Source organism: Nocardiopsis sp. NPDC101807 (assembly GCF_044766605.1).
In the GTDB taxonomy this organism is placed as follows: Bacteria; Actinomycetota; Actinomycetes; order Streptosporangiales; family Streptosporangiaceae; genus Nocardiopsis; species Nocardiopsis tropica.
The window spans coordinates 214,913-272,583 of the sequence record NZ_JBIWMK010000008.1 but is presented as its reverse complement, the minus strand read 5'-3'; the positions used below and the strand labels follow the sequence as shown (position 1 = coordinate 272,583).

The following is a 57,671-nucleotide window of genomic DNA, read 5'->3' as shown; positions in this document are numbered from 1 at the left end:
ACGCTGGGGCTCGGGGCCGGGGACTCCGGCGGGGTGGGCTCCCCGGACGGCTGCTCGGTGGGCCCCTCCGACGGCTCCTCGGTGGGGGGCGCGGTCTCGCCGCCGCCCTCCCAGCTGGCGGAGGCGGAGGCGGACACGGTCACGTCGCGGTCCCCGGCGGTGATCAGGGTCTGGGTGGGCTCGTCCGACTCGCCCTTGAACAGGCGGCCGGTCGCGACGGTCGCGGTGGCCTCCAGGGAGAAGGAGGCCTCGCCGGCGTCGGCGCCGGCGGGGACGGAGAAGCCGACCGTGTCGCCGTCGTCGACCGTCTCGACGGCCTCGCCGGTCGCCAGGTCGACCAGCTCGACGCCGTCCGGCGCGGCCAGGGTCACGGGGACGCCGGTCGCGTTGGTGGCGATGGTGAACTCGCCGACGGTCCCGCCCGCCGTGCCGGAGGCGGTCTCGGGGGTGACGCTCAGGGCGGGGCCCGGCTCCTGGGGGAGGTCCTCGGCGTTCTCGACCAGGTAGGTGTACACCTTCTCGATGCCGCCCGGGTCCCGCGCGGTGAGCTCGGCGCCGTTGCTGAAGTGCCAGATCGCGGCCTGGGTGGCGGCGAGCGCCTCCGGGGCGCCGAAACGGGAGGCGCTCCCTCCGGTCAGCCCGGCGGCCTCCGCCAGGGCGGCGGCGCCCACGGACGGGTACGAGTTCTGGAGGATCCAGCGCACCTTGCCGGGCTCGGCGAAGTCGCCCTGGCCCGGGTAGTTCGCCCAGGCGTCCTCCTGGTACCAGGCGTCGCCGCGGATGCCCGTCTCGAGGTCGATGCAGTAGGCGTCGAGGACGGTGCCGTCCTCGAGCTCGAGCTCGAAGAGGTTCGTCCCGGCGTTGGCACCGTTCATACGGACGGTCGTGCCGGTCTCGGCGTTGCCGAGGTACTGGGCGCGGACGGAGCCCTCGTAGGTCTCGGCGGGGTCCGCGGCGGCCGGGGCGGCCAGGCCGAGGGCGAGGAACGCGGCGGCGGAGGCGGCGAGGGCCGTGCGGCCGGCGGCGCGGGGGAAGTGCGTCACATCATGTCCTGTCGTGGTTCTGCCGGGCGGTCCGGGGAAGCGGCGGGGCCCGCGGCGGTGCTGTCGGCCGGAAGGTCCGGGTCCGTGGGAGCGGAGGGAGGATCCCGACCCGGGACGGAGGGTCGGCAGGTCCGGGGGCCGTGGGGTGCCCGGAGTCCCCGGGGCCCGGCAGAAGAGGCGGGTGTCAGACCGGTGTTCGTGGTGCGGCCCCGGCGGCGACGGCCTGGCGCGACGCATCCGCACGCCGGGACGGGTGTGGCCGCAGGGGTCCGACTGTGAGACGTCGGAGGGCCCTCTCCGGTTGTCCACAGCGGGGAAACAGATCTGGTGGGGGCGTGAGCTCGGCCATAGCGTGGAAACAGGGGGGTCCCCGGGGCCCGTCCGCTTCGCGCTGCCCGCCCGCGTCCGACCTCGCCCCGCGTCCGACCCGTCCCCACGCCCCGCCCCGGCCGCGCGGCGCCGACCCGCCCGCCGGCCCCCGCCTGCCCCCGCGCCCCGGGCCGCCCTCCCGCCCCGCGCACGCGAAGGGCCCGCCCTCGTGGTCTCCCACGGGGACGGGCCCTCGGACGCGACCGCCCGGAAGCGGCCGGAGGGGACTAGCCCTCCAGGTCCGCGGCGTTGGCGGCCTTGCGCTTGCGGCTCAGGTAGATCGCTCCACCGCCGGCGCCGAGCGCGGCGATGCCCGCGGCGACCAGGCCGGCGAGCGCGCCACCGGTGACCGGGAGGGTCGGCTCGTTGCTGTCGTCAGCGGGACGCGAGGGCGTGTCGCTGGGCTCGACGCTCGGGCCCGGCGTCGGGGCCGGGGACTCCGGCTCGCTGGGCTCCTCGGTCGGCTCGCTGGGCTCGTCGGTGGGGGGCGTGGTCTCGCCGCCCTCCTCCCAGGTGGCCGACGCGGAGGCGGTGACCGTGGTCTCGCCGCCCTGGGCGGTGATCAGGGTCTGGGTGGGCTCCTCCGACTCGCCCTTGAACAGGCGGCCGGTCTCGACGCGCGCGGTGGCCTCCAGGGAGAAGGAGGCCTCGCCCGGGGCGGCGCCGGCGGGGACGGAGAAGCCGACCGTGTCGCCGTTGTCGACCGTCTCGACGGCCTCGCCGGTCTCGATGTCGACCAGGGTCACGCCCTCGGGCGCCTGCAGGTCGACCGGGATGGCGGTGGCGTTCGTCTCGATGGTGAACTCGCCGACGGTCCCGCCCGCGGTGCCGGAGGCGGTGCCCGGGGTGATGCTCAGGGCGGCGTCGGGCTCGACGGTCTGCGGCAGGTCCTGGGCCGCGCCGACCAGGTACTCGTAGACGGCGGTGACGCCGTCGCTGTTGTCGCCGTCGAGGGCCATGCCGTTGCTGAAGTGCCAGATGGCGGCCTGGGTGCCGCCCAGGGCGTCGGCGTCGCTGAGGCCCTCGGCCCCGGCGGCGGCGCCCAGCTCCGCCGCGCTCAGCGCGGGGTAGGCGTTCTGGAGGATCCAGTGGACCTTGCCGGGCTCGGCGAAGTCACCCTGGCCGGGGTAGTTCTCCCACTTGTCCTCGCGGTACCAGGCGTTCCTGACGATGTTGGTGTGGTAGTCGATGCAGTACGTGGTGAGGGTGGTGCCGTCCTCCAGCACCAGGTTGAACAGGCTGGTGCGCGCACTGCCACCGTCCATGTTGACCCGGGTGCCGTTCTCGGCGTTGTCGATGTACTGGCCGCGGACGGAACCTTCGTAGGTCTCCACGGGCTCGGCGGAGGCGGGGGCCGCGAGGCCGAGGGCCAGGAACGCCGCGGCGGTGGCCGCCAGGCCCGCGCGCCCGACGGTGCGGGGGAATGAGGAGTTAGTCAAGTTGTGTCCCGGTGTCTTCTAGGGGTAACCGGATGGAGTGCCCGTCCAAGAGGCCGAACGGGCCGGTGGGACGGTTGCGGTGGACAACGACGCACGGCGTGTTCAGGGGAGGTTCTGGATTCGCCGTGTTCGCTCGCCCGTTTCCGGGGTCACCACGTCGGGGTCGGGGACGCGGCGCCGTGTGGGGTGGGCGCGATCGTCCGGTGGGGCTCGCTGTGACGCGGGAGCGGGCCGCGCTCGCCGTGGAATGCCAACCGCCCGGCCGATACTAGCGACCCGCTTGGCCACTTCCAACCCGGTTCACCGAAAATGTGACGTGATACGGGCAGGAAAAAAACCGACCCGGACAAATCCGCATTATGACCCGAAGTTATGGATCGGGGACTGTGAGGCAGGCGTGAGTTGTGGGGTCACCCGCGACGTTTGCGGCCCAGAACCAGGATGAGCAGGCCGGATACCACCAGGGCGCCCGCGATGATGAGCAGTCCGGACAGCCAGGTGCCGGTGCGCGCCAGACCCTCCCCGGGGATTCGGTCGTCCGCTCCCGCGGGGGTCTCGACCTCGGTGGGGGCCTCGTCGGCTGCCCCGCCGAGGGCCGGGGGCTCCTCCGGCGGCGCGGGCTCCGGGGCCTCCTCGGGGCTCGGCTCCGCCGTCTGCTCGGGGTGCCAGGTGAACGTCGCGGAGGCCGAGCTGGTCGCCGAGACCTCCTCGGCGGTGATCAGCGGCTGCGTGCGCACGCCGTCTCGGCCGGTGAACAGCCGCCCCTCCGGCAGGGGCACGTCCTGGCCGAGCAGGTGCAGGGTCACCACCCCGGCCGGGACCGACGGGTCCACGTCGAGGAAGAGCTCGGCGCCGTCCTCCGCCTGGGTCACCTGGTCGCCGGCGCCGTCCACCAGCCACGCGGCCGGAGCGCCGCGGACCGAGACCTGCACGGGGTCCCCCGCGGAGCTGTGCACCGTGATCGGGCCGAGGGGGCCCTCGGGCGCGACCTCCTCCACGTGGGAGGGCGAGAGCTCCAGCGAGCGCGCGGTCGTGTGGTCGGCCGCCGTCCCACTGCCCGCCACCAGGAACTCGTAGAGGGCGACGACCGCGAGGTCGTTCGCGGAGCGGTCCGGCTCCGCCCCCTCCAGCACGTGCCACAGGGCGGCCTGGGTGGCCGCGATGGCCCCGGCCTCGTCCAGCTGGACCAGTCCGGTCACCTGCGCCAGGAGGCCGAGGTCGACCGCCGGGTAGGAGTGGGAGACGATCCAGTTCGCGCGGTCGGCCGGTGCGGGGGACGGGTCGCTCCCCGTCCACCCGGGGGTGTCCGACCAGGCCGACTCGACGTAGGCGGTGCGCGGCCGGACCTCCTCCTCCACCCGGGCCGCGTAGGCGGGGACCGACGCCTCGTCGGCCACGCGCAGGCTGAAGAGCGCCGTGTCGACCTCCCGGCCGTCGGCGAGGACGAGTGCCGCCCCCTCGACGGGGTCGCGGTCCACACGCGAGAAGTCGTCGGCGTCGGCGGCGGGTGCGCTGACCAGAGCGCCCGTCAGGGCGGCCGAGGCCAGCAGCGCGGCGCACCGACGCAGGATGCCGGACATGCTCTTGCGCTCCCGTGCGAAGGGCGGAGGGCCGTCGGGGCCGACCGGCGAAATCATCTTCCTGGGGAACACAGACTAGTCGGTCAGGCACCCTGGGTGACCGGTCGACGCCTGGACAGCGGCCCAATCGTGTACTCGCCGTGACATCCGCGGGAGCGGACGGGGCCCGGGACACGCCCCGGGGGCGCCCCCGGGGCGGGGCCGGGCACTCCACCCCCGGGCGCTCGGTAGGCTGACCTGGAAGGTATGTCCTCTACGGAAACGGGTTTGCGGCGATGGCCCACGCGGTAACTCCTAGCCCTGCCAAGAGCGGTGGCGAACCCACCCCGGTGGCCTACGAGCAGGCGCTGACCAGGTACGAGCCCGTCCTCGGTCTGGAGACCCACATCGAGTTGGGCACCGCCTCCAAGATGTTCTGCTCCTGCCCCACCGGTTTCGGCGCCGAGCCGAACACCCAGGTCTGCCCCGTCTGCCTCGCGTTCCCGGGTTCCCTCCCGGTGGTCAACGAGAAGGCCGTCGAGGGCGCGATCCGCCTGGGTCTGGCGCTGAACTGCTCCATCGCGCCCTGGGGCCGGTTCGCCCGGAAGAACTACTTCTATCCGGACATGCCGAAGAACTACCAGATCTCGCAGTACGACGAGCCGATCTGCGTGGACGGCCACCTCGACGTCACCGTCGACACCCCCGACGGCCCGCGCGAGTTCCGCGTGGAGATCGAGCGCGTCCACATGGAGGAGGACACCGGCAAGACCTCCCACGTGGGCGGGGCGACCGGCCGCATCCACGGCGCCACCTACTCGATCGTCGACTACAACCGCGCGGGCATCCCGCTGCTGGAGATCGTCACCCGGCCCATCACCGGGACCGGCGAGCTGGCCCCCCTGGTGGCGCGTGCCTACGCCGCCGAGCTGCGCGACCTGGTCCGCTCCCTGGGCATCTCCGACGTGCGCATGGAGGAGGGCTCCATGCGCTGCGACGTCAACGTGTCCATCCAGCCGGTCGGCACCGCCGAGTGGGGCACCCGGAGCGAGACCAAGAACGTCAACTCGCTGCGCTCCGTCGAGCGCGCCGTGCGCTCCGAGATCGAGCGCCAGGCGGGCGTCCTCGACGCCGGCCACAGGGTCGTGCAGGAGACCCGCCACTTCCAGGAGAACACCGGCCGCAGCATCTCCGGCCGCTCCAAGGAGGAGGCGCAGGACTACCGGTACTTCCCGGACCCCGACCTCGTCCCGGTGGCCCCGACCGAGGAGTGGATCGAGGAGCTCCGCGCCACTCTGCCGGAGCTGCCCGCCGCCCAGCGCGCCCGGGTCAAGGCCGAGTGGGACCTCGGCGACACCGAGCTGCGGGACCTGGTCAACGCCGGTGCGATCGAGCTGGTCGAGGCGACCGTGGTCGCCGGGGCCCCGTCCGCGGAGGCGCGCAAGCTGTGGCTCAACGAGCTGTCCCGCCGCGCCACCGAGCAGGAGGTCGAGCTGGGCGCCCTGCCCATCACGCCGGCCCAGGTCGCGCGGATCATCTCCCTGGTCTCCGAGGGCACGCTGACCAACAAGCTCGCCCGCCAGGTCGTGGAGGGCGTGCTGGCCGGTGAGGGCGGTCCCGACGAGGTCGTCGAGGCGCGCGGCCTCCAGGTCGTCAGCGACGACGGCGCGCTGGGCGCCGCCGTGGACGAGGCCATCGCCGCGAACCCGGACGCCGCCGACAAGGTGCGCGGCGGCAAGCTCGCCGCGGCCGGCGCCCTGGTGGGCGCCGTCATGAAGGCGACCCGGGGCCAGGCCGACGCCGGACGCGCCCGGGAGCTCATCCTGGAGAGGCTCGCCGGGGCATGACCGCCTTCCGGGCCGGTCGGGCGACGACCGGCCCGGTTCCCCCCGGAGCCGGCCCGCCCCTCGTGCGCCGGGTCCCGGCACGGCCGGGACCCGGCGGCCCGGGAGGAGGGTTCGCGGCGCGTCGCGCGCGCGGAGCGAGGCCCGCGCGCCATGGTGACTCTGGGTCACCATTCTGTCGTCATCTCTCATCCGGTCCTCAATCGCTGTGTGACCTTGGTTGCGTAGGGTTGCGACGCACGGGGGTGTGCGCGGTCGCTCCGGCCGTCCCGCCACCGGGCTCGTCCCGGTCCCGCGAGAACCCGGGCGGCAGACCGCGGTGCCTGGCGCTGTGCCGCGCCGGTACTCGAACGACGCGAGGTGGGTGCTCCATGTACGAGGAGAGAGCGCGACGGCGGCTGCGTGCCGCGACGGTCGCGACACGCCCGCGGGGAGGTCGGTGATGGGAACCCGGGCACGCCGCCTGTGGACCTTCGGCCTGGGCGTGCTGTTCCTGGTCTACGTGGCGGCGGCGTTCGTCCCGCTGGGGTCGACCACCGTCACCGCGGCGTTCGCCGAGTGGCCGACGGCTCTGGCCGCGGGCGTCGCCGGCCTCTCCCTGCTCCTGGCCTCGCGGCGCTGGGCGGCGACCGGGGCCGACCGCGACGCGCACGTCGACGGGGCCGACGGCCCCGCCGCTCTGAGGCACCTGGGGTTCGCCGCGCTCGCCTGGTGCGCGGGTGGCGTCACTCACGGTCTGACCCGGCTCTTCAGTTCCAGTTCGGTACTCTCGCTCACGCTGGGTGATCTTTTCGCGCTCGCCGCGCTGCCACTCTTCGTGGTGGGGTTCACCCGGTTCGCCCCCTGGCCGGGCGGGCTGCGCACCGCGATGCGCCACATCACCGACAGCTACGTGTGCGCCGCCGCGGTGTTCTCCGTGGTGTGGCTCCTGCTGTTCTCCCCCCTCTACGAGGAGCTCGGGGAGGGGGCCGGGTTCCTGGGGTTCGCCCTGGTCTACCCGGTGGCCGACATCGTCGTCCTGTGCCTGCTCGTGCCGCTGGTGTTCATGTCGCCGCACAGCACGCGGCGCGCGGTGCTGCTGGCCATCGGCGCGCTCATCGTCATCGCCGGTTCGGACATGATCGGCGCGCTCACCCGCCTGACCGGGGTCCCCATCGCCGGGGGCGTCGAGCACCCCATCAAGTTCCTCGGCTTCGCCCTCCTGGGCGCCCTGCCGTGGCTGATCGAGCACCGGCCGGGCGCCGATCCCCGCCGGATCACGGGGAGGGGCCTGTACCGGTTCGCGCCCGAGCTGGCGGCGGTGGGGGCGGTGGCCGTCGCCGCCGTGGTGCTCACGGCGGCCGGGGTGCGGCTGTCCGGGGTGGCGCCGGTGCTCCCGCTGGCGGCGGGGACCGCCGTGATCGTGCTCCTGGTGCGGGTCCTGGGCATGCTGGAGGAGAACGCGACCCTCGCCCGCATGGTCCGCAACCGCGAGGGCCACTTCCACGAGCTGGCGCGCAACAGCGGGGACGTCATCCTCATCCTCGACCGGGACGGGGGGGTGTTCTACGTCAGCCCGGGGACGGCCGAGGCGTTCGGCTACCGACTGGACGACGTGCTCGCCGCGCCCGTCACCGCACTGATCCACCCCGAGGACCTGGCGCGCACGAAGGCCGTCACGGACCTGTTCACCGAGCGCGGCTCGCAGGGCGTGCACCTGCGGCTGCGGGTGCGGGCCGCCGACGGGACCTGGCGGCACACCGAGTCGACCGCCTCCCTGTACGAGCAGCCGGGGGAGCCCGACCGCCTGCTGGTGACCACCCGCGACATCAGCGCGCAGGTGGCCCTCCAGGACGAGGTGGAGCACCTGACGTTCCACGACGGGGTGACCGGGCTGCCCAACCGGGCGTACCTGGAGGAGCGGGCCAGCGACGTGCTGGCGCACAGGGCGATCAGCGACGAGCCCGCCGAGGACATCGCGGTGATCTTCCTGGACCTGGACGGGTTCACGTCCGTCAACGACTCGGCTGGCCACGTACGCGGTGACCACCTGCTGGGCCAGGCGGCCCGCAGGCTGCGCGCCGAGGTGGACTCCAACGCCACCCTGGCCCGGTGGGGCGGCGACGAGTTCGCGGTCCTGGTGGAGGGGGTGCCCCGGGCGCAGCGGGTGGTCGACCTGGCCGAGCGCCTGGGCCGCGTGATCGCCTCCGAGCCCTTCCAGGTGGCCGACCGGGACATCATGCTGACCGCCAGCACGGGGGTGGCCTTCGCGGAGCCCACCACCGACAGCGGGGAGCTGCTGCGCAACGCCGACGTGGCCATGACCAGGGCCAAGGAGCGCGGCGCGGGGCACGTGGAGGTCTACGCCGCCCACATGCACGACATGGTGGTCTCCCGGCTGGAGCTGCAGATACGCCTGCGCGAGGCGCTGGCCAACGGCGACTTCTTCCTGGAGTACCAGCCGGTCGTGGACCTGGGCACCTCCCAGGTGACCTCGGTGGAGGCGCTGGTGCGCTGGGACCGGGACGGGGAGGCGGTCGGTCCGGACGCGTTCCTCGGCGCCGCCGAGGAGTCGGGGCTGATCGTGCCGCTGGGGGAGTGGATCCTCCGTGAGGCGTGCGAGAAGGTCGCGGTGTGGCGGCTCTCGGACTGGGACATCGGCCTGTCGGTCAACCTGTCCGTCAAGCAGGTCCTGTCGCCCCGCTTCATGGAGACGGTGGCCGGCGTCCTCGCCGAGACGGGGCTGTCCTCCGACGTGCTCACCCTGGAGGTGGACGAGGAGGTCCTGCTGGACGACGGCGGCGAGGCGGTGCAGCGCCTGGCGGAGCTCCGCGAGCTGGGCGTGCGGCTGGCCATCGACGACTACGGCATGGGCTACGCGTCGCTGGCGCACCTGCGGCGGCTCAGCGTGGACGCGATCAAGATCGACCCGTCCTTCATCGCCGACCTCGGGCGCGACGACACGGTCACCCTGCTCACCCACACGATCATCCAGCTGGGCCGCGACCTGGGCGTGCAGGTGGTGGCGGAGGGCATCGAGCGCCCCGAGCAGCTGGAGCAGCTGAGGGCCATGGGGTGCGACCACGGCCAGGGCTTCCTGGTGGCCCGCCCGATGCCGGCGAGCGGCGTCGAGTCGCTCGTCGGGGGGGAGGCCGGGGTCAACCTCTGACCCTGGGTCCCACCCTCGGCCCCCCGGTCCCGCACGGCCCCCGCCACGTGTTCTGTGTTACACGCGGTGGGGGTCTTGTGGTGATCCGTCCTGTTCAGAAGGGTTTCCCGACGCGGGGGGCGGTCGCATGCTGACATATGAGTCTCACATAATGAGACATTATGTCGTTCTTGTTGACGGGCGGCCCCTCCGTCGGCCAATGTGGTCAACGTGCAGAACACCTCCCTGATCCTCGTACTTGGTCGGCGCGCAGCCCACTGAGTTCCTTCTGCTGCGCGCCACCCCTCGACCGCCACAGGGCGGTGGGGGTTTTTTTATTGCCAGGCAGGGATCAGACCCACCAAGCCAGAGCCCCAGCACCGCTCTGGAACCTCGCTGAAGGATCTTGAGATGACCGAGCAGATGACCGGCGCCCAATCGCTGATCAGGTCGCTGGAGCAGGTCGGCGTTGACACTGTCTTCGGGATTCCCGGCGGCGCCATCCTTCCGGCCTACGACCCGCTCTACGACTCGGCCGAGGTGCGCCACATCCTCATGCGCCACGAGCAGGGGGCCGGACACGCCGCCGAGGGCTACGCCTACGCGACCGGCCGGCCCGGGGTGTGCATGGCCACCAGCGGGCCCGGCGCCACCAACCTGGTGACCCCCCTCGCCGACGCCCACATGGACTCGGTCCCGATGGTCGCCATCACCGGGCAGGTCGCGGCCCCCATGATCGGCACGGACGCGTTCCAGGAAGCCGACATCTGCGGCATCACGATGCCGATCACCAAGCACAACTTCCTGGTCAAGAACGTGCGGGACATCCCCCGGACCATCGCCGAGGCCTTCCACATCGCCTCCAGCGGACGCCCCGGGCCGGTCCTGGTCGACATCTCCAAGGACGCCCTCCAGGCCTCCGCCGACTTCGTCTGGCCCGAACGCCTCGAACTCCCCGGCTACCGGCCGGTCACCAAGCCCCACGGCAAGCAGGTCCGCGAGGCGGCCCGCATGATCGCCGAGGCCCGCCGCCCCGTCCTGTACGTCGGCGGCGGCGTCCTGCGCGCCGGCGCCGCGGCCGAGCTGCGCGTCCTCGCCGAGATCACCGGCGCGCCCGTCGTCACCACGCTGATGGCCCGGGGCGTCTTCCCCGACAGCCACCCGCAGTTCGTGGGCATGCCCGGGATGCACGGCGACGTCAGCGCCGTCGGGGCCCTCCAGAAGGCCGACCTCATCGTCGCCCTGGGCGCGCGCTTCGACGACCGCGTCACCGGCAGGCTCGACAGCTTCGCCCCCGACGCCAAGATCGTCCACGCCGACATCGACCCGGCCGAGATCTCCAAGAACCGCCACGCGGACGTGCCCATCGTCGGCGACTGCCGCGAGGTCCTCGCGGACATGGTCGTGGCCGTCCGGGCCGACCAGGAGAAGGGCCGGCAGGGCGACTACGAGGCCTGGTGGCAGCAGCTCAACCGCATGCGCACCACCTACCCCAAGGGTTTCGAGGTCTCCGACGACGGCAGCCTCTCCCCGCAGGCCGTCATCCAGCGCCTGGGCCAGATCGCCGGCCCGGAGGCCACCTACGTCGCGGGCGTCGGCCAGCACCAGATGTGGGCCGCCCAGTTCATCGACTACGAGCGCCCCGGGTCCTTCGTCAACTCCGGCGGGCTCGGCACCATGGGCTTCTCCGTCCCCGCCGCCCTGGGCGCCAAGGTCGGCGACCCCGACCGGGTCGTCTGGTCCGTGGACGGCGACGGCTGCTTCCAGATGACCAACCAGGAACTCGCCACCTGCGCCATCGAGGGGATCCCCGTCAAGGTCGCGGTGGTCAACAACGGCAACCTGGGCATGGTCCGCCAGTGGCAGACCCTCTACTACGAGGGCCGCTACTCCAACACCGACCTCCAGACCTCGCCCCGGGACGAGAAGGTCCGGATCCCCGACTTCGTCCGCCTCGCGGAGGCGTACGGTTGTGTCGGCCTGCGCTGCGAGCGCGCCGAGGACATCGACGCCACCATCGAGAAGGCCATGGCGATCGACGACGCACCCGTCGTCGTGGACTTCACGGTCAACCACGACGCCATGGTCTGGCCGATGGTCGGTCCCGGCGTCAGCAACGACAACATCCAGTACGCGCGCGACATGGCGCCGAACTGGGAACACGAGGACTAAGAGGAGAAGGCCGAACCACCATGAGCAGTCACACGCTTTCCGTTCTGGTGGAGGACACCCCGGGTATCCTCGCCCGCGCCTCCTCCCTCTTCTCCCGCCGCGGCTTCAACATCGACTCACTCAGTGTCAGCACCACCGAGTACCCAGGACTGTCCCGGATGACAATCGTGGTCAACTGCGACCTCCACCCCTTGGAGCAGGTGACCAAACAGCTCAACAAGCTGGTCAACGTCGTCAAGATCGTGGAGATGGACACCACCGCGTCGGTCCGGCGCGAGCTCCTGCTCGTCAAGGTCAAGGCCGACGCGTCGAGCCGCACCCATGTGCTTCAGACGGCCGAGCTGTTCCGCGCGCACGTCGTGGACGTCAGCCCGGACGTCGTCGTCATCGAGGCCGTCGGCGACCCCGAGAAACTCGATGCCCTGGTGAGGAACCTGGAGCCGTTCGGCATCCGGGAGCTCGTCAAATCAGGGCTGGTCGCCCTGGGCCGCGGTCCGCGGTCGATCACCGACCGTTCCCTCCGCACCGTCGACCGCAGCGCCTGAGACCTCCGGCGCCCGGGAGGGCGCCGGAGCCGCGGGCCCTCCCGGTCGGCGGGCGTGAACGACCGTCCGCCGCGACCCCACACGTACGCAAGAACAAGGAGCATTCCCAAGTGGCAGCACAGATGTACTACGACGACGCCGCGGACCTCGCGCTCATCCAGGGCAAGAAGGTCGCCGTGATCGGCTACGGCAGCCAGGGGCACGCGCACGCGCTGTCGCTGCGCGACTCGGGCGTGGACGTGCGGGTCGGCCTCGCCGAGGGCTCCAAGAGCCGCGCCAAGGCCGAGGAGGAGGGCCTGCGCGTCGTCACCCCCGCGGAGGCCACCCGCGAGGCCGACGTCATCATGATCCTGGTCCCCGACCACATCCACCGGGACCTGTACGCCGAGGAGATCGCGCCGAACCTGGAGGAGGGCAACGCCCTGTTCTTCGGCCACGGCTTCAGCATCCGCTACGGCCTCATCAAGCCGCCCGCGGGCGTGGACGTGGCCATGGTCGCCCCCAAGGGCCCGGGCCACCTGGTCCGCCGCCAGTTCGAGGCCGGGCGCGGCGTGCCCTGCCTGGTCGCGGTCGAGAAGGACGCCAGCGGACAGGCCTGGGACCTGGCCCTGTCGTGGGCCAAGGGCATCGGCGGCACCAAGGCCGGCGTGATCCGGACGACGTTCACCGAGGAGACCGAGACCGACCTGTTCGGTGAGCAGGCCGTGCTGTGCGGCGGTACCGAGGAGCTGGTCAAGGCCGGTTTCGCCACCCTGGTCGAGGCGGGCTACCAGCCGGAGATCGCCTACTTCGAGTGCCTGCACGAGCTCAAGCTGATCGTCGACCTCATGTACGAGGGCGGCATCTCCAAGATGAACTGGTCGGTGTCCGACAACGCGGAGTACGGCGGCTACACCCGCGGCCCGCGCGTCATCACCGAGCAGACCCGCGAGGAGATGCGCAAGATCCTCGGCGAGATCCAGGACGGCTCCTACGCCAAGGAGCTCATGGACGAGTTCGACGCCGGCCAGCCGACCTTCAAGAAGCGCCGCGAGGCCGAGCAGAACGAGAAGATCGAGAAGGTGGGCGCCGAACTGCGTCCGCTGATGAGCTGGCTCAAGGCCTAGGGGACCGGGCGAGGACCCGTGAACCGGGGGCAGGTGGACTACACCACCTGCCCCCGTCGGGCTTCCCTACCCGGGCAGTAGACTTTTGATCGGCCGTCCCACCCGATCCGGGCAGTGCCAACCACCTGCGCGATCGGGTCGCACCACCCGAAAAGGAACCGTTGTGCCCAAACCCGCCGTACTCGTAGCGGAAGAACTCTCGCCCGCCGGAATCGCGCTGCTCGAAGAGGACTTCGAGGTGCGCCACGTCAACGGCGCAGACCGGTCCGAGCTCCTGCCCGCCCTCGCCGACGTCGACGCCCTGATCGTGCGCAGCGCGACCAAGGTGGACGCCGAGGCCCTGGCCGCGGCCTCCCGGCTCCAGGTGGTCGCCCGCGCGGGCGTCGGCCTGGACAACGTGGACGTGGACGCCGCCACCAAGGCGGGCGTCCTGGTGGTCAACGCCCCGACCTCCAACATCATCAGCGCCGCGGAGCAGGCCATCAACCTGCTGCTGGCCAGCGCACGCAACACCGCCCCGGCCCACAACGCCCTCATCAACGGCGAGTGGAAGCGGTCCAAGTACACCGGTGTCGAGCTGTACGAGAAGACCGTCGGCGTCGTCGGCCTCGGCCGGATCGGCGCCCTCGTGGCGCAGCGCCTGTCGGCCTTCGGGACCAAGGTCATCGCGTACGACCCGTTCGTGCAGCCCGCCCGCGCGGCGCAGATCGGTGTGGAGATGACCACGCTGGACGAGCTGCTGGAGCGCTCCGACTTCATCACCATCCACCTGCCCAAGAACAAGGACACCCTGGGCCTCATCGGTGACGAGGCGCTGAGCAAGGTCAAGCCGACCGTGCGCGTCATCAACGCCGCGCGCGGCGGCATCCTGGACGAGGACGCGCTGTACCGGGCCCTGAAGGACGGCCGTGTCGCCGGCGCGGGCATCGACGTGTTCGCCAAGGAGCCCTGCACGGACAGCCCGCTCTTCGAGTTCGAGAACGTCGTGGTCGCCCCCCACCTGGGCGCGAGCACCGAGGAGGCGCAGGAGAAGGCCGGAACGCAGGTCGCGCGCTCCGTCAAGCTGGCGCTGTCGGGCGAGTTCGTGCCGGACGCGGTGAACGTGCAGGGCACCGGCGTGGCGGAGGAGATCAAGCCGGGCCTGCCCCTCACCGAGAAGCTCGGCCGGGTCTTCACCTCCCTCGCGGGCACCATCGCCAGCCGCATCGACGTCGAGGTGCGCGGGGAGATCGCCGCCCACGACGTGAAGGTCCTGGAGCTGGCCGCCCTCAAGGGCGTGTTCGCCGACGTGGTCGAGGACACGGTGACGTTCGTCAACGCCCCCCTCCTCGCGAAGGAGCGCGGTGTCGAGGTCAACCTCGTCACCAGCGACGACAGCAGCGACTGGCGCAACCTGATCTCGGTGCGCGGCGTCCTCGCCGACGGCACCCGGGTGTCGGTGTCCGGGACCCTGACCGGCCCGCGCCAGATCGAGAAGCTGGTCGAGATCAACAACTACACCATGGAGATCGGCCTGGCCGAGCACATGGTGTTCCTGGCCTACGAGGACCGTCCCGGCGTCGTCGGCAAGGTCGGCGCCCTGCTGGGCGACGCGGACGTCAACATCGCGGGGATGCAGGTCATCCGGGACCAGGAGGGCGGCAAGGCGCTGATCGCGCTCACCGTCGACTCCGCCGTGCCCGAGGAGATCCTGTCGTCGATCTCGGGTGAGATCGACGCGGACATCAGCCGCCAGATCGACCTGGAGGACTAGGGGCCGGGCGAGCCCCGGAGTCCCGGCGGGGCCGCGCCGCGACCACGGCACGGCCCGGAGGGCCGCTCCCACCGACCGGTGGGGGCGGCCCTCTTCCGTGCGCGGGGCCCGGCGTGCGGTGGCCGGCGCGGGGCCCCGCGAGGAGGGGGAGAAAATCCGTTCCTGTCCACGGATGACGCCTTTTCTGCTTTTCCTCGGGAAATGTCCCGGGTGTGCGCAATGGGTGTGCGGAGAAGGGTCGAAGGGGGATCCGGTCTCGTGTTATGTGAAGGTTATTTCTTTTCCTGTGCAAGGATATCGCTGGTCATGGTGCTCGTGTCCGTCCGGATCCGCGCTTGTGGAGTCCTTCTCGAACGGGTTCGGGTGTCGGCGGGGTCGCTGTCCCGGATTCCGCCTCCATAGTTCGACTCGATGCCGGGGGGATTGAATTGCATTTTCCACGTCGACGGTTCGCGGTGGCGCTGGGGGCGGCCGCGGCGGCCTGGGCGGGAACGCTCCTGGTGCTGCTCGCGTACGGGGTGGTCGACCTCCGGTCCGCGCTCCACCTCACCGCCCTGTCCGGGGCCTTCGGCGCGGTCGCGCTCCTCGCGCTCCTCGTGCGGCGCAACACCGCGCAGCTGCGGTCGCTCCGGCTCAGGTTCGACCGGCACGCGCGCGAGATCGCCGAGATCGCGGGGGAGAACCGGGCCGAGCTCTTCGCCCGGGCCGACGACCTGACCGGCCGCCTCGCACGGATGGAGGAATCGGTGCACGCGCTGTGCGACGCGTCCGCGGGAGGAGGCGGGGGAAGCGCGGTTCCCGCCGCACGGGAGCCGGGGACCCCTGCCGAGGGGAGGGCCCTGCGCGCACTGGAGGAGCTCCTGGGACCCGACGCGCCCATGCCGGCGCCGGGGGAGGACGGGGTCTGCCCCGAGACCGTGGAGCGGGTCGTCAGGGCTGTGCGGGACCGGCGCCCGCACCTGGTGGTGGAGGTCGGCAGCGGAGCGTCCACGCTCTGGCTGGGCCTGGCGCTCCGCCGGTTCCGGACAGGCAGGCTGGTGGCGCTGGAGAGCGACCCCCGGTGCGCGGGCCTGGTCCGGGCCATGGTCGCGGCACACGGGCTCTCCGGGGTCGTCGAGGTGCGCGGCGCCTCGGACCTCGACGGGCTGCACGGCATCGACCTCCTGCACCTCACCCGCGTGACGGGGGAGACGGGGGCCGGCGCGGTCCCGGACCTCTTCGACCGCTGCGCCCCGGGCGCGCTGGTCATCCCCGGAGAGGACCACGGGGCCCGCGGCCCGGGACACGGGAGGGCGGGCGCCGAGCGGTCCGACGCCGTCCTGGGGGCGGCGGCCTCCGCGGACGCGGTGCGGGCCCGGGCCGCCTCGTGACGGGGGGAGAGCTCGCGGACGCCCTGCGCCTGCGGGGCTCCCTCCCCACCCTGGTCTGCCACACCGGCGCCGCGGCCGCGGAAGCGGTCGGGGAGCTCGCCCTCGGCGCCGGGGACAGGGCGGTCGACCTGGACCGGGTCGTCGTCGGTGAGGCCGGGGCGGGGGGCGGGCCGGCGGATCCGCACGCGGGCGTGGTCGCCGTCGTCGCCGGGACGGCGACCGACCTGAGGAGGGCGCTGGTCCCCCTCGGGGTCCTGCCGCCCGCGCCGTTCGTGGTGGTGGTCCTCCTGGAGGCCCCCTCCCACCAGGGGCCTCCGGTCCCGGTGGTGCCGGGGCTGGGGGAGTGGTCGGAGCTTCTGGACCTGCGTGTGCGGCGCCTGGCCGGCGGCGGCTGGTCGTGCGAGGCGTGCTTCGAGGACCCCGTGTCCGTGCACCGGGTGGCGGGCGCCCTGGCACGGGGGGTCGTCGGGGGGAGGCCGGGGGCCGCCCCGGTCCCGGCGGTGTCGGTGCTGGGCGCGGACGCGGGCCTGTGGTGCCCCGGCGGCGCTCGGGTGGCCGACCCCCTCAAGGCGGACGTGGTGCTGAGGGTGGGACCGGCGGAGTCCGGAGGCCCTGTCGTCCCCGAGGGCGCGAGGGGAGGCGGTGTCCGCCGACTGAGCGTGGAGGAGTCCTCGTGGGAGGCCGCCGGGCGGCCGGGCGGCACGGTCCACGGCCGCTTCCGGGTGGAGGACGTGCCGCCCGTCGACGAGCGGACGGTGAACCCGACCGGGTTCGTCGGCCGGGCGGGCCCCAAGGTGGGGCGCCTGGTCTCCCGGGGCGGGCGCTGGGTCCTGGTCTCGGGCGGGTCGGTGCGGTGGCGGGTGCCCGAGGACGGCACGGTGACCGACGCGGACGTCGCCCGGTTGCGTGACCTGCGCGCCGTGGGCGTGGAATGGGGGCGGCACAGCGGTCCGCTGGCGGCGGTGCGGGCGGTGGCGGGACTGGCCGCGGCGGGGGTGCCGCTCTTCGGCGGCCCGGTGCCGCCGTGGGCCCGGTGCCTCGGAGCCGACCTGTGCGCGCTGGTCGCCTCGGTCGGGGCGGACGAACTCGCGGACGGACTGGTGCGGGAGGAGCACAGTGTCCGGCTGCGCCGGGCGGCCCTGGGAACCCACGGCGTGCGCGCCCGGTGGAGGCACCTGGGGGCGGCGGCCGGTGTCGGGGGACCGCCCGACCCGGTGGTGTCGGTGGTGCTGTGCACCCGTCGGCCGGAGATGCTCGGGTTCGCGCTGCGGCAGGTGGCCCGCCAGCGCGGCGTGGAGGTGGAGCTGGTCCTCGGGCTGCACGGGTTCGGCGAGGACGCCCCGGGGGTCCGGGAGGCCACGGCCGCCTTCCGCGGGACCGGCCGGGCCCTGCAGGTCTTCCGGCCCGACCCGGACGCGGTCCTCGGCTCGGTGCTGAACGAGGGGATCGCCCGGGCCAGCGGGTCGACGGTCGCGAAGATGGACGACGACGACTGGTACGGGCCGGACCACCTCGCCGACCTGGTACTGGCGCGCCGCTACTCCGGCGCCGACGTCGTGGGCAGCGCCGCGGAGTTCGTCTACCTCGAGACCCTCGACCTGACGGTGCGGCGGAGCGCCCCGACGGAGTGCCTGTGGCGGCGGGCCGCGGGGGGGACCCTCCTCATGGACCGCGCGGCGCTGGAGGAGGTCGGCGGTTTCCCGCCGGTGGGCACGGCCGAGGACACGGGCCTCTTCGCCGGGATCGAACTCCTCGGCGGCCGTGTCTACCGGGGCCACGGCCTCAACTACGTCCTGCGGCGCAGGGCTTCGGGACACACCTGGGACGTCGGCGCGGGCCACTTCCTCCGCAACGGCGCGGAGCGGCGCCGGGGATGGCGGCCCAGCGCGCTCCTGGAGCCCGAGGCCGGGGACGCCCCCGGAGGGGCGGTGCCGCGGGAGGTCCGCGGAGGGCCGGCCGTGAGGGAGGGGAGCAGGGGATGACGCTCGTCAGGGAGGGTGTCCCCGACCGCAGTGGGCGGCGGGAGCGCGGACCGCGGACGCCGATCCGCTGCAACGACTACTCGGTGCTGGAGCCGCCGCCTCTGGGCGCGTGGGAGCCGGAGCTGGGGGTCGGCGTGGTCGTCCGGGCCTTCGGCGGGCAGGAGAAGCTCGATCTGACGCTGGCGTCGCTGGCCGCGCAGACCTATCCGGCGCGGCTCACGGAGGCCGTGGTCGTGGACGACGGCAGCGACCCCCCGATCCGGCTGCCGCGGGTCCGGCCGGCGAACACGAGGATCGTGCCGGCCCGGCCCGGGGGCTGGGGCCGGGGGCACGCGGTGAACACCGGCGCGGCCGCCACGGACGCGGACGTGGTCCTGTTCCTCGACGCCGACATGATCGCCTTCCGGGACCACGTCGAGGCGCAGATGCGCTGGCACCACCTCGCCGACCACCTCGTGGTCACCGGACACCTGCGGTGCGTCGACCCCGGGGCCGGGCTGCCGAGCCCGGAGGAGGCGGCCGACGCCGTCGGCCGCGGGGAGCCGGAGGCGCTGGTCGAGGGGCCGGGCGAGGAACTGGCGTGGCTGCGCAGGGCCTACGACCGCAAGGAGGCCCTGCGCACCGCCGGATACGAGGCGTTCTCCTACTTCATCGGGGCCACCGGCTCGGTGCGCCGGGAACTGCTAGCCGAGTGCGGCGGGACCGACCCCGAACTGCTCCTGGGCGAGGACACGCACCTGGCGTACCGGCTGGCGCAGCGCGGTGCGGTGTTCGTCCCGGAACTCGACAGCAGCAGCTGGCACCTGGGCCTGCCGGAGATGGAGCTCCGCAAGGCGGAGGGCGCCCGGTACAGGGTCCCCTTCGTCGGCAACCGCGTCCCCCGGCTCGGCGTGCGCCGGGGCGCGGGCGTCCGACAGTGGCAGGTGCCCTGCGTGGACGTGGTGGTGGAGGTGGCGGGGGCGCGGTTCGAGGCGGTGGCGGACACGGTGGAGCGCCTGCTGGGGGGTGACGCGGCGGACGTGCGGATCACGCTGGTCGGGCCGTGGCGGCGTGCGCGCCCCGGAGGGCGCGCCGACCCCGACGGTCCGGACCCCGACACGGGGGCGCTGCGGGAGGCCTTCCGGTGCGAGTCGCGGGTGGTGTTCGCGGAGGAGGCGCCGCCGGCGGACCCGGACGTCCCGTTCCGGCTCCTGCTCCCCCCGGGCCTGCCGCTCGCCCGGCACGCCGTCCGCCGCATGGTGGAGGAGGCGGACAGGGCCCGTGCCGGGCTGCTCCGCGCCGTGGTGCCCGGGAGCGACCGCGGCGGCCCCCGCCTGGAGCGCACCGCGGCGTTCGCCCGGGCCCGTCGGCTGGCGGACCGGCCGGAGGAGGTCGAGGCCCTGGTCGGGGAGGTCAGCGCCGTGCACTGGATCGACGGCGAGTCGCAGCTGCTCACGGAGGAGGACCGGCCGCCCGACCCCCCGGAGGACTGGCGGAGCGCACTGGCGCTCGCCGAGCGGGAGGCCGCGGAGCAGGAGACGAGGGCCGGGCGCCTGGAGCGCCGGTACCGCTGGCTGACGGGCACCCGCGGCGGCAGGTTCGTGTGCCGGATCATCGGATGAGGGGGATCGGCGGTATGGCGGAGACGGCCGGGGCACGGGACCGCGACGGCGCGCGGGCGGGGCGGGCCGGGGCGGGACCCGCACGCCTCCGCCGCGACGACCACCCGGTGCCCGAGCCGCCGGACCTGGGCGGATGGGAGCCGGAGCTGGACGCCGTCGTGGTCGTCCGGGCGTGCGGCGGGCGGGGGAGGCTCGGCCCGACGCTGGCGTCGCTGGCCGCGCAGACCTATCCGGCGCGGCTCACGGAGGTCGTGGTGGTGGACGACGGCGACGGCGCAGCGGTCCGGCTGCCGCAGGTCCGCCCGGGCAACACGCGGACCGTCGCCGCCCGCCCCGGCCGGTCGGGGCCGCAGGACGCGGTACGGGCGGGGGCGGAGTCCTCCCCGGGCGCGGTGGTGCTGTGGCTGGAGGCGGGAACGGAGGTCGGCCGCACCCACGTGGAGGCGCACATGCGCCGGCACCACCTCGCCGACCACCTCGTGGTCCTGGGCGGGACGGCCTCCCCCGGGGCGGACGGGGGGCCGGGGCCGGGGAACGCGGCCGACGAGGGCCCCGGTCCGTCGGGGGGACCGGACAACGCCGGGCACCGGGCCTGGCGCGCCCTCGCCGGGACGGTGTGGTCGGTGCGGCGCGAGCTGCTGGCCGAGTGCGGGGAGGACGGCCCCGCCGCGCTCGCGGGCGGGGAGGACCACCTGGCGTACCGGCTGGCGCAGCGGGGCGCGGTGTTCGTCCGGGAGCCCGCCGCGGAGGCCAGGGGCCCCGGCGGGCCGCGGGGGGACGGCCGGGGGGACGGTGGCGACCGTTTCCGCCGGCTCTGCCTGGAGAACGGGGTCCCGCTCCGGCGCTCCCGCCGGGCCTCGCGCCGCCGGGAGTGGCAGGTGCCCTTCGCGGAGGTGGTGGTGGAGGTGGCGGGGGCGCGGTTCGAGGCGGTGGCGGACACGGTGGAGCGCCTGCTGGGGGGTGACGCGGCGGACGTGCGGATCACGCTGGTGGGGCCGTGGCGGGGCGTGCCGTCCGGCAGGCACGCCGTCCTGGACGATCCGGACGCGGACGCGAGGCTGGTGCGGGAGGCCTTCCGGTGCGAGTCGCGGGTGGTGTTCGCGGAGGAGGCGCCCCGGGCGGACCCGGACGTCCCGTTCCGGCTGCTGGTTCCGCCCGGAGCGCCCGTGCGCCCCCGGGCCGTGGACGCCCTGGCCGCCGCGGCGGACGCGTGCGGTGCGGGCCTCGTCCGCGTACGCGGTGCGGGCGGGCTCCGCCTGGAGCGGACGGCCGCCTTCGCCCGTGCCCGGCGCCTGGGGGCCTCCGGGCCGGACCTCGACGCCGTGGTGGCCGAGCTGTGGGGCGAGCACGAGGTCGACCCGGCCGAGGTCCTGGAGGCGGACCGCCCCGGCGGGGAGGGGCCGCCGGCCGACTGGCACCGGAGGATGAGGCGGGCGGTGAGGGCGGCCGAGCGGCACCGTGCCGCCGCCGACCGCTGGGAGCGCCGTATCCGCGTGCTCGTCCGCGGTTCCGGCGTGCGGCTGCTGCTCGGAGGGACCGCCCGGCGAACGCGTGCGCCGGGGCCCTAGCCGGGTCGGACCGCCCGCTCGGCCTGCGGCGACACCAACATGTCTCACATCGTGGGAATTGCTGGTCATATAGTTGGACATCCGATAATCTGAAGTCCTAGGAGTTGGTGGCGTCGGCTCCACCGCCGCACGCCGCCACCCAGTGCCGCGCCCGCTCCGACCGGGGCCCGCGTCGGCGATTCCGGCAGACGATCCCGCCGGGGGCGAGCTCCTGTTCCGGTGGGCACCGCCGCCCACGTTCCGCGCTCCACCGCCGTTCGGCGCCATCCCGCCGGACCGCGGCCGCCGAGCGCGCGGCGCCGCAGGGCGCAACCGCGAAGGCCCGTGGCCTAGCCGTTTCCGGCGCCGGTCACGCAACGCATCCGGAGGATCGCATGTACGACATGATCGAGTACCCGACCGCGCCCGACCCCGAGGACGAGCTCAACCGCGCCCTCCAGGACGCCCTGAACCGCCGGGCCTGAGCCCGCCGGCCCGCCCCGCGGGCGGCCGTGTTCCGGGGGCCGCCCTGCGGGTCCCGTCCTGCGGGCGGGGTCCCGGGGGCGGTCCGGACCCGCGGCGGGAAATCGCGGGGGCGGGACCCCCCGGGTCTCCCGGGCCGGTAAGGTTGTCTCATCCAGTGTTCAATTTGATCTCACCATCTGAGAAACGCCCGGTGGGGTCGTACCCGAATCAGAGGCAGTCCGTATGGCAGCTCGCACCGTGAAACTGGCCGTCATCCCCGGCGACGGGATCGGCCCCGAGGTCGTGGCCGAAGGGCTCAAGGTGCTGGAGGTCGCGGCCGCCCAGCAGGACCTCGCCGTGGAGGCCACCGAGTACGAGCTGGGCGCGAAGCTCTGGCACCGCACGGGCGAGACGCTGCCCGAATCCGTCCGCGCCGAGCTGGCCGGACACGAGGCCCTCTACCTCGGCGCGGTCGGCGACCCGTCCGTGCCCAGCGGGGTGCTGGAGCGCGGGCTGCTGCTGCGCCTGCGCTTCGACTTCGACCACTACGTCAACCTGCGCCCGGTCCGCCTCTACCCCGGGGTGGCCAGCCCGCTCGCGGGCGTGGGCCCCGAGGACATCGACATGCTCGTGGTCCGCGAGGGCACCGAGGGCCCCTACGCCGGAGCCGGCGGCGTGCTCCGCAAGGGCACCCCCCACGAGGTCGCCACGCAGGACAGCGTCAACACCCGCTTCGGCGTGGAGCGCGTGGTCCGCTACGCCTTCGAGAAGGCCGCGTCCCGCCCGCGCAGGAAGCTCACGCTGGTCCACAAGGACAACGTCCTGACCTTCGCCGGCGAGCTGTGGCAGCGCGTGGTGCGGGAGGTCGGCTCCGAGTACCCGCAGGTCGCCGTGGACTACTGCCACGTCGACGCCGCGTCGATGTTCTTCGTCAACCAGCCCGCACGCTTCGACGTGGTCGTCACCGACAACCTGTTCGGCGACATCATCACCGACATCGGCGCCGCCATCACCGGCGGCATCGGCCTGGCCGCCAGCGGCAACATCAACCCGGACAACACGTTCCCCAGCATGTTCGAGCCCGTCCACGGCTCCGCGCCCGACATCGCGGGCCAGGGCAAGGCCGACCCCACCGCCACGGTGCTGTCCGCCGCGACGATGCTCGACCACCTGGGGGTCCCCGAGGCGGCCCGCCGCATCGAGAACGCGGTCGCCGCGGACCTCAAGACCCGCGCCCAGGGCGACGGGTCGCGATCCACGGCCCAGATCGGCGACGACCTCGCCGCGCGAGTAGCCGAGCAGGGCTGACGCACGTTCCGTCGGCCCTGCCCTTCTCCGAGGCGCGGCCGACGGCAAGGGGCCACCCGCTCGACGGGTGGCACGGTCCCTGGGACCGACACCGGCAGGCGCGCCCGGAACGACCCGAGCGCGCCTGCCGCCGTGTCCGGGCCCCAGGGCCCGCCCTGGCACCGGGTGCGCTCTTCCGCCAGACTGGATTCCAGGTCGGCGGCGCTGCCGACCTGTTGCACCCGAGAGGACCACCGACGACATGAACAACGACACCACCACAGCGGGGTTGACGTTCGACATCCAGCTCTCCGACCGGCGGAAGACCCCGCAGGAGCGGGAGGCACTGCTGGAGGATCCCGGTTTCGGGCAGGTGTTCACCGACCACATGGTGACCATCCGCTACACCGAGGGGCGGGGGTGGCACGACGCCAGGCTGGAGCCGTACGGCCCGCTGAGCCTGGACCCGGCCACCTCGGCCCTGCACTACGCCCAGGAGATCTTCGAGGGCCTCAAGGCCTACCGCCACCCGGACGGCTCGCTCGCGTCGTTCCGCCCCGAGGCCAACGCCGCCCGGCTCAACAGGAGCGCGGCGCGCATGGCCATGCCGGCGCTCCCCGAGGAGCTGTTCCTCGAGTCCATCGACCTGCTCCTCGAACACGACGGGGCCTGGGTGCCGGACAAGGAGTACTTCAGCCTCTACCTGCGCCCGTTCATGATCTCGACGGACGTCGGCCTGGGCGTGAACCACCCGTCCCGCAGCTACCTCTACCTGCTGATCGCGTCCCCGGTCGGCTCGTACTTCTCCGGCGGCGTCAAGCCGGTGACCGTCTGGCTGTCCAAGGACTACACGCGCGCGGCCCCGGGCGGGACCGGCGCGGCGAAGTTCGCGGGCAACTACGCGGCGAGCTTCCTCGCGCAGTCCCAGGCGGTCGAGAAGGGATGCGACCAGGTCGTCTGGCTCGACTCCCGCGAGCACCGCTGGGTCGAGGAGATGGGCGGCATGAACCTGTGGTTCGTGTTCGGCTCGGGCGAGAACGCGCGCCTGCGCACGCCCCCGCTGACCGGCACCCTCCTGCCCGGCATCACCCGTGAGTCCCTGCTGACCCTGGCCCCCGACCTCGGCATCCCGGCGGAGGAGGCCCCCATCTCCACCGACGAGTGGCGCGAGGCGGCCGAGTCGGGGGAGCTCACCGAGGTGTTCGCCTGCGGCACCGCGGCGGTGGTCACGCCCGTCGGGTTCGTCAAGAGCGACGAGGGCGCGTTCACGGTCGGCGACGGCACGCCCGGCCCGGTCACCATGCGCCTCCGTGAGGAGCTGGTGGGCCTCCAGACGGGGCTGCGCGCCGACAAGTACGGCTGGATCACCAAGTTCTCGGGCCGTGACGCCTAGGACGGGATCGCGCGCGGGCCGTCCCGACGGGGGCGGTCCGCGCGGCCCCGGCGGTACGGCCCCGGGGCGGAACGTCCGCTACGAGAAACTTCCGTCTCGAACAATGGGACAATCGGCCGCTGAACACGGAGGACCCGGCCGCCGTGTGGCACACTGACCTCATGCCGTCTCAGGTTCTCATTATCGTGAGGCGCGCCGGCTGACAGACGGACCTCGCCGGCGCGCCGACCTCTCGTGTCCACGGGGGGTCTTTTTTGTTGGCGGGGGCCGGTCGGCCACACCACAGCATCCACCTTCGGGAGTTCCACCCATGAGGAACGACAGTTTCCACGTCTTCGACACCACGCTGCGCGACGGCGCCCAGCGCGAGGGGATCAACCTGCGGGTCTCCGACAAGCTGGCCATCGCGCAGCTGCTGGACGACTTCGGGGTGGCGTTCATCGAGGGAGGGTGGCCGGGGGCCAACCCCAAGGACACCGAGTTCTTCCAGCGGGCTTCACGAGAGCTCACGCTGAGGCACGCGCAGCTCACCGCGTTCGGCGCGACCCGCCGGGCCGGTGTGCGGGCCGCCGACGACCCCCAGGTGGCCGCCCTGCGCGACAGCGGCGCGCCGGTCGTCACCCTTGTCGCCAAGAGTGACGACCGGCACGTCGAGCGCGCCCTGCGCACCACCCTCGACGAGAACCTCGCCATGATCGCCGACACGGTCACCCACCTGCGCGAGCACGGCCAGCGCGTGTTCGTGGACTGCGAGCACTTCTTCGACGGCTACCACCACAACCCCGACCACGCCCTCGACGTGGTCCGCACCGCCGCCGGGGCGGGGGCCGACGTCGTCGTCCTCTGCGACACCAACGGCGGCATGCTCCCCGGCGACATCACCCGCGTCGTCACCGAGGTCCGCGAGGCCACCGGCGCCCGCCTGGGCATCCACGCCCAGGACGACACCGGCTGCGCCGTCGCCAACACCCTCGCCGCCGTGGACGCCGGGGCCACCCACGTGCAGTGCACCGCCAACGGCTACGGGGAGCGGGTCGGCAACGCCAACCTGTTCTCGGTGGTCGGCGCCCTCGCCCTCAAGCGCGGCCTCGACGTGCTCCCCGAGGGCTGCCTGCCGGAGATGACGCGCGTCGCGACCGCGATCGCGGAGATCGTCAACCTCACCCCCGACACCCACCAGCCCTACGTGGGGGTGTCGGCGTTCGCCCACAAGGCGGGGCTGCACGCCTCGGCGATCAAGGTCGACCCCGACCTGTACCAGCACACCGACCCCGCCCTGGTCGGCAACACCATGCGGATGCTCGTCTCCGACATGGCCGGACGCGCCTCCATCGAGCTCAAGGCCCAGGAGCTGGGGCTGGACCTGTCCGGCGACCGGGCGCTGGCCGGCCGGGTCGTGGAGCGGGTCAAGGCCCTGGAGCTCTCCGGGTACAGCTTCGAGGCGGCCGACGCCTCCCTGGAGCTGCTGCTGCGCGAGGAGCTCGGATCCCCGGTCCGCTACTTCGACACCGAGTCGTGGCGGGTCATCACCGAGCGCAGGCCGGGCACGGGCGCCGGCTCCCCGTCCCACGGCTACGAGAGCCTCACCGAGGCCACGGTGAAGCTGCTCGTCAAGGGCGAGCGCGTGATCGCCACCGCCGAGGGCAACGGTCCGGTCAACGCCCTCGACCGGGCGCTGCGCAGCTCCATGGAGGGCGCCTACACCGCCCTGGCCGGGCTGGAGCTGACGGACTACAAGGTCCGCATCCTGGAGGGCACCTCGGGGACCACCGCCATCACCCGCATCCTCGTGTCCTTCAGCGACGGGGCGGGGGAGTGGACCACGGTGGGCGTCGGCCCCAACGTCGTCGACGCCTCCTGGGTGGCGCTCGAACAGGCCGTCACCTACGGCCTCCTCCGACAGGGCTACCCGCAGGTCTGAGGGGACGCGCGGCGGCGGGTCAGTCGTCGGGGTCCTCGTCGGACCCGTCGGCGGGCCCGTTGTCCGGGTGGACCCAGCCGTTGGCCTCGCACCCCTGGAGGCCGAGGGTCTGCTGCTGCATCACGGGGGCGGGCTCGCCCTCGCCGGGGCAGTTGACGTGGCCGTGGCCCAGGGTGTGCCCCACCTCGTGGTTGATCAGGTAGATCCGGTAGGTCTCCAGGTCGTCGTCGAAGTGGGGGACGCTCCCCACCCAGCGGTTCTGGTTGATGATCGCCCGGTTGCCGTTGGCGCAGGAGACGTACCCGTTGGTGTTGAGCGGGGCGCACATGCGGTCGACGGTGTCCGGCGCGGCCAGCAGGACCCGGATGTCGGCGTCCTCGCCGTCCACCCGCTGGAGCGAGCGCTCCCCGTCGTCCCCCCAGCTGCGGGGGTCGCCCAGGATCTCCTCGACGGCGGCCACGAAGTCCTCGGCGTCGCCGGGAAGCCCGTCCTCGACCTCCACGGCGAAGGTCGTCAGGGGACCGTCCCCCATGACGTCGCTCTCGCCCTCCATCACGGTCATCTCGCCGTCGGCGCTGTCGACCTCCTCCTCCACGGAGCGGAGGAGGACGGGCTGGTCCTCGGCCTCCCCGGGGGAGGGGGAGGTCTCCTGGCCCTGCCCCGTGGCGCTGTCCACCTGCCCGGGCTCCTCCGCCGAGGCCCCGGGGCCGTCGGGAACGCCGTCGCCCACCGGGGCGGTGGCGGAGGTCTCCGAGGGGGAGTCGAGGTCGGACGGCGGCGCGGGAACGCTGATCATGAGCACGGCCGAGGCACCCGAGACCAGGCACAGGCCCAGTGCCAGCCCCATCGGGTACCGGCGTCGGCGGTGCCTGGCACGGGACCGACCCGTGGGCGAAGCGGACGTGGGCACGACGAGCAACCTCTCGACAACGGATATCGGACCCAGCATGCCAGAGTTCGCCCGGAGTTCGGGCCAGGCATGCGTCCGGGGAACCCTGGTGTCCCGGAGCTCGGCCGTTGTGCGCCCGGAAGCCCTCGGAGCGCCGCGCCCCGGGTTCCGGTCCTGGCCCACCGGAGTTCCGGACCGAGTCCCGCCCGCACCTCGGCCCCGGCTCGCGGATACGCTTCAACCGCAACAGAGACAACGGGGCTGCTGGGAGGCACCAGGTGCGCATCGCACGGTTCGCCGTCGGGGACGAGGTCGGCTTCGGGCTGATCGACACCGATTCCGACAGTGGGGAGGAGTTCGTCGCGCGGCTGAGCGGACACCCTCTCCTGGGCGACATCAAACTGACCGGTGAGAGGGCCAGGCTCTCCGACGTCCGGCTGCTCTCGCCGGTCCTGCCCACCAAGGTGGTCTGCATCGGCAAGAACTACGCCGACCACGTCGCGGAGATGAAGGACGTCACGGGCGAGTCCACCGACGAGCCCGTCGTGTTCCTCAAGCCGTCCACCTCCGTGGCCGGCCCCCGCGACCCGATCTTCCACCCCTCGGTCTCGGAGCGGGTCGACTTCGAGGGCGAGCTGGCCATCGTCATCTCGCGGCCCTGCCGCGAGGTGCCGCGCGAGCGCGCCAAGGACGTCATCTTCGGGTACACCGTCGCCAACGACGTGACCGCACGCGACCTCCAGAAGAAGGACAAGCAGTGGACGCGGGCCAAGGGCTTCGACTCCTTCTGCCCCATCGGGCCCTGGATCACCACGGGGCTGAGCATCGAGGAGGCCCAGGACCTGGCGCTCACCACCACCGTGGACGGGGAGGTCCGCCAGTCCGGGCGGACCTCGCAGTTCATCCACGACATCCCGGGCATCATCGCCTATGTCACCTCCTTCATGACGCTCCTCCCCGGTGACGTGGTCCTCACCGGCACCCCGGCCGGGGTGGGGCCGGTGCAGATCGGCCAGGAGGTCTCGGTGACGGTGGAACGGCTGGGCACCATCAGCAACCGGGTGGTGGCCCGCGACTGACCGGGTACCGAGGCCGGGAGCCGGCGGAGTACCGTCCCACCACGGGGCCGGCGGCGCGCCGCCGGCCCACGGACCAGCGGAAGGCCCACACGTGACGACCCCCCGACACCGCCGCGCCCGACCCCTCGTCCTCGCGGGCGCGCTCGCGGCCGTGCTACTGGTCGCGGGGACCGCCTACTGGACCGCGGAGCGCGACGAAGGCGGCGAGACCGTACGGGAAGCGGAGGGACCAGTGGACGACCCGCGCCGCATCATGCTGGCGGGCGACTCGATGACCCAGGGCGCCAACGGAGACCGGACCTGGCGCTACCACCTGTGGAACCACCTCGCCCCGCAGGTGGAGGGGCTCGACTTCGTCGGCCCCTACACCGATCCCGCCACCCGGGAGATGATCCTGCCCGTCCCCACGACCGGGGACGAGGCCGTGGAGAGCCCCGCGCAGGACCCGGCCGAGGGCTACGAGGAGGGCGGCGGGGGCGGCGCCCCGGCGGACCGTCCGGAGGAGGAGCCCTCCGGCCCCTCCCCGGAGGAGCCGCAGGAGCTGGAGGGGGTGGTCTGGCCCGGAGCCGACGGCGACCCCGACACCGTCGAGTACCGCGATCCCGACTTCGACCAGGACCACAACGCCCTGTGGGGGCGCACCCTGCGCGACGCCGCGGCCTCCATCGGGGAGGAGGTCAGGGTCCACCGGCCCGACGTCCTGTGCGTCATGCTCGGCGTGAACGACCTGCTGTGGCCCGTCACCATGGAGGAGATGGAGCACCGGCTGCGCGGTTACGTGGAGTCGGCCCGCGCGGGCAACCCGAACCTGCGCATCGTGATCGCCGAGACCCTCCCCATCGCCCTCGCCGAGTCCGACGAGGGGTTCGCGCTGCGGGTCTACGCCTACAACGAGCTCGTCCGCGAGGTCGCCGCCGACCTGTCCACGGACGCCTCTCCCGTGATCAGCCTCGACGTCGCGGGCAGGGAGTCCTGGGACGTGGCCGCCGACACCTACGACGGCACCCACCCCAACGCCGGCGGTGAGACCAAGATCGCCGCGGCGTTCGCGGACGCCCTGGCGCAGGGGTACGGGATCGGTTTCGGCTTCCCGAGGCCCCTGGCGGTCAGGCCCGCGCAGGGGTGAGCCCGCCCGGCCGCCGGCGGACCTCCCCCGGGCCCCCGCGCACCGCGGATACCCTGGGCTGCGTGACTGAGACTTCGCTTCGTACCCGCTTCGCCCCGTCCCCCACGGGCATGTTCCACGTCGGCGGCGCCCGTTCCGCACTGTTCAACTGGGCGCTGGCCCAGCAGCGCTCCGAGGGGCGCATGGTGCTGCGCATCGAGGACACCGACGCCGCCCGCAACCGCCCCGAGTGGACCGAGGGCATCGTCCGCGCGCTGGCCTGGCTCGGCATCGGCGAGGACGACCCGCACTTCGAGGGCCCCTACTTCCAGTCGGCCTACGCCGACAAGCACCGCGAGACCGCGCAGGAGCTGTACAAGAACGGCCGCGCCTACTACTGCGACTGCACCCGCGAGCAGGTGCAGGAGCGGCGCGACAACCCCAACCTGGGGTACGACGGCCACTGCCGCGAGCGCAACCTGGAGCCGGGCCCCGGCCGCGCCCTGCGCTTCCGCGTGCCCGACGGCGGTCCCACCGTGGTGGAGGACCGGATCCGCGGCAGGGTGGAGTTCGAGCACTCCGCCATCGAGGACTTCGTCATCGCGCGTGCCGACGGCTCGCCGCTGTTCGTCCTGGCCAACGTCGTGGACGACGTGGAGATGGGCATCAACCAGGTCGTCCGGGGCGAGGAGCACCTGTCCAACACCCCCAAGCAGCAGCTGCTGTGGGAGGCGCTGGGCCTGACCCCGCCGGTGTGGGCGCACCTGCCCGTCATCGTCAACGAGCAGCGCAAGAAGCTGTCCAAGCGCCGTGACAAGGTGGCCCTGGAGTCCTACCAGGAGGAGGGCTACCTCGCCGAGGCGATGGTCAACTACCTCATGCTCCTGGGGTGGGCCCCCGGCGACGACCGCGAGATCATGCCGTGGTCGGAGATGGTGCCCCTGTTCCGCATCGAGGACGTCAACAGCTCCAGCGCCTTCTTCGACGAGAAGAAGCTCCGCGCGTTCAACGGCGAGTACATCCGCGCGCTGAGCGCCGAGGAGTTCGCCGAGCGCTGCCGGCCCTGGCTGACCGGCGACGCCGCGCCGTGGGACCCGGCCGACTACGACCCCGAGGTCTTCGCCGCCGTCGCGCCGCTCGCGCAGAGCCGCGTGGCGGTGCTCAGCGAGATCGTGCCCAACGTGGACTTCCTGTTCCTCCCCGAGCCGGTGGAGGACGAGAAGAGCTGGGCCAAGGCCATGAAGCCGGGCGTCGGCGCGGAGATGCTGGAGGCCGCCCTGGCCCGCTTCGCCGACCCGGGGCTGCCGTGGACCGCCGAGGACCTCAAGACCGCCACCGAGGAGACCGGCGCGACGCTCGGCCTGAAGCTGGGCAAGGCGCAGGCCCCGGTGCGCGTCGCGGTCACCGGGCGGACGGTCGGACTGCCGCTGTTCGAGTCGCTGGAGCTGCTCGGCCGCGAGCGCGTGCGGGCGCGGCTGGAGGCCGCGCTGGCCAAGCTGCGCGCCCAGGAGGACTCCGCGTCAGAGTAGGCGCGAGCCCCGGTCCGGGGTGGTCGGAGCCACAGGCCGGCCGCCCCGTCTTCGGTTCGCGACCACTCCGAATGTCCGCTAGAGTTATCCACGTCGCCGAGGGGGACAGGGAAGCGGAAGCTACCGGGTCCTCCCAGAGCACTGGGGTATGGTGTAATCGGCAGCACGACTGATTCTGGTTCAGTTAGTCTAGGTTCGAGTCCTGGTACCCCAGCACAGACTTGCGGTCTCCGTGAGTCTCATGGATCTCTGATCCAGTGCGCCCCCGTCGTCTAGTGGCCTAGGACGCCGCCCTCTCAAGGCGGTAACGGCGGTTCGAATCCGCTCGGGGGTACCAACAGGGAGAGACTCCCACGGTGTGGGAGTTTTTTTCTGGGTCGGTGCATGCCACCGATGTCCGGTTGGTGTAGGTATCGTGGTTTCGCGGTCCTGCTCCGGCCAGTCCGGCCCCCGTCGTCTAGTGGCCTAGGACGCCGCCCTCTCAAGGCGGTAACGGCGGTTCGAATCCGCTCGGGGGTACCAGTCAGGCTCCATCCGCGAGGATGGGGCCTTTCGTGCGTCCGGGGCCGGTTCCGCGGAGCCGGGCCGGGGCGCCCCTGCGCCGGAGGGTCCGGTCCGCGTGCGCGACCGGCAGGTCCGGCTCCTCGCGCGGCGCCCCCGGGAAGGAGGGCGCCACGCCCCTCCGGTCCGGCAGCCGGTCCCGTCGCCGCCCGTCCCGCCTTCGCACAGCCGGACCGGGACGGCGGACCCCACCGCCGAGTCCTGCCGGCGCGGCCCCGGCCGCACCGGCGGGCCGGTGGCGCCCGCGCGCCGGGTCCGGGCGTGTGCGGGCGTTCGCCGGTCCCCGCCGCGTTCCCGTGGGGCACGGCGTCGGGTCGGACAGGGCGCCGACAGGTGTCCACGGCCGGGAGGCCCCGGCGGCCCGGGAGCCGGGGCGTGGGCCCGCGGAAACCGTCCGGCGCCGCCGCGCGTTGCCCGGGTGCGCCCGCGCGGGCGGGCCGCCCCTGGAATACTGGGGCGGCGCAGTCCCCCCGACCGACCAACCCCCTGTCGGAGCGTATGAAGAGCGACCTCTCTCCCACCGGACGGCCGACCGGGCCGCACGCCCCTCCCCGCGGGGAGGCGGTGCGCCGTGACCGGCCGTGAACTCGGCCCCGGCCGCCACCAGGACAAGGAGGTCCGGGAGGTCCTCAAGGAGCTGGGGGAGCGGGGGTGGGTGCTCAGGCGCGAGGGCCACTGGGGCCGCCTGTATTGCGACTGCGGCTGCACCCGCATCCAGGTTCCCGGGACGCCGAGGGACTCCGGCCGGGCCGCACGCCGCATCAGGCAGGAGGCCCGGCGCTGCCCGATGCCCCCGGACGACCCCAGGCGCGGTGCGCGCGGCCCCCGCGAGTGATCCCGGCGCGGGCGCCGGAGGGGCGGCCGGTCGGCCCCCTCGCCGGAGCGGGCGGCGCGTTCCCGGGCCCGGCCGCGGACCGCGGACCGCGGCGGCCGGTCCCGTTCCGGCCCGGGCATGGTGCGATCATGCCGTGGCGGGTACCCTGTTGTTGACGTTTGTCAACGCTGGCGCGGTGTCGGCGCGCCCCGGTCCCCGGTGCGCGGGGCGGTGCGACGGAGGAAGGCGGGGCCGATGGCCGAGTACGAGTTCGTCTTCGTCGTCGACGGGATCACCCTGGACGACCACGACTCGGTCCACACCCTCACCGAGGACCTCGACGCGGTCGTCTCCTCCTCCCACGGGGTGACCCGGCTGACCGTGGCCGGGGCCGGGCCCGACGCCGTCACCGCGGCCAGGGTGCTCATGGAGCGCGTCCACGCCACGGCTCCCCGGGTGCGGCTGGTCCGTCTGGACCGGGAGCTCGTCGGCGTCTCCGACATCGCGGAACTCACCGGCCGGACCAGGCAGAACGTCACCCAGTGGACCCGCGGCCAGCGCCGGGACGGCGTCCCCTTCCCCGCGCCGGAGGCGACCGTCGGCCGCTCCTCCGTGTGGCTGTGGTCCGAGGTCGACGCGTGGCTCGGCGGGATCGGCCTGGGCGACGGCGAACTGCGCCCCACCCGTGCGGAGGCCACCGAGATCGACTGGCTCCTCCAGACCACGCGCAAGGTCGAGCTGGCCCTCGTGCGCCACGTCGACAGCCCCCACGTGCGGCGCGTGTCCAAGCTGCTCGCCGCGCACGCCCGCACGACCCGCGAGTTCATCCACTACCTGGTCAAGAACCCCCGGGTGCGCGATCCCCGGGGGCGCTACACCATCCTGGTCTGCTCGCCCGGCGACGGGGCCGTGGACGTCTTCCGCCGGCTGGAGTCGTTCGACCACCCCGTCGTGCTCGCCACGGTCACCAACCGCATCCACGCCCTGGTCATGGTCGACGGCGAGGGCGGCGCGGCGAAGCCGACCGAGCTGGTGCGCGGGATGACCGTGCGCGACTGGCTGGGGATGATCGCCCTGTCCCCGGAGAGCGAGTTCACCGTGGCCGCCGAGGGGGCGTCCACGAAGACGGCCACGATCTCGGCGCGTTCGCCCATGGACCTCGTGGGCGCCTGACGGCCGGCCCGGAGCCGGGACCGGCGCCGGACCGGCGTCCCCGGCCTTCGGGCCGGCGCCCTTCCGGGGCTGCGGACGGCCCCCGGGACGCCGCGGAGCGCCCGTGCGCACCGCCGGGAACGCGGAACCGCGCCGCCCGGAGCACCGGGGGCGCGGTCGCCCGTTCGAGGTGGGGACGGTGCCGGGGAAGGGGAGGGCCCGTCCCCCGGTCGACGCGGGGAAGGGGGCCTGCGGCGGCCCCGGCGGGGGGCGGGGCGCGTCAGTGGGCGACCTCGGTGTGCAGCGACTCGCTGATCTTCTCGGCGGCGGACAGCACCGCCTGGGAGTGGATACGGCCGGGGGAGCGGGTCAGGCGCTCTATCGGACCGGACACCGAGACGGCGGCGATCACGCGCCCGCCGGGGCCGGACACCGGGGCGGACACCGACGCCACGCCCTGCTCCCGCTCGGCGACGCTCTGGGCCCAGCGGCGGCGGCGCACCTGGGCGAGGCTGGCGGCGGTGAAGCGGGCGCCCACCAGCGACCGCCGTATGCGGTCGGAGTCCTCCCAGGCGAGGAGGACCTGGGCGGCCGAACCGGCGTTCATGGGGAGCTCGCTGCCCACGGGGACCGTGTCCCGCAGGCCGCTGCTCCGCTCGGAGGCCGCCACGCACACCCGCAGGTCGCCCTGGCGGCGGTAGAGCTGGGCGCTCTCGCCGGTCAGGTCGCGCAGCTGCACGAGGACGGGGGCCGCGACGGCCAGCAGGCGGTCCTCCCCGGTCGCTATGGAGAGTTCGCCGAGGCGGGGGCCGAGCACGAACCGGCCCTGGCTGTCCCGGGAGACCATGCGGTGCCGTTCGAGGGCGACGGCCAGCCTGTGCGCGGTCGGCCGTGCCAGTCCGGTGATCTGGACCAACTGGGCCAGGGAGGCCGGACCGGACTCCAGGGCGTCGAGGACGGACATGGTCTTGTCCAGGACACCGACGCCGCTGGATGAGCTAGAGTTGTCCATGGCTTGATATTGCCGTCTCGAAATATGGAATGCAAGTCGGCCCGCAGTCCGCGCAGGGCACACCGAGACGAGCCCGACACGTCTGACACGAGAGAGGCGACCGCCCATGGCACGCACGATGGCCGAGAAGGTCTGGGAGGAGCACGTCGTCCGACGTGCCGACGGCGAGCCGGACCTGCTCTACATCGACCTCCACCTGGTCCACGAGGTGACCAGCCCGCAGGCCTTCGAGGGGCTGCGGCTGGCCGGCCGCAAGGTCCGGCGCCCGGACCTGACCATCGCCACCGAGGACCACAACGTCCCCACGCAGGACCTCCTCGCCCCCATCGCCGACCCCGTCTCCCGCAAGCAGGTCGAGACGCTGCGCAAGAACTGCTCCGACTTCGGCGTGCGCCTGCACCCGATGGGCGACATCGAGCAGGGCGTCGTGCACGTGGTCGGCCCCCAGCTGGGCCTCACCCAGCCCGGGATGACCATCGTCTGCGGCGACAGCCACACCAGCACCCACGGCGCGTTCGGGGCCCTGGCCTTCGGCATCGGCACCAGCCAGGTCGAGCACGTGCTGGCCACCCAGACCCTGCCCATGGCGCCCTTCCGGACCATGGCGGTCACGGTCGACGGAACGCTGCGGCCGGGGGTGTCCGCCAAGGACATCATCCTCGCCGTCATCGCCAAGATCGGCACCGGCGGCGGCCAGGGCTACGTCATCGAGTACCGGGGCGAGGCCATCGAGGCCCTGTCCATGGAAGCCCGCATGACCGTGTGCAACATGTCCATCGAGGCGGGCGCCCGCGCCGGGATGATCGCCCCGGACCAGACCACGTTCGACTACATCGAGGGCCGCCCGCACGCCCCCCGGGGCGAGGACTTCGACGCCGCCGTCGAGCACTGGAAGAGCCTGCGCACCGACGAGGGCGCCGTCTTCGACGCCGAGGTCGTCCTGGACGCCGACGAGCTCAGCCCGTTCGTCACCTGGGGCACCAACCCCGGCCAGGGCGTGCCCCTGCACGCCGAGGTCCCCGACCCCGCCTCCTACGAGGACCCCTCGGCCCGCGCCGCCGCGGAGAAGGCCCTGGCCTACATGGACCTCGCTCCGGGGACGCCGATGCGGGAGGTCCGGGTGGACACCGTCTTCCTCGGCTCGTGCACCAACGGCCGCATCGAGGACCTGCGCACCGCCGCCGAGATCATCCGCGGCCGCAGGGTCGCCGAGGGCGTGCGCATGCTCGTGGTCCCCGGGTCCATGCGGGTCAAGGAGCAGGCCAACGCGGAGGGGCTGGGCGAGGTCTTCGAGGCCGCCGGCGCCGAGTGGCGCGAGGCGGGCTGCTCGATGTGCCTGGGCATGAACCCCGACCAGCTCAAGCCGGGCGAGCGCAGCGCCTCCACCTCGAACCGCAACTTCGAGGGCCGCCAGGGCCGCGGCGGGCGCACCCACCTCGTGTCGCCCCAGGTCGCCGCGGCGACCGCCGTGCGCGGCACCCTGTCCTCGCCCGCCGACCTGGCCGCCCTGTAGCACCTGACCCGTTAGGAGAGACCTCCCCATGGAGAAGTTCGACGTCCACACCGGTCGGGCCGTGCCGCTGCGTTCCAGCAACGTCGACACCGACCAGATCATCCCGGCCGTCTACCTCAAGCGGGTCGCCCGTACCGGCTTCGAGGACGGCCTGTTCGCCGAGTGGCGCAAGTCCGACCCGGACTTCGTCCTCAACCGCCCCGAGTACGAGGGCGCGTCCGTGCTGGTGGCCGGCCCGGACTTCGGCACCGGCTCCTCCCGCGAGCACGCCGTCTGGGCGCTCCAGGACTACGGCTTCAAGACCGTGCTGTCCTCGCGCTTCGCGGACATCTTCCGCGGCAACTCGCTCAAGGGCGGGCTGCTGACGGTCCTGCTGCCCCAGGAGGTCATCGAGCGCATCTGGAAGGCCGTCGAGGCCGACCCGGCGACCGAGGTGACCGTCGACCTCGTCGAGCGCGAGGTGCGCTCCCCGGGCGCCGGGGTGCAGGAGCCGTTCGAGCTCGACGACTACACCCGCTGGCGGCTGATGGAGGGGCTGGACGACATCGCCCTGACGCTGCGCCACACCGACGAGGTGGGGGCCTTCGAGGCGACCCGGAAGCCGTGGCTCCCCGTGACCCTGTAGGGGCCGGATCGTGTTCTGGGCCGGGGATCGAGGCGTCGTGTGACGCAGCACACCCCCGGCCCAGAAATATTTTACCTTTACTTGGTGTGAGCGTTCGCTTACCTTCCCGCTGTCCTTAAGCTCGGCGTGTCTGGTGCCCGGAATCCGGTTATACGTAGGCTTTTGAGAGCTACAGAAGGGGTCAAATGGGACTGCGGTCCCGGGCTCCACCGGTCCAGACCGCACCCTCCGTGAGGCTCCCTCGCAGGTGGGGAAGGGGCCGACACGCCTTGCCCGTAGGCGTTTGTATTTGTGTAAGGGCCTCTGCTTCCCCTAATTTCGTGCGAGCAAGGGGGAACCGGAGGAACCTTATGAACAAGCGTGACCTGATCGACGCGATCTCCGATCGTCTCGGAGACAAGAAGACCGCGACCGAAGCGGTCAACGCTGTGCTTGAGACCATTCAGGCAACCGTGGCGTCGGGCGACAAGGTCGCCATCACGGGCTTCGGCGTTTTCGAGAAGTCCGAGCGCGCGGCTCGCACCGCGCGCAACCCCGCCACCGGGGCCACCATCAACGTCCCCGCGAGCTTCGTTCCGAAGTTCCGCGCCGGCGCTGACTTCAAGGCCCTCGTCAACGGGGACAAGAAGAAGTAGCCCACCGCCACACGGCGACGGGCCGAGTCCGCCCGGGTTCCCTGCGGGGAGCCCGGGCGGATCTCTGTTCCGGGGCGACGGGGCGTTCCGTGCCTCCGGCGGCGGGGCGGCACACCCAATGACGTTCACACGCGCCACAGGGCGTTCTGTGCGCCTCAGAGGCCCCACGAGCGCGGGACAGGCCCTCCCGGAGCCTCCAGGGGCGTCAGGGGGCGCCCTGCGTCCTCAGGCAGCCGCCCGCGACCGCCTCCCACAGCTCACGGGTCCGCGGACCCACCCCCAGGCCCACCGCGTCGCACAGGTCCTCCGGGGTGTCCACGTCCCGCCGGACCGACGCCACGTCCGGGAGCGCGATCTCGTGCGCGCCCCCGTCCCGGTGCCGCGCCCGCGAGGCCCCCTCGAACGCGGGGGTGAAGGGGTGGCCGGGTGCCGCCGCGAGCAGGGTCGTCCCCACACCCGGGGCGTCCGGCAGGAACGAGCGCCCGTGGCGGGCCGCCGCGGCGAGGACCCGGTCCAGCTCGTCCGGGCGCAGCGCGGGGAGGTCGGCCGACAGGGCGCACACCCCGGCCCCGGGCCGCCTGCGCCGTGCGGCCGCGGCCCCGTGGGCCAGGGCGGAGTTCAGCCCGGTGCCGGGCTCGCCGCCGACCACGACCGCGCCCAGGCCGGTCAGCTCGGCGCCGGCCCGGCGGTCCTCGGTCACCGCGAACACGGCCTCCACGCCGGGGCAGGCCAGTGCCGCCTCGACCGTGTCGCAGGCGATCGCCAGCGCCAGGTCCTCGCGGAGCCCCCCGGCGGCCAGGGCCAGTCGGGTCTTGGCGCGGCCGAGGTGCTTGACTGGGACGACGAGGGACCAGCGCACCCCGGGGCGCGGCGCCCCGCCCCGTACTCCAAAGCCGGTCACGCTTCCCCCGGGACGTCGAATCGGCCACGACAGTCACGAGGGTAGGCGCTCGGGGAGGGCGCGGCGCGGGCACCCTGTGGCGTGTCGGAGCCTCGACCCGGCGGCCCTTCCCGGACCGGTCCGGCGGGGGCACCTGGGAGGGTTCCGCCACGTCCTACACTGAACCGGTTGTGCTCCGAGGCCCGGACGGGCCGGGAGCGATGAAGTGAGGAGTCCCGTGGCCAAGCAACGAGAATCGCGGTGGGTGAAGGCGGTCGTCTCCCGGATCGTCAGGTTCGTGCTGTGGTTCATCACCAAGCCGACCTGGGAGGGCACCGAGAACGTCCCTGCCCGGGGCGGGGTGATCATCGCCGCGAACCACCTCTCGATGGCGGACCCGCTGACGGTCGCGCACTTCCTCTACATCGGGGCCCGCCGCTGGCCGACCTTCACGATGAAGGACGGGGTCATGAAGATCCCCGTGGTGCGCGCGGTGGCCAGGAGCACGGGGCAGATCCCGATCAAGCGCGGCAGCACCGACGCCGTGAAGGCGCTCCACGAGGCGGAGGTCGCCCTCACCCGAGACGGCTCCTCGGTGATCTTCTACCCGGAGGGCACCTGCACCCGCGACCCCGGCCTGTGGCCGATGACCGCCAAGACCGGGGTGGCGCGGCTGGCGCTGACCACGGGCGTGCCGGTCGTCCCTGTCGCGCACTGGGGCGAGCAGAACCTCCTGCCGTACGGGGCCAAGAAGCCCAGCCTGTTCCCGCGCAAGCGCATCGACTTCCGCGCCGGGCCGCCGGTGGACCTGTCCCGGTTCGAGGGCCTGCCGCTGACCGCGACGGTCCTCAAGGAGGCCACCGAGCTCATCATGGGCGACATCACCGCGCTCCAGGCGCAGATCCGCGGGGAGGAGCCGCCCGCGATCCCCTTCGACTTCAAGAAGGCGCGGGAGGAGGCCGCCGAGGCCAAGCGGGCGGAGCGGCTCGCCGGCGGTGACGCCGACGGCGGGACGGACGACGGCGCCGCGGGCGGCGGCGACAACGGGAAGAGCAGCGCGGGGGCGTGACGGGGCAGATGGGTACCGACAACGTGAAGGTCGCCGTTCTCGGCGCGGGCTCCTGGGGCACCGTGTTCGCGAACATCATCGCGGACGCCGCCGACCTGGCCCGGGAGCGGGACCCCGGCGGCAGACCCGTCGAGGTGGTGCTGTGGGGGCGCAGGGCGTCCGTCGTGGACGCGATCAACGGGACCTCCGAGAACCCGGACTACTTCCCGGGCATCGGGCTGAACCCCCGGCTGCGGGCCACCGCCGACGCCGCCGGGGCGCTCGCCGGGGCCGACGTGGTCGTGCTGGCGGTCCCCTCGCAGACACTGCGCGCGAACCTCGTCGGGTGGCGGCCCCACCTGCGCGAGGACGCGGTGGTCGTCAGCCTCATGAAGGGCGTGGAGCTGGGGACCTGCCTGCGCGTCAGCCAGATCATCGCCCAGGTGCTGGAGTACCCGGAGGAGCGCATCGCGGTCGTGTCGGGCCCCAACCTGGCCCGGGAGATCGCGGAGCGCCAGCCCGCCACCGCCGTCGTCGCGTGCCCGCACGAGGAGACGGCCGTCCGTCTCCAGTCGCTGTTCAAGTCGGCGTACTTCCGTCCCTACACCAGCACCGACCTGGTCGGGGTGGAGATCGGCGGCGCGATGAAGAACGTGATCGGCCTCGCCGTGGGCGTGGCCGAGGGCATGGGGTTCGGGGACAACACCAAGGCGTCCCTGATCACCCGGGGCCTGGCCGAGACCACGCGCCTCGCGGTGGCCCTGGGCGCGGACGAGCACACGCTGTCCGGCCTCGCGGGCATGGGGGACCTCGTCGCGACATGCTCCTCGCCGCTGTCGCGGAACCGGACCTTCGGTGAGAAACTGGGCGCGGGCAAGACCCTCGAACAGGTCGTGGCGGAGACCAGGCAGACCGCCGAGGGGGTCAAGTCCTCCGAGTCCGTCCTCGAACTCGGGTGGGCCAACGGGGTGGACATGCCGATCACCGAGGCCGTCGTCAAGATGATGCACCACGACCTGAGCCCGGCCGAGGCGCTGGTGGCGTTCATGTCGCGCAGCAGCAAACCGGAACGCTACGGGGTCTGAGAGCGAGCACGATGTCACACACAGCAGGGGCCGGCGGCGGTGGCGAGCACACCCGGGCGGTCTCCCTCCCCGGGGCGCCGGTGCCGGAGGAGCGCCCCATGCGCATGCCGGTCCACAGGGCGACCACCTACGCGTTCGACACCTCCCAGCAGTACGCGGACGTCCTCGCGGGAGCCTCCCCCGGCTACTCGTACGCCCGCATCGACAGCCCCACCGTCGACGCGTTCGCCGACGCGGTGGCCGCGCTGGAGGGCGCGGGCCTGGAGGAGGAGGTGCGCGGGCAGGCCTTCTCCTCGGGCATGGGGGCGCTCAGCACCGTGTTCCTGGCGCTGACCGAGGCCGGCGCGCACGTCGTGGCCGCCCGCTCCATCTACGGCAACACCCACTCGCTCCTGGACCGCCTCCTGCGCCGGTTCGGGGTGAGCACCGACTTCGTGGACATCACCGACCTCGACGCGGTGCGCGCCGCCGTCGGCCCGCGGACCCGCGTGGTGTTCACCGAGACGCTGTCCAACCCCACGATGACCGTGTCCGACCTGCCGGGCCTGGCGCGGATCGCCCGTGAAGCGGGGGCCGCGCTGGTGGTGGACTCCACCTTCGCGTCACCGGCGGTCTGCCGGCCCCTGGAGCACGGCGCCGACGTGGTGGTGCACTCCGCCACCAAGTACATCGGCGGCCACAGCGACACCACCGGTGGCGTGGCCGTGGCCTCGCCGGAGCTCATCGGGCGTATCCGCTCGGCGCGCATCGACCTGGGCCCCTGTCTCGCCCCCGACGAGGCGTACCTGCTGCACCGCGGCCTGGAGACGCTGCCGCTCCGGGTGCAGCGCCAGTGCGGGACCGCGGCGGCCTTCGCCGCGGCGCTGGAGGGCCACCCCCTCGTGGAGCGGGTCGACCACCCCTCCCTCGCCTCGCACCCGCAGTCCGCGCTCGCGGACGAGCTGTTCGACGCGGGTCGGCGCGGGGCGGTCGTGACCGTGCACCCGGTCGGCGGGCGCGAGGCCGGGACGGCCTTCGCCGACCGCCTGCGCGTGGCGACCATCGCCGCCTCGCTCGGGGGCACGCACACCCTGGCCGGACACGTCGCCTCCACCTCGCACCGCAGCATGAGCGGGGCCGAACTGGAGGCCGCGGGCATCTCCCCGGGCGCGGTGCGGTTCTCCATCGGCCTGGAGGACCCGCAGGACCTCATCGAGGACGCCCTCCGGGCCCTCGACGGGGGAAACTGACACATCACGGGTATTTCTCCCGGTTCCGGTTCCATCAGTTGGCGAGATAAGGTCAGGCAGCATGTCGTCCGAGCAGCGCAAGATTCGGGTCGCCGTCGTCTTCGGCGGGCGTAGTTCCGAACACGAGATCTCCTGCGTCACCGCGGGAAGCGTGTTGTCCGTCATCGACGGGGACCGCTACGAGGTCGTGCCCGTGGGTATCACCAGGACGGGCAACTGGGTGCTGACCTCGGGCGATCCCGAACGGCTGCGCATCGACGAGGCCACCCGGGCGCTCCCGACCGTCCCCGAGGACGGCGCGGACCTGGCCCTGCCCTTCGACGCGGCCGGCCAGCTGATGGTCGTCAACCCGGAGAAGGGCCCCGAACGGCTCGCCGAGGTGGACGTCGTCCTGCCGCTGCTGCACGGCCCCTTCGGTGAGGACGGCACCATCCAGGGGCTGTTCGAGATGATGGGGGTCCGCTACGCGGGCGCCGGGGTGTTCTCCAGCGCCGCCGCCATGGACAAGGTCTTCATGAAGGCCATGCTCCGCGGCAACGGCATCCCCACCAGCGACTTCGTCGCGATCTCCGACCGCCAGTGGCGCACGGAGCGCAAGCGGGTGCTGGACGACGTCGCCGAGCTGGGCGCCACCGTGTTCGTCAAGCCCGCCCGCGCGGGCAGCAGCGTCGGCATCACCAAGGTGCGCGACACCTCGGACGCCGACGCCGTGGTCGCCGCCGTCGAGGCCGCCCGGGAGCACGACCCCAAGGTGCTGGTGGAGGCGCAGGTCGTCGGCCGCGAGATCGAGTGCGGCGTCCTGGAGGCCGAGGACGGCGGGACCCCCGACGTGTCCTTCCCGGCCGAGGTGCACGTCGCCGACGGGTTCGACTTCTACGACTTCGAGGCCAAGTACCTCTCGACGAGCAGCCTCACCATCCCGGCGCGGATCCCGGAGGAGGCCACGGCGCGGCTGCGCGCGATGGCGGCCGACGTGTTCGAGGCGATGGGCTGCGAGGGCCTGGCCCGGGTGGACTTCTTCTACACCGAGGACGGCGAGATCCTCGTCAACGAGCTCAACACGATGCCCGGGTTCACCCCGGCCTCGGCGTTCCCCCAGATGTGGGCCGCCACCGGGGTGGACTACGCGGCGCTGATCGAGCGGATGATCGCCTCGGCGCTGCGCCGCGCCCCCGGCCTGAGGTAGCGGGCGGGGCGAAAGGGGCGCGGAGCCCCCGGCGCGAGCGCGCGCACGGGGGCGGTGACGCGCCCCGACACCGTCCACAGGCGGGTGACCGGCCGGTTGCCCGCCTGCGGCGCGTGCGGGGGACCGGGATCCGGGGAGCCGCCGGCCGACGGCGCCGGCACAGCGCAGCCGCGTCGGCTCGCCCCGTGTGCCGTGGGCCGGTTCCGCCTCGACGCGGGCGAAGGCTCCGCGGCGGCGGACGTGCAGCTGATCGATCCGCGGCCGGGCGGTGCGGGCGCGCTCGCCGGGGCGGCCGGTTCGCCGGCCGGGGCCATCAGTGTTTCGAGTGCGGTGCCGTTCCGGGGGCGAGTGCGGTCGCCAGGGCGGCGAGGCGGTCATGTTCCTCGGGCGTGAGACGGCTGAACCGGTCGGCGACCGCTTCGGCGAAGCGCTCCCGTAGGCGCACGATCAGCTGTTCGCCCTCCTGGGTGGCCGTTACGCGGCTCACCCTGCGGTCCTCGCTGTCGCGCTCCCTCGCCAACAGCCCCCGCCTCTCCAGCCGGTCGACCATGCCGGTGACATTGGTCCTGTCGCAGCCGAGGGTGGTGGCCAGTTCACCGAAGGACGGCCGATCGGAAGTCAGGACGCACAGCAGCTGGGCCTGCTGAGTGGTCAGGCCGAACTCGCGCCCGATGAGCGCGTAGAGGGCGGCGGCCTCGCGGTGCAGCGTGGTGACGGCGGCGGCGAGGGCATGCGAGGTCATGGGGGACAGCCTAGATGATTGACCTCGTCGACAATTTAGGAGATCATCTCACCTATCGACATCATCACCTTTTGAAGGGCTCGGGCACACGCATGAACGGCAAGGTCGCAGTCGTGACGGGAGCGTCCCGGGGGATCGGGCGCGCCGTCGCCGAACGGTTGGGGGCGGACGGAGCGCGGGTGATCGTCAACTACCACTCGGACGCGGCCGCGGCGAAGGACGCGGTGGCCGCCGTCGAGCGTGCGGGCGGACGGGCCACCGCGGTGCGGGCCGATGTGCGCGACGCGACGCAACTGAGCTCTCTGTTCAAGGCGGCCGTCGCGGAGTACGGCGGGCTGGACGTCCTCGTCAGCAATACGGGGACGGCGCGCCCCACATCCCTGGCGGACGCCACGGACGAGGACCTGGAGCTGCACTTCGCCATCAACACCCGGCCCGTCTTCAGAGCCCTGAAGGAGGCGCCGCTCCACATGCGCCACGGTGGGCGGGTCGTCGTGATCTCCAGCGGTGCGACCGTCGTGGCGCATCCTGGCGCGGGCCTCTACGCCGCGAGCAAAGCGGCAGCCGAGCAGCTGGCCCGGACGGCGGCACACGAGCTCGGACCGCGCGGAATCACGGTGAACAGCGTATTGCCCGGCGCCACCCGCACCGATGCCCTGCAGGCCCAGATGCCGGCCGACGTGGCCGCGTCCATCCGTGGCCGGACGCCCCTCGGCCGCCTGGGCGAGCCGGCCGACATCGCGTCGGTGGTCGCGTTCCTGGTCTCGGACGAAGGCGCATGGATCAACGGCCAGACCATCCACGCAAGCGGTGGCCTCTTCTGAGGCGCCCCGGCAGCTGTACTCGGTCCTGCGGCCGCAGGCCGTCCGCGGACGCACCCGACCGCGCCCGCCGGCTCCACCTCGCCGCCCCCGACATCCGACCGGACGCGGCCCACGGCACCGCCTGCGCGGTCAGCCCCCGGAGGACCTACGGACCCGATCACCGAGCACGCGCCCGCGCCTCCGACCGGGCCCGATCCTCACCCGTGGAGGACCGGGCCGAGATGCGGGCGACCGGGTTCACCCCTGGAGCGGTCCCCGGGGCGGGTGCTGCGGGCCCTGGTCGCCCGGGTACGCCGGGGGCGGCGGGGCCCCCTCCGTGCCGGGGGCTCCCCGGTACGCGCTCCCGGACGGGCCGCCGAGGGCCCGCCCGCCCGGTCCGACCTGCCCGGGCCCGGCGGGGCCGGAGGGCACCAGGTCGCGGGTGAGGATCGCGCCGGCCGCCGTGGCGGCGGGGAAGACCACGACCGCCACGAACGGGATCGCCAGCAGGAGGTAGGTCGGCACGGCGAAGCCCAGCACCCGCATCCGCCGTTTCGCCATGTGCTGCCTGCGGTCGCGGATGGTCGTCAGCCTCCGGCGGTCGAACGCGCTCGCCAGGAGCTCGATCGCCAGCAGCCACCCGCCCAGCAGGGCGGCCAGCACCGGGCCGACCACGGGCCCGGCCAGCGGGATGAAACCGACCACGAGGACGAGCACCGACACCAGCAGGGACACCGCGACGATCACCAGCGACTGGCGCACGGCACGCCACATCGACGCCATCAGCGACTCGTCGGGCTCCTCGGGGGCGTTGCCCAGCTCCTCCTCGACCAGCTCGGTGATCTTGTCGTAGATCGGCGACCCGAGCGTCAGGGTCACGGTCGTGAACGTCACCACCATCAGCAGGACCGTCCCGGCCAGGATGCCGACCGACACGGCTCCGCGCAGGAGCCCCTGCCAGAAGGGGTCCCAGCCGTCGCTGAAGGGTGTCGCCCAGGCCGCCAGGTCGACCAGGTTCACCACGAGGAGCACCAGCAGGCCCAGGAAGACCAGGGAGGTGATCAGGGCGGGCAGGGCCCCGAGCAGGAACAGGCGCGGTTTGCGCAGAAGCAGGGCGAAGCCGCGTGCCAGGACGCCGACGCCGCCGAAGAACTCACGTACAGGATTGGCCACGGGGGAACACTAGAGGAACCCGGCCCGGGTGTCAGATCCGGGCCGGGTCCCCCGCGCGGGCGGGGGCCGGGACGGTGGGACCTCCGACGCGGAGGGAGCGTCACCGGCCTCCCCGCGCGGAGGGGGGCCGACGGGATCAGCCGGAGCCGACGTCGCGGTACCAGCCCTCCGCGCGCACGAGCTCCTCGTGCGTGCCCTGCTGGACGACCCTCCCGTCGCGCACCACGTAGATCCGGTCCACCTGGTCCAGCCCCGTCATGTCGTGCGTGATCAGCAGGGTGGAGAACCCCTCGGCGGCGGCGAGCAGGTCGTCCACCACCGCGTCGCGGGTGTCCGGGTCCAGGTGGGCCGTCGGTTCGTCCAGCACGAGCACCCGGGGCGCCGCCAGCACGGCGCGGGCCAGCGCCAGCCGCTGCACCATCCCGCCGCTCAACCCCAGACCGTGCGTGCCCACCTGCGTGTCCAGCCTCTTCGGGGTCGCCGCGACGTCGTCGGCCAGCCGCGCCCGCCGCAGCGCCTCCCACAACTCGCCGTCGTCCGCCTCCGGCCGGGCCAGCCGCAGGTTCTCCCGCAGGGTCGAGGCGAACACGTGCGGGTCCTGCGGGACCCCGGACACCATCCCGCGCACCTCGTCCGCCGGGTACGTCGTGATGTCCTCGCCGCCGAGCTCGACCCGGCCGCCGTCGGGGTCGCGGAACCGCAGCAGCACCGACGCCAGGGTGCTCTTGCCCGCCCCGCTCGGCCCGATGACCGCGACCGTCCACCCGGCGGGGATCTCCAGGTCGACCCCGTCCAGGGCCCACGGCTCGTCCGGCCCGTAGCGCACCCGCAGGTCCCGCACCCGCACCGTCGGGTCACCCCCGGGGTCGAGGCCCGCACGGGTGGGAGGGGCGGTGGCGGGCGGGGTGTCCAGCACCCCGAACAGGCGGGCGCCGCTCGCGCGGATCGCCCCCAGCTTCGCCGCGACGGCGGGCAGGGGGGCGACGATCTCGAACGCCGCCAGGGTCGTCAGGACCAGGACCGCCAGTGACACGGCGCTCAGCGAGCCGCCCTCCACCGCGGCCACCCCGAGGAACAGGGCCCCCCACACGGTCAGCCCGGTGATCAGCGCGGACGCCCCGGCCCCGAGGCCGAGGACCGCCGCGTCACGCTGCGCCAGGCGCGTCAGCTCCGCGTCGGCGGCGTCGACCCGCTCCACCTGCCGGCCCATCGCGCCGTAGGCGACCAGGTCGGGCGCCCCGTGCAGGGTGTCCACGAGCGCGGTGGACAGCTCGCCGCGCGCCCTGCCCTGCCGCCGGCCCGGCTCCCGGCCCAGCGCGGCGGCGGCGAGCGGGACCGCGAGTCCGGCCAGCAGCAGGCCGCCGGCCAGGAGGAGCCCGCCCGGCACGTACACCGCCGTCAGGAAGAGGACGGTCGCACCGCCGGTCACCAGGGAGATCAGCGGGGGGGTCAGCCCGCGCACCAGGAGGTCCAGGGTGGCCTCGGTGTCGTTCACCAGCCGGGAGACCAGGTCGCCGGAGCGGAAGCGCCCGAACGGCTCGGTCGCGGCCAGCCGCTCGTAGACCCGCACCCGCACCTCGGCCAGCGTCCGGAACGCGGCGTCGTGGGTGACCAGCCGCTCCAGGTAGCGCGCGACGCCGCGGCCCACGCCCAGCGCACGTGTGGCGACCACGGAGAAGCCCAGCGCGGTGATGCCGGGATGGTTCGCCGCGGTGGCGAGCATCCACGCGGCGACCCCCAGCAGTGCCACCCCGGCGCCGGTGGCCGCCGCTCCCAGAAGGACCCCGAGGGCGAACCTCGCGCCGCGCGGCCGCGCCAGGGCGGCCATCCGCCACAGCGGGTCGCGCCGGCGCCCGTCCCCCGGGAGCGGCGGGACGTCCCCGCCGGGGCCGATCCGCGCATCCGTCCCGGACGCCCCCTCGGCCCGGCTGTCCGGGGCGGCCCCGGCGGTGTTCCCGGCGTCGTCGCGGTTCATCGCGGCACGCTCCCTTCCCGGGTCGGCAGTGGCAGCGTCACGGTCCGCAGGGTGTCGTCGGGGAAGCCGCGCGCCCAACCGGTGTCGTGGGCGACGATGACGGCGGTCCGCCCCTCCAGGAGCCTGGCGACGGCCGTGCGCACCGCCGCGGCGTTCTCCGGGTCCAGGTGGGCGGTGGGTTCGTCCAGCAGCACGAGCGGGGCGTCGCGGCACATCGCCCGGGCCAGCGCGATGCGCTGCCGCTGCCCCGCCGACAGCCGTGCGCCGCGCTCGCCGAGCCTGGTGTCGTAGCCGTCGGGCAGGGCGCGGACGAAGGCGTCGGCCTCGGCGAGGCGGGCCGCCTCCCGCACCCGCTCGGGGGAGGCCCCGGGGGCGCCGAGCCGGATGTTGTCGGCCACGGACACGTCGAAGAGGTAGGGGTGCTGGGGCACCCACGCGATGCCGAGCCTCCAGTCGTCGGCCGGGATCGCGTCCAGGGCCTCCCACCCGCCGCCGGGCGCGCGCACGCTGATCCGCCCCGCCGTGGGCTCGGTCAACCGCAGCACCAGCGACAGGAGGGTGGTCTTCCCCGAGCCGCTGGGGCCGGTGAGCAGCACGTGCTCCCCGGCCGCGACCTCCAGGTCCAGCCCGGACAGCGCGGGCACGTCCCTGCCCGGGTAGCTCATCCCCACGCCCTCGAAGCGGATGTCGCCGCCCGCCGCGGCGGCGGCCCGGCCGGTCGCCGGGGGAGCGGAGCCCTCCGCCGCCTCCCCGCCGCGCCTGCGGTCCAGTTCGGCGAACACCTGCTCGGCGGCGGCCACGCCCTCCATGCTCGCGTGGAACCGGGCGCCGACCTCCCTCAGCGGCAGGTACGCCTCGGGTGCGAGGATCAGCACGAGGAGGGCGGTCTGGTAGTCCATGTGGCCGCCGAGCAGGCGCAGGCCCACCTCGACGGCGACCAGCGCCACCGCCAGGGTCGACAGGAGCTCCAGCGCGAACGCCGACAGGAACGCGACCCGCAGCGTCCCCATCGTCGCCCGGCGGTGGTCCTCGCCCACCCGGCGGATGATGGCCGCCTGCGCCTTGGCGCGGCGGAACACCGCCAGGGTCGGAAGTCCCTCCACCACGTCGAGGAAGTGGCCGCCCAGGCGGCTCAGGAGCCGCCACTGCCGGTCGGTGCGCGCCTGCGTGTGCATCCCGATCAGCGCCATGAAGACCGGGATCAGCGGGAGGGTCACCAGGACGACGATCCCGGAGATCCAGTCGGCCCGGAACACGACGGCCAGGACGGCGAGCGGCACGATCGCCGCCAGGACGAGTTGGGGGAGGTAGCGGGCGAAGTAGTCGTCCAGGGCGTCCAGGCCCCTGGTCGCCAGGGTCACCAGCTCGCCCGCCCTCGGCGACCCCTGGCCCTCCTCGGAGCCGGGGCCGGCGGTCCACACCCTGCCGGACCCGGTCACGTGCGCCACCAGGCGGCGGCGCAGCTGGGACTTCGTGCGCGCGGCGCTGTACAGGGCGGAGGTCTCGGCCAGGTAGGACAGCAGGGCACGGGCCAGGGCGATGGCGGCGACGCCGCCGACCGCCCAGCCCAGCGCGTCCAGGCCCTCGCCCTGCCAGGCGCCCGTGACGGCGCGGGCGAGCAGCCATGCCTGGGCCAGGATCAGGCCGGTGATGAGCACTCCGCTGACGACGGAGACCGCCAGGTGCACCCGGACCGCGCTCGCGGTGCGGACCAGGCGCGGATCAAGGGGTTTCATGCGTGCGGTCCTCGTCGTCTCGGCCGGGTCCCGCGGGTACCCGGGGTGTGCGTTCCCCACACGGTGGCGCGGTGCGGGCCCCGGGCCAGTATCCACCGGGGCGCCCCGGCCCGGCGGGGAGCCCCGCGCCGGGCCGGGAGCGCCGCGGGTCGGGGCTCCCGGCCCCGCGGATCAGGCGGCGGGGGTCCTCCGGGGCTCCGCCGCCCCGCCCCCGCGCCCCGGTCCGTCCGTCGCGGTGACGCTCTCCCCGGTCACCGAGGCGCCGGTGACCCGGCGGCGGAACACCCAGTAGCTCCAGCCCTGGTACAGGAGCACCAGCGGCAGGAAGACCACCGCCACCCACGTCATCACCGTGAGCGTGTAGTCCGCGGAGGACGCGTTGTCCACGGTCAGGCTGAACGCCGGGTCGGTGGTGGAGGGGAGCACGTTCGGGAAGAGCGCCCCGAAGAGCGCGGCGACGGCGGTGAGGATGGTCAGCGCCGTGAACGCGAACGACCACCCCTCGCGCCCCCTCCAGGCCGCGACGACCCCGCCCACCAGGGCGGAGGCGGCGACGGCGACGAGCGGCAGGGTCCACGGGTGGCCGTACGCCGCCTGGGTCCACAGCAGGAAGGCGGCGCCCGCGGGGACCGCGGCGCAGGCCGTGACCAGGGCGGCCCGGCGGGCGCGCACCCGCACCGGCCCGTCGGTCTTCAGGGTCAGGAAGATCGCCCCGTGCAGGGTGAACAGCGACAGCGTCGTCAGCCCGCCGAGCAGGGCGTAGGGGTTGAGCAGGTCCGGCAGGGAGGCGGTGACGATGTGGTCGGCGTCCATGGCCACGCCCCGCACGATGTTGGCGAACGCGACGCCCCACAGCAGGGCGGGCGTGGCGCTGCCGAAGAAGATCGCCCGGTCCCACCAGGTCCGCCAGGCGTCGCTGTCGCGCTTGCCTCGGTACTCGAAGGCGACGCCGCGCAGGATCAGGGCGATGAGGATGGCGAACAGCGGGATGTAGAAACCGCTGAACAGCGAGGCGTACCAGGCGGGGAACGCGGCGAACATGGCGCCGCCCGCGGTGAGCAGCCACACCTCGTTGGCGTCCCACACCGGGCCGATGGAGTTGATGGCGACCCGGCGGTCGACGGAGTTGCGCCTGCCCATGAACGGCAGGAGCGTGCCGACCCCGAAGTCGAACCCCTCCAGGACGAAGTACCCGATCCACAGGACCGAGATGGCGATGAACCAGATGACGGGGAGTTCCATGGTCCGTGGCTCCTAGTAGCTGAAGTGCGGGATCTCGGACTCGTCCTCGTCGTTCTCCAGGGCGGGGACGAGGTGGGAGGGTCCGGCCTTGACGTACTTGACCAGCAGCCCGACCTCCACCACGGCGAGGAGCCCGTAGACGGCGGTGAAGATGCTCAGGCTCATCGCGACGGTCCCGAGGCTCACCCCGGGTGAGACGCTGTCGGCGGTGAGCAGGTAGCCGTGCACCGTCCAGGGCTGCCGGCCCATCTCGGTGAGCACCCAGCCGAAGATGTTCGCGGCCAGGGCGGCGGGCAGGGCGAGCATCGCCGCGAGGTAGAACCACCGGTTGGTGGGGGTGCGCTCCCTGCCCCTGGTGAGCCACAGGCCCAGGGCGGCGACGGCGACCCCGGCGAGGCCGAGGCCCATCATCAGGCGGAAGGACCAGTAGACGACGAACACGTTGGGGGTGTAGTCGCCCGGGCCGTAGTACTCCTCGTAGGCCTGCTGGAGGTTGTTCATCCCGTGGACCTCGCCGTCGAACGTGCCGGTCGCGAGGAAGCTGAGCACGTTCGGGATGGTGACGTCGATGGGGTTGTAGCGCTCCTCCGTGTCGCCCACGGCCAGGGCGGAGAAGGGGGCCCCTTCCTCGGTCTCCCACAGGGCCTCGGCGGCGGCGAGCTTCATGGGCTCGTACTCGGCGGCGAGCTTGGCCTGGTGGTCGCCGGAGAAGACGACGACCGCCCCGGCGACGAGGGTGAAGACCAGGCCCACCTTGAGGGTGCCGCGGAAGAGGGCGAAGTCGCTCCCGGGCGGCGTGACGCCCTCGACGCCGGTGTCGCCGTGCCGCTGGTTGCGCCAGAGCTTGTAGGCGCTGACGCACACGACGAACAGGCCGGCGGTGATGAACGCCGCCGAGACGGTGTGCAGGTAGGTGGACCAGGCCTGGTCGTTGCTGAGGACGGCCCAGATGTCGTTGAGCTCGGCGCGCCCGTTCTCCCCGTTGACGGTGAAGCCGACCGGGTGACGCATCCACGCGTTGGCGGCGAGGATGAAGTAGGCGGACAGGTTGGTGCCGACCGCCACCATCCAGATGCAGGCCAGGTGGACGCCGCGCGGGAGCCGGTGCCAGCCGAAGATCCAGAGCCCGATGAAGGTCGACTCCAGGAAGAAGGCGAGCAGGGCCTCCATGGCCAGGGGCGCCCCGAACACGTCGCCGACGAACCGGGAGTACTCGCTCCAGTTCATGCCGAACTGGAACTCCTGCACGATGCCGGTGACCACGCCCATGGCGAAGTTGATCAGGAAGAGCTTGCCGAAGAACTGGGTCGCCTGGAGGTACTCGTGCTTGCCTGTGCGGTACCAGAGGGTCTGGAGCACGGCCACGATGAACGACAGTCCGATCGTGAGCGGGACGAACAGGAAGTGGTAGATCGTGGTGACGCCGAACTGCCACCTCGCGAGTTCAAGAGCTTCCATGCCCACCTCTCAGGTACCGACTTCCGGTAGTACTACACAATGTAGTGCTACGTCGTGTCGTCGGCTCTGCGGGCCCCCGCCAACCGTGTGTGGTCCGCGTCTCGGCGGTCGCCCGGGGAGGCGCACGCGGGCCGCGCCGGACCGGGTCCGGGTGGGAGAAACCGCCCTGAGCTGCGCGGACTCGGCCGCGGTTCCGTGTTCGGACCGCCCGCCGCGGACGGCGGAGGGGTCCTGTGGGCTTGGGCACACGCCGCGCCGGGCCCTCTCCCGCGGGGCGGGGAGAGGCCCGCACACGACGACGGCGCGCCCCGGTGGCCGGGTGCGCGCCGTCGTCGTGTGCGTGGGGTGGTCGGTCAGTCCCCTCCGGAGCCGCCCCGGTCGTCGATCATGCCCTCCATGAGGTTCACCTCCGACTGCTGGGCGTCGATCATCCCCTGGGCGAACCGGGTGACCATCTCCTCGCCGCCCAGGTCCACCTCGGCCTCGGCCATCTCGATGCCGCCCTGGTGGTGGGCGATCATGAGTTCGAGGAACAGGAGTTCGGCCTCCACGCCCTCGGCGGCCTCCAGGGCCTCCAGGTCCTCGGGGCTCGCCAGCCCCGGCATGGTGTCGGGGACCTCCCCGCCGCCGCCCCCGTGGTCGTGCCCCTCCATCCAGGTCATCGGCGGCCGGGCGCCCCGGGCGGGCAGGTCCCAGGCCATCAGCCACCCCTGCATGATGCCGATCTGCGCCTGCTGCGTGCGGGCCATGTCGGTCGCGACCGTGTGCAGTTCGGGGTCCTCGGTCTTGTCCAGGACGATCATCGACATGTCCACGGCCTGGGCGTGGTGCGCGCTCATGTCGCGCAGGAATCCGGCGTCCGCCCCCGTGTCCAGCGGGTAGGACGGGCGCCCGAGGAGATACCCCGCGGCGAGGGCCAGTGCGACGAGGATCACCGCGGTCCAGGTCGGCACCGAACGCCATGACACCTGCGCGGACGCGCCCTCCTCCGGGTCCCGCTCCGCCCGGGGGTGCTCGCCCTCGTCCGGGGTTCCGTCGGCGTCCCCGACGCCGTCGGAGGCTCCCGCATCGGGGCCGTTCGTCTGTTCCATGGGAACCATCCTGGTCAAATCGCCCAACTGTGGTGCCAAAGTAGAGGATAGATAAGTCCCTTATGTCACCACCCACCTCAGGAGACCCCGTGGCAAAGAAGAAGACGGCGGAGGAGCGCCGCCAACGCGCAGCCGAGCTCAAGGCGCAACGCCTCAAAGAGGAGCGCCGCCGTAAGATCCTTACCATTTCCGGGGTCGTCACCGCTGTGGTTCTGGTGGTGGGCCTGATCGCCTTCCTCGTCTTCATGGAGGTCCGCAGCCGGTCGGTCTCCAACGTGGCCGAGTACGAGGTCCCCTCGTACGAGCACGTCGAGACGGGCCAGTCGGTCGACTACGAGCAGTCCCCGCCCGTGGGCGGCGACCACTGGAGCGCCTGGCAGAACTGCGGCGTGTACCCCGAGCCGGTCGCCCCCGAGTTCGCGGTCCACTCCCTGGAGCACGGCGCCGTGTGGATCAACTACGAGCCCGGCCTTCCCGAGGACCAGGTCGAGCAGCTGGTGGGCATGTACAACGCGGGCGACTACCTCGTCATCAGCCCCTACGAGGGCGAGATGGAGGCGCCGATCGTCGCCTCGAGCTGGGGCCGCCAGATCACGGCCGAGACCGCCGACGACGAGATGCTCCAGCGGTTCGTGCGCCTCTACGAGCGCGGCACCGACGTGCCCGAGCCGGGGGCCTCCTGCTCCGGCCAGGTGGCGGAGACGGCGGCCGAGGTCGAGTCCCTGCTCAGCGGTGGGGGAGCCGAGGGCTCGGGCGAGGAGAACCCCGACGCGCCGGCCGAGGGCTCCGAGGAGCAGCCCATGGAGGAAGAGGAGTGACGGCGTCCCCGCCCGCTCCCTGAACACCTGGTACGGGGACCGGGCTCCTCAGCCGGGTCCCACGACCGCGGGGGCCGCCGTACGCCGGCGGCCCCCGCCCGTGCGTCCGGGGCCGGTCAGAGCTCGCCGTCGGGCAGGGGCGGGACGTGCTCGGAGACCAGGTCGCTGACCGTGCTCAGCGCCCCCGCCGGGGCGCCGTGGGCCGGCGGGACCGACAGTTCGACGTAGGCCTCGCGCCCGACGACCGTGTACAGGGTGGGGGCGTCCTCCGGCTGGGGCAGCCAGGCCACGCCGTTGACCTCCTGGAGGAGGGAGTCCGGAGCGAGGGCCACGGGCCGCGGGACCCCGCAGCGCAGTCCGATGGCCGGATCGCCCCAGGCCGCTGTGAGCTCCGAATCGGGGCGCACCCGGGCGCGCTCGGCCTCCAGCAGTGTGTCGGGCAGCGCCTCGACGAGCCCCGCGCAGGTCCGCGCGGTCGCCCCGTCCGCCTCGGGGGGCTCCATCCGCACGGTCTGTGCGCCGCAGCCCGTCGCCACGAGCGCGACGGCCAGACCCGCTCCGGCGAACCGCCTCAGCACAAGCAACCCCCGGGGTGCCGACGACGCGGCGGAGCGCGTCAGATGTTGACGATGGGACAGGTGAGAGTCCGGGCGATCCCGTCCAACCGCTGGATCCGCGCCACCACGAGGGTGCCCAGCGAGTCGATGTCGGAGGCCTCGGCCTGGACGATCACATCGTAGGGCCCGGTCACGTCGTGGGCCTTCTCGACCCCCTCGATGCCCCGGATCCGCTCCGCCACCTCCGCAGCCTGACCGACCTCGGTCTGGATCAGGATGTATGCCTGCACCATGAGAACTCCTTCGTGTGCGCCGGGTGTGAGCGGTGGGCGGTGAGCGGTTCCCGGCCGGGCCGACGGTGCGGCCGATGACGAACGGATGACGGACGTGGGTCCGGACCGCTGCGCCGGAGCGTCACCGTACCCTGATCCCTGTGCAGAACACCATTGGGGGCCTGGGGGAGTTCGCTCTGATCACGCGCGTGACGAGCCAATTCCCCACGACGGACGATGTAATCCTCGGACCCGGCGACGACGCGGCGGTCGTCGCGGCGCCCGACGGCCGCACGGTCGCGACCACCGACCTGCTGGTCGAGGGGCGCCACTTCCGGCGGGAGTGGTCCACCGCCCGGGACGTCGGCCACCGGGCCGTCGCCCAGAACTTCGCCGACGTCGCCGCCATGGGCGCCCGCCCCACCGGCCTTCTCATCGGTTTCGCCGCCCCCTCCGACCTCCCCGTGGCCTGGGCCGAGGAGTTCACCGCCGGGGTGCGCGACGAGTGCGCGGTCGCGGGCGGGGCCGTCGTGGGCGGCGACATGGTCGGCTCGGACACCCTCACCATCGCCGTCACCGCCCTCGGCGACCTCCAGGGGAGGGCGCCCGTCCGCCGGGACGGGGCCCGACCGGGCGACGTGGTCGCCTACACCGGCCACCTCGGGCTGTCCGCCGCCGGCCTGGCCCTGCTGGAACGGGGGATCGACGGCCCGGCCGAGTGCCTGGCCGAGCACCGCCGCCCCAGCCCGCCCTACGCGCGGGGCGCCGAGGCGGCCCGGCTCGGCGCCACCGCCATGCTCGACGTGAGCGACGGCCTCGTACAGGACCTCGGACACGTCTGCCGGGCCGGCGGCGTGCGCATCGATCTGGACTCGGCGGCGCTGCGCCCCGAACCCGCGCTCCTGGAGGCGGCCGCCGTCCTCGGCGCCGAGGGGCCCGGGGCGGCGACGGAGGCCGCGCTCGCCCTCATGGTCGCGGGAGGGGAGGACCACGCCCTGGTCGCGGCGTTCCCCCCGGAGGCCGCTCTGCCCGGCCACTGGCACCGGATCGGATCGGTCACCGGCCCCGCAGCGGGGACCCCGGGGGGTGGCGGGGCCGGGGAGGAGAACCCTGTCACAGTGGACGGGCGTGCGCCCCGGAACAGGGGCTGGGATCATTTCCGCGAAGGGTGAGCCCCTTTGGATTTGTCCTGTTTGGCTGTCACGCTAGGCTTCTCCAACGCGGCCCGCGTCTCGTTCCGGGCTGACCGCCCGGGTCCGTGTGGCGCGGCGGCCCCGGGAGTCCCACGAGGAGCGGCCCGGGAACGGGCGGAGAAGACATCCCGGCGTGACCGAGGGCGACGGGCGGGCAGCGGAGCGTCGAGAGGCGGTTTATGGGGCGCCATGGCTGGCAGAACGGCACCCGGCGGGGTGCGCACCGCAGCGAGCCGACGGACGTCGGCGTGCTGCGGCGGCTCGGCGGCCTCATCGAGAGCACGGTCCCCAAACGCGTCGAACCGCCCCGGCTCCTCAACGTGCTCGTCGTCTCCGGTGTCATCCTCGGGCTGATCCTGTTCGGCTACAGCACCACGCAGATCTATCTGCAGTTCGGCGGCGCGCCGGGGTCGAGCCGGGCGCCGGGGACGCAGGACGGGGCCCAGCCGACCCACGACGCCTCCCCGGGAACCGAGGGAGAGGAGTCGGCCGCCGACCTGCCCCGGGGCCCGCAGAACCAGGCGGGCGCCGAGCCCACCACGGTCGCCTACCAGGTGCTGGGGTCGACGTCGGTCGGGTTCACCGGCCACGTCACCGTCACCAACACCTCGCGGACCAGGCTCGACGCCTGGGAACTGGCCCTGGCCTTCGACAGCGCCGAGATCACCGACGTGAGCGACGCCGACTGGGAGCCGATCGACGACGGCATCCTCGCCCGGCAGCCCGGGAACCGGGACGGGTTGGACCCGGGGGCCTCCGCCACCCTGACCTTCGAGGCCCTGGGCGTCCCGCAGAGCCCGGTGCGCTGCTCCCTCAACGGGCACGTCTGCGAGCTGTGACCCCGGCGGCCGGAGCACGGCCCCGTGCGGCCCGGCCGCCGCGCCTCCTCCCGCACCGTCGGGGCGCGGGCACGACGATGGCCCCCCGACCGTGGTCGGAGGGCCATCGAGGAACATGCAGCGGTGCGGGAACCCTAGCGGGTCACCTTGCCGGCCTTGATGCACGAGGTGCAGGCGTTCACGCGCTTGGGCGTGCCGCCGACACGGGTGCGAACAGTCTGGATGTTGGGGTTCCAGCGGCGGCGGGTGCGACGGTGCGAGTGGGAAACACTGTTACCGAACCCTGGTCCCTTGCCGCAAACGTCGCATACGGAAGCCACGGTAACTCCATTCAAGCGCTCAGGATCGCGCACGTCGCCGCACGCGAAGATTCATCCGACCGGGAGAGGTCGGGCGGACAGGTCGGCGCGGACGCCAACCGTGGAAGAGTACACGAAGGACAAGGCCGTACACGGATCAGACCGCTGGCCAGCGCCCGTACGCGCAACGGTGGAACGTGGTGTGGTCGAGGACCCCAGCACCCACCGGCGCATCGAATCCCCCATGGCGGGCATGGCGAAAACGCGATGAACTCTGACGAGTATACCCCGGCCGGGTGGGGCGGACGCCCGGCCGCCGACGGGCACGGTCGGCGGCCCGGCCCCCGGCGAACCCGGCCGACGACGACGCGGTGGGCGCACGAGCGTCGCAGCGGGGGTCTACCGTTGCGGTGACCAGCGATCCAGAGACGCCGGGACGGGAACAGACGTGACTACCTGGGACGAACCGCTGAGCAGGGGACCGCTCAGGGGCAAGACGGCGAAGGCGCTCGCCGAGAAGCTCGACCTGCACACCCTCGGCGACCTGCTGCGCTACTACCCGCGCAGGTACGACCGGCGGGGCGACCTGACCGACCTCGCCGCGCTCC

At 73.3% G+C, this 57,671-nt stretch carries 46 protein-coding genes and 3 tRNA genes (2 of these 49 running past the window's edge); 33 read left to right on the top strand and 16 right to left on the bottom strand.

What is annotated here, in order from left to right; genetic code table 11:
* The 3 genes from ACIRPH_RS24655 to ACIRPH_RS24645 form a co-directional block, all read right to left on the bottom strand.
* A protein-coding gene (locus ACIRPH_RS24655; protein ID WP_402918390.1) for a thioester domain-containing protein crosses the window boundary here: on the bottom strand, positions 1-1,043 show its 5' portion. The gene continues 184 nt to the left of window position 1, outside the view; only the first 1,043 of its 1,227 coding nucleotides appear in the window; the start codon lies at positions 1,041-1,043; its stop codon lies beyond the left edge, outside the window.
* 596 nt (positions 1,044-1,639) lie between these two features.
* Entirely contained in the window at positions 1,640-2,851 is a 1,212-nt protein-coding gene (locus tag ACIRPH_RS24650; RefSeq protein WP_402918387.1) for a thioester domain-containing protein, read from the bottom strand.
* A gap of 410 nt (positions 2,852-3,261) precedes the next feature.
* A complete protein-coding gene (locus tag ACIRPH_RS24645) occupies positions 3,262-4,431 on the bottom strand; it encodes a Cys-Gln thioester bond-forming surface protein (protein WP_402918622.1) in 1,170 nt (389 codons plus the stop codon).
* Between the two features lie 329 nt (positions 4,432-4,760).
* Here ACIRPH_RS24645 and gatB point away from each other — a divergent pair, with 329 nt between their 5' ends.
* The 13 genes from gatB (at position 4,761) to cimA (ending at position 26,523) form a co-directional block, all read left to right on the top strand.
* A complete protein-coding gene (gene gatB, locus ACIRPH_RS24640; protein WP_402918620.1) occupies positions 4,761-6,257 on the top strand; it encodes an Asp-tRNA(Asn)/Glu-tRNA(Gln) amidotransferase subunit GatB in 1,497 nt (498 codons plus the stop codon).
* A 439-nt stretch (positions 6,258-6,696) separates the two neighbouring features.
* Positions 6,697-9,402, top strand: coding sequence for a putative bifunctional diguanylate cyclase/phosphodiesterase (locus ACIRPH_RS24635; RefSeq protein ID WP_402918384.1), 2,706 nt, complete (start codon positions 6,697-6,699; stop codon positions 9,400-9,402).
* A gap of 330 nt (positions 9,403-9,732) precedes the next feature.
* The gene (locus ACIRPH_RS24630) at positions 9,733-11,553 is read left to right on the top strand and encodes an acetolactate synthase large subunit (protein WP_402918618.1); all 1,821 of its coding nucleotides are present in this window, start codon (positions 9,733-9,735) and stop codon (positions 11,551-11,553) included.
* A gap of 20 nt (positions 11,554-11,573) precedes the next feature.
* Positions 11,574-12,098: an acetolactate synthase small subunit gene (gene ilvN, locus ACIRPH_RS24625; RefSeq protein WP_402918382.1), complete on the top strand. Its 525-nt coding sequence runs from the start codon at positions 11,574-11,576 to the stop codon at positions 12,096-12,098.
* Positions 12,099-12,208: 110 nt separating this feature from the next.
* Positions 12,209-13,204, top strand: coding sequence for a ketol-acid reductoisomerase (gene ilvC / locus ACIRPH_RS24620; RefSeq protein ID WP_402918379.1), 996 nt, complete (start codon positions 12,209-12,211; stop codon positions 13,202-13,204).
* Positions 13,205-13,367: 163 nt separating this feature from the next.
* Complete coding sequence (gene serA, locus ACIRPH_RS24615) at positions 13,368-14,957, top strand: phosphoglycerate dehydrogenase (protein WP_344176499.1); 1,590 nt, start codon at positions 13,368-13,370, stop codon at positions 14,955-14,957.
* Positions 14,958-15,385: 428 nt separating this feature from the next.
* On the top strand, positions 15,386-16,327 hold the full coding sequence (locus tag ACIRPH_RS24610; RefSeq protein ID WP_402918374.1) for a hypothetical protein: 942 nt from the start codon (positions 15,386-15,388) through the stop codon (positions 16,325-16,327).
* A complete protein-coding gene (locus ACIRPH_RS24605) occupies positions 16,324-18,309 on the top strand; it encodes a glycosyltransferase family 2 protein (RefSeq protein ID WP_402918371.1) in 1,986 nt (661 codons plus the stop codon). The genes ACIRPH_RS24610 and ACIRPH_RS24605 overlap by 4 nt, the downstream gene beginning before the upstream one ends.
* Positions 18,306-19,910: a glycosyltransferase gene (locus ACIRPH_RS24600; protein WP_402918368.1), complete on the top strand. Its 1,605-nt coding sequence runs from the start codon at positions 18,306-18,308 to the stop codon at positions 19,908-19,910. The genes ACIRPH_RS24605 and ACIRPH_RS24600 overlap by 4 nt, the downstream gene beginning before the upstream one ends.
* 14 nt (positions 19,911-19,924) lie before the next feature.
* A complete protein-coding gene (locus ACIRPH_RS24595) occupies positions 19,925-21,478 on the top strand; it encodes a glycosyltransferase (protein WP_402918365.1) in 1,554 nt (517 codons plus the stop codon).
* Between the two features lie 687 nt (positions 21,479-22,165).
* Positions 22,166-23,230, top strand: coding sequence for a 3-isopropylmalate dehydrogenase (locus ACIRPH_RS24590; protein ID WP_402918363.1), 1,065 nt, complete (start codon positions 22,166-22,168; stop codon positions 23,228-23,230).
* Positions 23,231-23,471: 241 nt separating this feature from the next.
* Positions 23,472-24,602: a branched-chain amino acid aminotransferase gene (locus tag ACIRPH_RS24585; RefSeq protein WP_402918360.1), complete on the top strand. Its 1,131-nt coding sequence runs from the start codon at positions 23,472-23,474 to the stop codon at positions 24,600-24,602.
* Positions 24,603-24,912: 310 nt separating this feature from the next.
* Complete coding sequence (gene cimA, locus ACIRPH_RS24580) at positions 24,913-26,523, top strand: citramalate synthase (protein WP_402918357.1); 1,611 nt, start codon at positions 24,913-24,915, stop codon at positions 26,521-26,523.
* A gap of 19 nt (positions 26,524-26,542) precedes the next feature.
* On the opposite strand, the gene ACIRPH_RS24575 is transcribed toward cimA, so the two are convergent.
* Positions 26,543-27,370, bottom strand: coding sequence for a DUF3152 domain-containing protein (locus ACIRPH_RS24575; protein WP_402918616.1), 828 nt, complete (start codon positions 27,368-27,370; stop codon positions 26,543-26,545).
* Between the two features lie 320 nt (positions 27,371-27,690).
* On the opposite strand from ACIRPH_RS24575, the gene ACIRPH_RS24570 reads away from it, so the two are divergent.
* From ACIRPH_RS24570 to ACIRPH_RS24535, 8 genes are all read left to right on the top strand, one after another.
* Positions 27,691-28,491, top strand: coding sequence for a fumarylacetoacetate hydrolase family protein (locus tag ACIRPH_RS24570; RefSeq protein ID WP_402918354.1), 801 nt, complete (start codon positions 27,691-27,693; stop codon positions 28,489-28,491).
* Between the two features lie 91 nt (positions 28,492-28,582).
* Positions 28,583-29,617, top strand: a complete 1,035-nt coding sequence (locus ACIRPH_RS24565) for a GDSL-type esterase/lipase family protein (RefSeq protein ID WP_402918351.1) — start codon at positions 28,583-28,585, stop codon at positions 29,615-29,617.
* 62 nt (positions 29,618-29,679) lie between these two features.
* Positions 29,680-31,125 (top strand): glutamate--tRNA ligase, encoded by a 1,446-nt coding sequence (gltX, locus tag ACIRPH_RS24560; RefSeq protein ID WP_402918349.1) that lies wholly within the window; start codon positions 29,680-29,682, stop codon positions 31,123-31,125.
* Positions 31,126-31,267: 142 nt separating this feature from the next.
* Positions 31,268-31,339, top strand: a tRNA-Gln gene (locus tag ACIRPH_RS24555).
* Positions 31,340-31,386: 47 nt separating this feature from the next.
* A tRNA-Glu gene (locus ACIRPH_RS24550) sits at positions 31,387-31,462 on the top strand.
* Positions 31,463-31,571: 109 nt separating this feature from the next.
* Positions 31,572-31,647, top strand: a tRNA-Glu gene (locus ACIRPH_RS24545).
* A 610-nt stretch (positions 31,648-32,257) separates the two neighbouring features.
* Complete coding sequence (locus ACIRPH_RS24540) at positions 32,258-32,521, top strand: hypothetical protein (protein WP_402918347.1); 264 nt, start codon at positions 32,258-32,260, stop codon at positions 32,519-32,521.
* Positions 32,522-32,755: 234 nt separating this feature from the next.
* Entirely contained in the window at positions 32,756-33,673 is a 918-nt protein-coding gene (locus ACIRPH_RS24535; protein ID WP_402918344.1) for a helix-turn-helix transcriptional regulator, read from the top strand.
* A gap of 259 nt (positions 33,674-33,932) precedes the next feature.
* Here ACIRPH_RS24535 and ACIRPH_RS24530 read toward each other — a convergent pair whose 3' ends face one another.
* The gene (locus ACIRPH_RS24530; RefSeq protein ID WP_276567193.1) at positions 33,933-34,616 is read right to left on the bottom strand and encodes an IclR family transcriptional regulator; all 684 of its coding nucleotides are present in this window, start codon (positions 34,614-34,616) and stop codon (positions 33,933-33,935) included.
* Positions 34,617-34,770: 154 nt separating this feature from the next.
* Between ACIRPH_RS24530 and leuC the strand changes: the two genes are divergently transcribed.
* From leuC to ACIRPH_RS24515, 3 genes are all read left to right on the top strand, one after another.
* Complete coding sequence (gene leuC / locus ACIRPH_RS24525) at positions 34,771-36,177, top strand: 3-isopropylmalate dehydratase large subunit (RefSeq protein WP_402918341.1); 1,407 nt, start codon at positions 34,771-34,773, stop codon at positions 36,175-36,177.
* Between the two features lie 28 nt (positions 36,178-36,205).
* Positions 36,206-36,802: a 3-isopropylmalate dehydratase small subunit gene (leuD, locus tag ACIRPH_RS24520; RefSeq protein WP_267946480.1), complete on the top strand. Its 597-nt coding sequence runs from the start codon at positions 36,206-36,208 to the stop codon at positions 36,800-36,802.
* Between the two features lie 350 nt (positions 36,803-37,152).
* Entirely contained in the window at positions 37,153-37,437 is a 285-nt protein-coding gene (locus ACIRPH_RS24515; protein WP_267946479.1) for an HU family DNA-binding protein, read from the top strand.
* A gap of 205 nt (positions 37,438-37,642) precedes the next feature.
* Here ACIRPH_RS24515 and cofC read toward each other — a convergent pair whose 3' ends face one another.
* Positions 37,643-38,338 (bottom strand): 2-phospho-L-lactate guanylyltransferase, encoded by a 696-nt coding sequence (gene cofC / locus ACIRPH_RS24510; protein WP_402918336.1) that lies wholly within the window; start codon positions 38,336-38,338, stop codon positions 37,643-37,645.
* A 217-nt stretch (positions 38,339-38,555) separates the two neighbouring features.
* Between cofC and ACIRPH_RS24505 the strand changes: the two genes are divergently transcribed.
* From ACIRPH_RS24505 to ACIRPH_RS24490, 4 genes are all read left to right on the top strand, one after another.
* Positions 38,556-39,386, top strand: coding sequence for a lysophospholipid acyltransferase family protein (locus ACIRPH_RS24505; protein ID WP_402918333.1), 831 nt, complete (start codon positions 38,556-38,558; stop codon positions 39,384-39,386).
* Between the two features lie 8 nt (positions 39,387-39,394).
* Entirely contained in the window at positions 39,395-40,450 is a 1,056-nt protein-coding gene (locus tag ACIRPH_RS24500; RefSeq protein WP_402918330.1) for an NAD(P)H-dependent glycerol-3-phosphate dehydrogenase, read from the top strand.
* Positions 40,451-40,461: 11 nt separating this feature from the next.
* Positions 40,462-41,679 carry a trans-sulfuration enzyme family protein gene (locus ACIRPH_RS24495; protein ID WP_402918327.1) on the top strand — a complete coding sequence of 406 codons (1,218 nt, stop codon included), beginning with the start codon at positions 40,462-40,464 and terminating at the stop codon, positions 41,677-41,679.
* A gap of 61 nt (positions 41,680-41,740) precedes the next feature.
* Entirely contained in the window at positions 41,741-42,865 is a 1,125-nt protein-coding gene (locus tag ACIRPH_RS24490) for a D-alanine--D-alanine ligase family protein (RefSeq protein WP_267946474.1), read from the top strand.
* Positions 42,866-43,178: 313 nt separating this feature from the next.
* Here ACIRPH_RS24490 and ACIRPH_RS24485 read toward each other — a convergent pair whose 3' ends face one another.
* Positions 43,179-43,607, bottom strand: coding sequence for a MarR family transcriptional regulator (locus tag ACIRPH_RS24485; RefSeq protein WP_402918324.1), 429 nt, complete (start codon positions 43,605-43,607; stop codon positions 43,179-43,181).
* Positions 43,608-43,621: 14 nt separating this feature from the next.
* Between ACIRPH_RS24485 and ACIRPH_RS24480 the strand changes: the two genes are divergently transcribed.
* Complete coding sequence (locus ACIRPH_RS24480) at positions 43,622-44,431, top strand: SDR family oxidoreductase (protein WP_402918321.1); 810 nt, start codon at positions 43,622-43,624, stop codon at positions 44,429-44,431.
* A gap of 237 nt (positions 44,432-44,668) precedes the next feature.
* Here ACIRPH_RS24480 and ACIRPH_RS24475 read toward each other — a convergent pair whose 3' ends face one another.
* The 6 genes from ACIRPH_RS24475 to ACIRPH_RS24450 all read right to left on the bottom strand — a co-directional run bounded on the left by ACIRPH_RS24475 (position 44,669) and on the right by ACIRPH_RS24450 (position 53,085).
* The gene (locus tag ACIRPH_RS24475; protein WP_402918318.1) at positions 44,669-45,583 is read right to left on the bottom strand and encodes an EI24 domain-containing protein; all 915 of its coding nucleotides are present in this window, start codon (positions 45,581-45,583) and stop codon (positions 44,669-44,671) included.
* Positions 45,584-45,719: 136 nt separating this feature from the next.
* On the bottom strand, positions 45,720-47,411 hold the full coding sequence (gene cydC / locus ACIRPH_RS24470) for a thiol reductant ABC exporter subunit CydC (protein WP_402918614.1): 1,692 nt from the start codon (positions 47,409-47,411) through the stop codon (positions 45,720-45,722).
* 143 nt (positions 47,412-47,554) lie between these two features.
* Positions 47,555-49,294: a thiol reductant ABC exporter subunit CydD gene (cydD, locus tag ACIRPH_RS24465; RefSeq protein WP_402918316.1), complete on the bottom strand. Its 1,740-nt coding sequence runs from the start codon at positions 49,292-49,294 to the stop codon at positions 47,555-47,557.
* A gap of 171 nt (positions 49,295-49,465) precedes the next feature.
* Positions 49,466-50,536, bottom strand: coding sequence for a cytochrome d ubiquinol oxidase subunit II (gene cydB, locus ACIRPH_RS24460; protein WP_402918313.1), 1,071 nt, complete (start codon positions 50,534-50,536; stop codon positions 49,466-49,468).
* 12 nt (positions 50,537-50,548) lie between these two features.
* Complete coding sequence (locus ACIRPH_RS24455; protein WP_402918310.1) at positions 50,549-51,994, bottom strand: cytochrome ubiquinol oxidase subunit I; 1,446 nt, start codon at positions 51,992-51,994, stop codon at positions 50,549-50,551.
* A gap of 353 nt (positions 51,995-52,347) precedes the next feature.
* Positions 52,348-53,085: a DUF305 domain-containing protein gene (locus ACIRPH_RS24450; protein WP_402918308.1), complete on the bottom strand. Its 738-nt coding sequence runs from the start codon at positions 53,083-53,085 to the stop codon at positions 52,348-52,350.
* 89 nt (positions 53,086-53,174) lie between these two features.
* Between ACIRPH_RS24450 and ACIRPH_RS24445 the strand changes: the two genes are divergently transcribed.
* Positions 53,175-53,903, top strand: coding sequence for a DUF3105 domain-containing protein (locus tag ACIRPH_RS24445; protein ID WP_402918305.1), 729 nt, complete (start codon positions 53,175-53,177; stop codon positions 53,901-53,903).
* A gap of 116 nt (positions 53,904-54,019) precedes the next feature.
* On the opposite strand, the gene ACIRPH_RS24440 is transcribed toward ACIRPH_RS24445, so the two are convergent.
* A complete protein-coding gene (locus ACIRPH_RS24440) occupies positions 54,020-54,481 on the bottom strand; it encodes a DUF3515 domain-containing protein (protein WP_402918612.1) in 462 nt (153 codons plus the stop codon).
* Between the two features lie 38 nt (positions 54,482-54,519).
* Complete coding sequence (locus tag ACIRPH_RS24435; RefSeq protein ID WP_402918302.1) at positions 54,520-54,753, bottom strand: Lrp/AsnC family transcriptional regulator; 234 nt, start codon at positions 54,751-54,753, stop codon at positions 54,520-54,522.
* Between the two features lie 140 nt (positions 54,754-54,893).
* Between ACIRPH_RS24435 and ACIRPH_RS24430 the strand changes: the two genes are divergently transcribed.
* Together ACIRPH_RS24430 and ACIRPH_RS24425 are read left to right on the top strand one after the other, a co-directional pair.
* Positions 54,894-55,904 carry a thiamine-phosphate kinase gene (locus ACIRPH_RS24430; RefSeq protein WP_402918300.1) on the top strand — a complete coding sequence of 337 codons (1,011 nt, stop codon included), beginning with the start codon at positions 54,894-54,896 and terminating at the stop codon, positions 55,902-55,904.
* Between the two features lie 200 nt (positions 55,905-56,104).
* The gene (locus tag ACIRPH_RS24425) at positions 56,105-56,764 is read left to right on the top strand and encodes a cellulose binding domain-containing protein (protein WP_402918297.1); all 660 of its coding nucleotides are present in this window, start codon (positions 56,105-56,107) and stop codon (positions 56,762-56,764) included.
* Between the two features lie 134 nt (positions 56,765-56,898).
* On the opposite strand, the gene rpmB is transcribed toward ACIRPH_RS24425, so the two are convergent.
* Entirely contained in the window at positions 56,899-57,084 is a 186-nt protein-coding gene (gene rpmB / locus ACIRPH_RS24420; protein WP_013151263.1) for a 50S ribosomal protein L28, read from the bottom strand.
* 427 nt (positions 57,085-57,511) lie between these two features.
* Here rpmB and recG point away from each other — a divergent pair, with 427 nt between their 5' ends.
* Positions 57,512-57,671 carry the 5' end (the start) of an ATP-dependent DNA helicase RecG gene (gene recG, locus ACIRPH_RS24415; protein ID WP_402918293.1) on the top strand. The gene runs 2,048 nt beyond the window's last position, so only the first 160 of its 2,208 coding nucleotides appear in the window; its start codon is at positions 57,512-57,514; its stop codon lies off the right edge, out of view.

Excerpts from the sequence above, each read along its gene's own strand:
- ACIRPH_RS24425 (WP_402918297.1), top strand. The coding sequence starts at position 56,105 with ATGGGGCGCCATGGCTGGCAGAACGGCACCCGGCGGGGTGCGCACCGC.
- leuD (WP_267946480.1), top strand. The coding sequence starts at position 36,206 with ATGGAGAAGTTCGACGTCCACACCGGTCGGGCCGTGCCGCTGCGTTCC.
- ACIRPH_RS24635 (WP_402918384.1), top strand. The coding sequence starts at position 6,697 with ATGGGAACCCGGGCACGCCGCCTGTGGACCTTCGGCCTGGGCGTGCTG.
- ACIRPH_RS24485 (WP_402918324.1), bottom strand. The coding sequence starts at position 43,607 with ATGACCTCGCATGCCCTCGCCGCCGCCGTCACCACGCTGCACCGCGAG.
- ACIRPH_RS24595 (WP_402918365.1), top strand. The coding sequence starts at position 19,925 with ATGGCGGAGACGGCCGGGGCACGGGACCGCGACGGCGCGCGGGCGGGG.
- ACIRPH_RS24530 (WP_276567193.1), bottom strand. The coding sequence starts at position 34,616 with ATGTCCGTCCTCGACGCCCTGGAGTCCGGTCCGGCCTCCCTGGCCCAG.
- ACIRPH_RS24455 (WP_402918310.1), bottom strand. The coding sequence starts at position 51,994 with ATGGAAGCTCTTGAACTCGCGAGGTGGCAGTTCGGCGTCACCACGATC.
- ACIRPH_RS24590 (WP_402918363.1), top strand. The coding sequence starts at position 22,166 with ATGGCAGCTCGCACCGTGAAACTGGCCGTCATCCCCGGCGACGGGATC.
- ACIRPH_RS24480 (WP_402918321.1), top strand. The coding sequence starts at position 43,622 with ATGATTGACCTCGTCGACAATTTAGGAGATCATCTCACCTATCGACAT.
- ACIRPH_RS24515 (WP_267946479.1), top strand. The coding sequence starts at position 37,153 with ATGAACAAGCGTGACCTGATCGACGCGATCTCCGATCGTCTCGGAGAC.
- cimA (WP_402918357.1), top strand. The coding sequence starts at position 24,913 with ATGAGGAACGACAGTTTCCACGTCTTCGACACCACGCTGCGCGACGGC.
- ACIRPH_RS24600 (WP_402918368.1), top strand. The coding sequence starts at position 18,306 with ATGACGCTCGTCAGGGAGGGTGTCCCCGACCGCAGTGGGCGGCGGGAG.
- ACIRPH_RS24585 (WP_402918360.1), top strand. The coding sequence starts at position 23,472 with ATGAACAACGACACCACCACAGCGGGGTTGACGTTCGACATCCAGCTC.
- ACIRPH_RS24645 (WP_402918622.1), bottom strand. The coding sequence starts at position 4,431 with ATGTCCGGCATCCTGCGTCGGTGCGCCGCGCTGCTGGCCTCGGCCGCC.
- ACIRPH_RS24575 (WP_402918616.1), bottom strand. The coding sequence starts at position 27,370 with ATGGGGCTGGCACTGGGCCTGTGCCTGGTCTCGGGTGCCTCGGCCGTG.
- ACIRPH_RS24500 (WP_402918330.1), top strand. The coding sequence starts at position 39,395 with ATGGGTACCGACAACGTGAAGGTCGCCGTTCTCGGCGCGGGCTCCTGG.
- cydC (WP_402918614.1), bottom strand. The coding sequence starts at position 47,411 with ATGGCCGCCCTGGCGCGGCCGCGCGGCGCGAGGTTCGCCCTCGGGGTC.
- ACIRPH_RS24435 (WP_402918302.1), bottom strand. The coding sequence starts at position 54,753 with ATGGTGCAGGCATACATCCTGATCCAGACCGAGGTCGGTCAGGCTGCG.
- ACIRPH_RS24490 (WP_267946474.1), top strand. The coding sequence starts at position 41,741 with ATGTCGTCCGAGCAGCGCAAGATTCGGGTCGCCGTCGTCTTCGGCGGG.
- ACIRPH_RS24495 (WP_402918327.1), top strand. The coding sequence starts at position 40,462 with ATGTCACACACAGCAGGGGCCGGCGGCGGTGGCGAGCACACCCGGGCG.
- ilvN (WP_402918382.1), top strand. The coding sequence starts at position 11,574 with ATGAGCAGTCACACGCTTTCCGTTCTGGTGGAGGACACCCCGGGTATC.
- ACIRPH_RS24535 (WP_402918344.1), top strand. The coding sequence starts at position 32,756 with ATGGCCGAGTACGAGTTCGTCTTCGTCGTCGACGGGATCACCCTGGAC.
- cydD (WP_402918316.1), bottom strand. The coding sequence starts at position 49,294 with ATGAAACCCCTTGATCCGCGCCTGGTCCGCACCGCGAGCGCGGTCCGG.
- cydB (WP_402918313.1), bottom strand. The coding sequence starts at position 50,536 with ATGGAACTCCCCGTCATCTGGTTCATCGCCATCTCGGTCCTGTGGATC.
- leuC (WP_402918341.1), top strand. The coding sequence starts at position 34,771 with ATGGCACGCACGATGGCCGAGAAGGTCTGGGAGGAGCACGTCGTCCGA.
- ACIRPH_RS24450 (WP_402918308.1), bottom strand. The coding sequence starts at position 53,085 with ATGGAACAGACGAACGGCCCCGATGCGGGAGCCTCCGACGGCGTCGGG.